Below are 55,820 nucleotides of genomic sequence, written 5' to 3'. Positions count from 1 at the left end.
GGTCGTGCCAGAGCAGCCACACCGGGGCGATGGTGAACAGCGCGTAGTTGAGCGCCACCAGCGGCAGGTAGAACGGGCCGAGCAGCCGGGCCTGGAACACGTGCACGTCCTCGTGCCGCTGGATGCCGGGGCTGGACCCGGCGCACACGGTGCCGATCGTGGTCGCGTACCGGGGGGAGACGCCCTCGACCACGTTGACCCGGCCGCTGCCGGCCGAGACGATCCGGTCGAGCTGGTGGCCGAAGACCAGGTGCAGCGCCAGGTAGAGCGCCCCGGCGAACGTGTTGAGCAGGCTCCAGGTGTGGTCGACCACGAAGAGGAAGATCCCCTTCGGATCGGCGGCGTACGTGCCGGCGGAGGCCGACGCCCAGCCGAACGGTGCGCCGACGAGCAGGCCGACGACCGCGCCGGCCAGCAGGCCGACGGTGCCGGCGGCGAGTTGCCCGAGTACGGCGCCGAAGACGACCTGGACGGCCGCGCTGAGGATGCCGAAGATCATGGGGTCACCTCTCTCAGACCCAGGAGCGGACGAAGCGGGGCTCGCGGCCCTGGGCGAGCTGGGTCGGCGACGCCTGCGTCGCCTGCCGGTTGCCAGGGGGGAGCTGGTTGACGCCGAGCGCGGCCGAGAAGATCACCAGACCGTTGAAGAAGGCGATGATCCACTTCTCCGGGCCGGCGTCGTCGGCGAACGCGGCGGTCAGGTAGGACAGCAGGAGCGCGAAGCCCAGCGCGATCCACTTGCGCGCCTTGTCGCCGCTCGGCCCGATCAGCCCGCCGATGACGTTCGTGGCGAGCAGGGTGGCGGCGCTGGCGCCGGTGAGGCTGCCCAGGGCGGCCCAGGTGAAGAGATCGTTCACGGCGATCCCCCTCTTTCCGATGGTGCGGTGGTGCGGCCGGGGTGGAGTGGTGCGGCGGCGTTCCGGGTCACGTGATCCAGGGTCCGCCCGGTGTGGTGGTGGGCCGCCGGCGCGGGCGCCGTCGGTGGTGGTGCGGGCTCAGGCCGGTGGGCCGGCGGGTCGAGTCGGTGCGTCGGGCGCGGCCGGGGTGCCGGTGGTGGCCGGGGCGGGGCCGACGGGCGCGTCCGGGCCGGTGGAGGCACCCGGGCCGGGAGCGGCGCCGGGGGTGTGGGCCGGGCCGGTGGCGCCCGGGTCGGTGGTGGCCGTCGCGTCCGGCCCGCCGTGGGAGCGCCGTCGCCGCATCAGCAGCACGAGCGCCACGCCGACGACCAGCAGCAGGACGATCACGGCGCCGGCGACCGCCAGCCACGGGAAGGAGCCGTTCCCGGTCACCACGGCGGCCGGGCTGGTGGCGGGCGGCGGGGGCGCCTGGGCGACGGCGCGCAACTCGGCCGGCTTGGGCTGGTTGGCGACCACCTTCCAGGTGACCGAGCGTCCGGTGACCGTGCCGTTCGTGTCGAGCACCCGGCCGGGGAACGTCACCGAGATCTCGAACTCCATCAAGGTCATGAACGCCTGTTGCTGACGCGGATCCTGCTGCCCGACCTTCCCGCCGTATTTCTTCGGGTCCAGGGGGAGCGAGAAGCGATACAGATCGTCGTCCCGAACAAGATTCACGCTTTCGCTCGTGAATTGCGCCAGTGGCGTTTTCCGGTACGCGATCTGAATGCCGTACGAGGTGGCGTCCTCGTACCGGGTCTCCGCTCCGGGCGGAAGTGAGGGAATGTTCGGCCGCAGTTCGGCGAACGCCACCGCCGGATCCGGGTTGCGCTGCTTGAGCACGGACTTCGGCGCGGTGAGCAGGAGCTGGCCGGAGACCGTGTCGTCGTTGTTCACGGTCAGCCCGAGGTTGAGCTGCATGCAACCGCTCAATATCGCCACGAGGGCGAGACACGCCGCGAGACCGAATGTGCGGCGGCGGAGTCTCGTATTCATGCGCTCAGTGTGAGCCGGTGCGGGCCGCCGGGCAGTCCGTGATCGGTCGCCGTTCTGTCGCCGATCTTACCGGCTCCCTCTCCCATTCGGACGACCCCGGAAACGCGAGCGATCGATATTCTGAAAGATTGTCGCGCCGTCGATTCGCCGGGGGTCACCGCGCCGGGGGCTGCTCCGGGACGATCCGGAACACCGGGATGCCGGCGGCGACCCGGGCGAAGTCGGCGAGCGGGGCGTGCCGGTCCACCGGCGCGTGCGCCCGGGCGCCGGGGGCGAGCGCGAGGTGCCGGCGCAGGATCTCCGGCCGCTGCGCCACCGGCACCTCGACCAGCCGGACCGGCTCGCGGCGGCGACGGCGCAGCACCACCCGCCCGTGCGCGGCGCGTGCGTTCGCCACCCAGTTGGCCCGCTCGCCGAGCATCGACACGACGTACCGCTCGCCGTCGTGATCGGCGACCACTATCGGCACCGACACGGTCCGGCCGGTGCGTCGGCCCGGCACCTCCATGGTCACCCAGTGCCGCGGCGCGAGCCCGGCGCCGTACTGCCACGCCGACAGCGCGTTGAGCATCCGGGCCAGCCGGTTCGGCCGGCGACCCCGGTACATCCACGTCATGAGTCCGCCCACCGGAACCCCTCCTTCTCCCGTATCCATTGACCGGCGGGCGCGCGGCGACGGCCAGGGCCGACCGGCCCGAACGCGTCCACCGGTGGGGGACCGCCCGGCCGCAGGATGGGTTACGCAGACCGGAGGGAAGGAATGACACCGACCGCGAGCCGGGCCGCGACGGCGCTCCGGCAGGCGGCCGGGCGGCTACGGCACGGCTGGCGGCCCGTACTCCAGGACACGCTGGCGGCGACGGTCGCCTGGATCATCGCCACCCGGCTCGCCGGGCACCCGCTGCCGTTCTTCGCGCCCGCCGCCGCCCGGAACGTGCTGACCCAGGCCCGGGGCCGGCACGCCGACGCCGCCGGGCACTGACCGGCGCTCAGGCGCTCTCCCGGGTGACGAGCGTCGACGGGAACGCGGTGCTCGGCGCGACCGGCGCCCGGGTCAGCACGGCAGTGGCCGCCGCCGCGGCGATCCGGTCGACCGGGTGGGTGGCGGTGGTCAGCGGCGGACTGCTCATCGCCGCGTACGGCAGGTCGTCGAACCCGGCCACCGCCACGTCGTGCGGCACCCGCACACCGCGCCCGCGCAACGCGGCGATCACGCCGAACGCGGTGGCGTCACTGGCCGCGTAGACCGCGTCGGCGTCCGGCCACCGGCGCAGCGCCGCAAGCGCCGCCCAGCCGCCCCGCGCCGCGGTGAAGTCGCCGGTGACCAGCCGCTCCGGAGACCCGGACTCCCGCATCAGCTCCCGGTACGTGGTGACCGAGCGCTCGGCGCAGACCAGCCAGCGCGGCCCGGTGACCATGACGATGCGGCGCCGGCCGGTGGCGTACAGGTGGCGCAGCACCTCGCCCGCGCCACCGGCGTTGTCGACGTCGAACGAGGGCACCGTCGCCGAGCCCTGGCCGATCGAGACGACCCGGCCGCGCAGTCTCGGCGGCACCGCGTCCAGCGCCGCCTGGACGGTGTTGACCAGGATCACGCCGCACACGCCCCGGTCGGCGCCGAGCCGGACCAGCCCGGACGGGTCGGCCAGCGGCAGCCACTCCAACGCCACTCCGACGCCGTGCGGCGCGCACTCCCGCGACGCCGCGCCCACCACCCGGTGCACGTACGGGTCGTCCAGCACCGTCTCGTCGCGGCCCACCACCGCCACCACGAGGCGTACCCCGGCGCCGCGCACCAGCGCCCGGGCCGCGAGGTCCGGCACGTAGCCGAGGCGTTCGGCGGCGGCGTGCACCCGGGCGCGGGCCCGGGCCGAGGTGAACCCGTAGCCACCGAGCACCCGGGAGGCGGTGGCCCGGGACACCCCGGAGTCGCGGGCCACGTCGTCGAGCGTGGCGGGACGTGTGGACGGCGTACCCATGTCCGCATCATGCCTGCTCTGGCATGGATGGGCGAAGCCTTAACGGCGCTTGTGGTGGAAGCGCTCTCAGGTGTGCGATTGTCGGCGGGAACAGACGGGGGAAGGGACCAGCGCACCGTGAGCAGCACCATCGACGCACCGGCCGGAAAGCGACCACCGGCGCCCCGGGCGGTGCTGAGCGCCCGCAACGGCGTGGCGGTCGTCTTCGCCCTCAACGGGCTCGCGGTGGCGAGCTGGTTCTCCCGGGTCCCGGCGGCCCAGGACGCGCTCGACCTCAATCCGGGCCGGCTCGGCCTGCTGCTGCTCTGCGCGTCGGCGGGCTCGCTGCTGGCCATGCCGACCGCCGGCCTGGTCACCCAGCGGCTCGGGCCGGCGCGCACGGTGGCCGTCTCGGTAGTGCTCGTCGCGCTCGGCCTGACCGGGGCCGGTCTCGCCGCCAGCCTGGCCGGATCGGTCGTCGGCGTCGGGTTCGGGCTCGCCGCGTTCGGTTTCGGCTCCGGCCTGTGCGACGTGGCCATGAACGTCGAGGGCGCCGCCGTGGAGAAGCGCCTCGGCTACACCATCCTGCCCCGGTTCCACGCCGCCTGGAGCCTCGGCTCGGTGGCCGGGGCCGGGCTCGGCGCCGGCGCCGCGCACTTCGGCGTGCCCGTCGGGGTGCACCTGCCGGTCCTGTCCGTGCTGATCCTGGGCGGCACGCTGCTCGGTGCCCGGGCCTTCCTCGCGGCCACGGCCGAGGCGGCCGGGGCCGGGGCGCCGGCGGCCCGGCGGCAGGCGCTGCTGGCCGCCTGGCGCGAGCCCCGCACCCTGCTGATCGGGCTGCTCGTGCTGGTCATGGCGTTCACCGAGGGCAGCGCCAACGACTGGCTCGCGGTGGCGTTCGTCGACGGGTACGGGGTCGACGAGGCGGTCGGCGCCGCGGTGTTCGGCGTGTTCGTGGTGGGCATGACGCTCGGCCGCACCGTCGGCACCGTCGCCATCGACAGGTGGGGACGGGTGCCGGTGCTGTTCACCACCATCGCGATGGCGTCCGCCGGCGCGGCGCTCGCCGTGCTGGCCGGGAACGGCCCCCTCGCCGTGGCCGGCGTGGCGCTGTGGGGTCTCGGTGCGTCGCTCGGCTTCCCGGTCGGGATGAGCGCCGTCGCCGACGACGAGGACAAGGCCCCGGCCCGGGTGAGCGTGGTCGCGGTGATCGGCTACACGGCCTTCCTGGCCGGCCCGCCGCTGCTCGGCTTCCTCGGCGACCACTTCGGCGTGCTGTCCGCGCTCGGCGTGGTGCCGCTGCTCCTGCTGCCCACGCTCGCGCTGGTGCCGGTGCTGCGGGAGCGTCCCGCCGCGCCGGACGCGGCGGCCGGCACGCCGGGAGTCGGCACGCCGGGCGTGAAGGCGGGCTGAGCCGGCCCAGCCGACTCCCACCGCGCTCCCAGCCGCCTGCCAGGCGGGCGTGCTGCACTGGAGCGAACGCCGAGGAGAGGAGGCGGGCATGCGCTGGTTCAGCCGCCGAGCCGCCGACCCGACGACGCCCACGAAACTCGACCGCGAGGCGAACAAGGAGGACCTCGCGCAGTTGGAGGCGTTCGTCACCAGCCGCAGCGGGGTCGAGTTCTATCTGGAACCGGAGACCACGGCCACCGACACGACAGTGGTCGCCATCGCGCACGACGGCGAGTGGATCCGCCGCCGTACCGGCTCGCCCCGGGTCGCCGGCAGGATCGCCCAGAAGCACGCGGTGCCGCTCTACGAGGCGGCGCGTACCGGCTATCCGGAGCGGATGCGGGTGTGGAACCGGGCGCACCCGGAGCGCCGGGCCCGCTGACGCGCGGGCTCAACCGCCCAGCGCGGTGACGACCGAGTAGCCGAGGAACGCCGCGCCCAGGCCCGCGGCCACACTGAGCGCCACATTCGCGTACGCGAGACGGCGTTTCCCCGTGCGGGCCAGGCGCAGCGTCTCGTAGCTGAGCGTGGACCACGTGGTCAGCGCCCCGCAGAAGCCGGTGCCGACGAGCGCCGTCACGCCCGGGTCGACGGGTGCCGCGAGCAGGCCGCCGAGCAGCAGCGACCCGGCGACGTTGACGGTCAGCGTGCCCCACGGGAACGGCGAGCCGTGCCGGGCCTGCACCGCCCGGTCGGTGAGGTAGCGCAGCGGGGCGCCGATCGCCGCGCCGAGCGCGATCAGCAGGACGGTCACCCTGCCCTCCCGTGCCGGGCGGCCAGGAGCCGGGCGGTCACCGCGTCCCCTGCCGCGACCGCCGCCAGCGCGCCGAGCACAGTCGCGGCCAGGTAGGCGCCCGCCGTACCGGCCGCGCCGCCGGTCAGCAGCCGCTGCGCGTCGACCGCGTACGCGGAGAACGTGGTGAACCCGCCGAGCACGCCGACGCCGAGGAACGGCCGGGTCAGCGGATGGGTCGGGCGGGCGGCGAGCACCGCCATCAGCACGCCGATGAGCAGGCAGCCGGTGACGTTGACGGCGAACGTGGCCCAGGGGAAGCCGCCGGGCGGGTGCGGCACGGCGGCTTGGGCGCCGGCCCGGGCCAGCGCGCCGAGCACGCCACCGGCGGCGATCACGCCGAGCGCCACCGCCGGGTGCGCGGACAGTTCCGCGCGGTCCGCCGGTACGCGCAGGTCGACGTCCGGATCGACCCGGGGATCCGACACAACACCTCCCACCAGCACCCGAGAGCATAACCCCGCCTCTCGCCCCCGGCCCTCGCCCGGCCCCCGCCCGGCCCTCCGCGATCTTGCACTTTGTGCCCCGGCACATTGCGCGAAAAGGACACCCGAGGGGCGGCAAGTGCAAGATCGCGGGGGAGAGGGACGGGGCAGGGGTGGCGGGCGTACGGTGGGCGCAGCGCCCGGCGCGCGGCGTCCGGGGCCCGTCGTGCCAGGAGGTCACCGTGGAGGAGCGCACGCCCCGTCCGGAGGAGCTGGATCCCGTCGAGCGGATCGGCGTCGACGAGCTGCGCGCGCTGCAACTGGACCGGCTGCGGCACTCGCTGCGCCACGCGTACGACAACGTGCCGCACTACCGGCGCGCGTTCGACGCGCTCGGCGCGCACCCGGACGACCTGCGTGAGCTGGCCGACCTGGCCCGCTTCCCGTTCACCGCGAAGGCGGAGCTGCGGGAGAACTACCCGTACGGCATGTTCGCGGTGCCCCGCGAGCGGATCGCCCGGCTGCACGCCTCCTCCGGCACCACCGGCCGTCCCACAGTGGTCGGCTACACCCGCGCCGACCTGGACACCTGGGCGAAGCTGATGGCCCGCTCGATCCGTGCCGCCGGGGGCCGCCGCGGCGACCGCGTGCACGTCGCGTACGGCTACGGGCTGTTCACCGGCGGGCTCGGCGCGCACTACGGCGCCGAGGAGCTGGGCTGCACCGTCGTCCCGGTCTCCGGCGGCATGACCGAGCGCCAGGTCATGCTGATCCGCGACCTCGAACCGGAGGTCGTCATGGTGACCCCGAGCTACATGCTCGCCATCGTCGACGAGATGGAACGCCAGGGCGTCGACCCGCGCGCCACCTCGCTGCGGGTGGGGATCTTCGGCGCCGAGCCGTGGACCGAGGACATGCGCCGGGAGCTGGAGACCCGCCTGGACATGCACGCGCTGGACATCTACGGCCTGTCCGAGGTGATGGGTCCGGGCGTGGCGGTCGAGTGCGTGGAGACCAAGGACGGTCTGCACCTGTGGGAGGACCACTTCTACCCGGAGATCATCGACCCGGTCACCGGCCGGGTGCTGCCCGACGGGGAACGGGGTGAGCTGGTGCTGACCTCGCTGACGAAGGAGGCGATGCCGGTGGTCCGCTACCGCACCCGCGACCTGACCCGCCTGCTGCCCGGCACCGCCCGCCCGATGCGGCGCATCGAGAAGATCACCGGGCGGACCGACGACATGATGATCGTCCGAGGGGTGAACGTCTTCCCGACCCAGATCGAGGAGCTGATCCTGCGTATCCCGGCGCTGTCGCCGCACTTCCAGTGCGTGCTCGACCGGCGGGGGCGGCTCGACACGCTCACCGTCCACGTGGAGCGGCGCGCGGGCGCCGCCGCCGACGAGGCCGAGCGGGCCGGCGCGATGCTGGTCGAGCAGGTCAAGAACACCATCGGGGTGTCGGTGGCGGTACGGGTGATCGAACCGGACGGGGTGGAACGGTCGATGGGCAAGATGCGCCGCATCGTCGACCAGCGACGGGAGTCCTGAGATGGCCGGCCGTACCGCGGCGCACGACATGTTCGACGCCGACGTGGCGTCCAAGGGGCTCGGCATCGAACTCGTGTCGGCCGGCGACGGCGCGGCGGTGGCCCGGATGCGGGTCACCGCGACGATGCTCAACGGGCACGCGATCGGGCACGGCGGCTTCGTGTTCCTGCTCGCCGACACCGCGTTCGCGCTGGCCTGCAACAGCCACGGCCCGGCGACCGTGGCGGCCGGCGGCGAGATCAGCTTCCTGCGCCCGGTGCGCGAGGGCGACCTGCTGGAGGCGTACGCCACCGAACGCGTCCGGCACGGCCGCAGCGGCATCTACGACGTGACGGTACGGCGCGGCGACGAGGTGGTGGCCGAGTTCCGGGGACGCAGCCGCACCATCGCCCGCGACTGACCCGGACCGGCCGGCCGCCCGGTGACGTCCGGGCCGGAGTGGCCCCGTGCCCGCTCCGAACCGGACGTCACGCTCATGCGGCCAGCCCGAGCGGGCGCCCGCCGGGCTCGTTCCCTCGCCGGTTCCCGCCCGGCCGTTCGGGTGGTCCGGTCCGCTGCTCCGGCCACGCCGTGACCGCCGGGCCGGGCCACCGACCGGGCGTGACCTCGGATCGCGGGACGTCGCGCCACCCCTGCCGCTCCGCGGCACCCGGGACGGTCCCCGTGACGGGCCCGGCGCTCACCGGCTGCGTGGGCACCGCCCGGAGCGCGTCGGCCTGATCCAGCCGGTTCGGCGGGACGGGCGCCGGTCGGGCCCCTCCACCCGACCGGCGCGGCCGTCCCGCCCCGAGCGGGCAGACGCCCCGCTCGTCGGCGTCCCGGGACGGGACGCCGGTTACCGCTCCCGGCCCGCGGCCGGCAGCGGAGTCCTCAGTGGCGCGCAGGCGGCGGGCGAAGTCCGCCCGTACCGCACGGGACAGCCGCAGCGCGGCCACCCGCGCCACCAGCGCGTCGACCGCCCAGCCGCCCGCCGGGACCGGGCGGACCAGTCCGGCCGCGGCCAGCGCCCGCAGCACCGGCTCGGCCCGGCCGGCGGGCCAGCCGAGCATCGCCTCCACCGCGTCGGCCCCGACCGGGCCGCCGCGGGCGGTCCCGGCCAGCAGCACCGCCCGGTGTGTGCCGTCGAGCCGGTCCAGCCGGGCGTCCACCAGGCGGCGCGCGGCGGCGGGCATGCCGCCGGGCTCGCCCGCCGGATCCGTGCCCGCGTACGCGGACGCGACCGCCGGGTTGCCGCCGACCAGCGGAATCAGGCGTGCGGCGAGCGCGGCCGGCCGCCCGGCCCGGTCGAGCAGGTGCCGCAGCAGCCGACCGGTGTCCAGCGGCCCGAGCGGCTCCAGCGGGATCCGCCGCGCCGGGGCGGGCAGCGGGTCGGCCGAGCCGGCGCCGCTGGTGGTGACGACCGCCAGTGGCAGTCCGCGTTCACCCGCCGCCACGTGGAGCTGGTGCAGGAACCGGCGCAGCGCCGGTGCGGCCCGGTCCAGGTCGTCCAGCGCGACCAGCACCGGCGCGTCGGCGGCCAGGCCGAGCAGCGTCTCGCGGCAGGCCACCACGGCGCGGGCCGCCACCGCGTCGTCGTCCGGCGCGGCCAGGAACGCGGCGAGCACACCGCCCGGCCCGTCCGCGACAGTGCCGTCCGGCCGGGGACGGACCAGGTCGGCCAGGGGCGCCAGTTCCCCGCACGGGTACGGCGGGCAGGACGTCACCCGCCGGAGCACCGGCACGCCGTCCACGCTCGACACGGCACCGGTCACCTCGTGCAGCAGCCGGCTGCGGCCGCTGCCCGGCGGTCCGACCAGGGAGATCCACCGGGGACGCCGGTCACGTAGCGCCCGGGTGACCTCGTCGACCGCGCTCGCCAGCTCGCGGCGGCGGCCCACGAGCGGGTCGCGGTGCCGGGGCGGCCTGCTACCGGCAGTCCCGGTCACCCGCCACACGTCCAGCGGAAGCGCCTTGCCGGCGAGTGTCAGCGTGGCCAGTGGACGCTGCTCGACCAGGCCGGCCACCGCGTTCCGGGTGACCGGGCAGAGCACGACCCCGCCCGGCGGCGCGTGCTCCTGCAGGCGGGCCGCCGTGGTGATCACCGCGCCGCTCGCCGCACCGTGGCCGCCGTCGCGGACCTCGGCCAGGTCCAGCAGCACCTCGCCGGTCGCCACGCCGACCCGCACGCGCAGCCGGACGCCGGCCGGGCTCCGCCGCGCCAGCGCGGCCTGGATGTCCAGCCCGGCCCGCACCGCCCGGTACGCGTCGAGACCGTCCGAACCGGACGCGCCGAACAACGCCATCACCGCGTCGCCGACGTACTTCTCCACCACGCCCCGCCAGCGGCGCAGCACCGCGGCCACGGTGCCGAAGTAGGCGCGCTGCAACGCCCGTACGTCCTCCGGGTCGAGCCGCTCGACCAGCCGCGTCGAGCCCACGATGTCGACGAAGAGGACGGTCACGACACGTCGTTCCTCGGGCACCGGCCGGCACGCCGCGATGACGGCTTTCCGACTCCACACGGGCGTGGTGATCGACATCGCACCCACCCTTTCCCCGGACTCCGGTACCTGACGACCACCGCAGACTTCCACCACCGGGTTCTCGGGGGATCTGTAGGACGACGTATGTCGGGCACGCGCAACCATTAGTCGTGTAGTCGACGCGAGAGGTACCAGTCCGGGCCCACGGCCGTAGAACCTCGCGGGAGCGGTGACTAGGCTGCGTCCCATGGCCGGCGACCTGGACACCGCACCGCTCGTCGGCCGTACCGGCACCATGGCGACGCTGCGGTCGGCGCTGCACGACGACCTGCGGCCCGGGCAGACCGGCGCGGTGTTCCTCACCGGAGAGAGCGGGGTGGGCAAGACCCGCCTGCTGACCGAGGTCGGCGAGCAGCTCCGGCAGGCCGGGGCGGTGGTGCTCACCGGCGCCTGCCTCGACATCGGAGACGCCTCGCCGCTGCACCCGGTACGCCAGGCGCTGCGCCGGCTCGACGCCGAGCAGGCCGAGGCGCGCACCACCGCGGCGATCCGCGGGGTGTTGCAGGTCTTCGACGAGGAGACCCCCGGCCCGGACGGCGCCGGGGCGCTGCTGGAACGCGTCGCCCAGGGCCTGCACCTGGTGGCCGGCGGACGGCCGCTGGTGCTCGTCCTCGACGATCTGCAGTGGGTCGACCGCAGCACCCGGCAGCTCATCCTCTACTTGCTGGCCGGGCTGGGCGACCTGCAGCTGTCGGTGCTGGCCGCGATCCGGGCCGAGTCGCTGCGCGGCGCGCATCCGCTGCGCCGGGTGCTCACCGAGCTGCGCCGGCTGCGGTCGGTGCGGGTGATCGACCTGCTGCCGCTGGACCGGCCCGCCACCGAGGAGCTGGCCGCCGCGGTCGTCGGCGCGCCGCTGCCGCCGGAGGCCGCCGACCAGCTCTGGCAGCGCAGCGGCGGCAATCCGTTCGTGGCGGAGGAGCTGGCCCGCGACCGGCGCGACGGCCGCGACGGTCTCTCCGACACGCTACGCGAGGTCTTCCTCGACCGGGTCGACGCGCTGCCCCAGCCCGCGCACGCGGTGGTGCACGCGGTGGCGGTGGGCGTCGAGCCGGTCGAGCACTGGCTGCTGGCCCAGGTGGTACGGCTGCCCGAGGAGGAGCTGCTCGACGCGGTCCGGGAGGCGGTCGCGCACCGCCTGCTGGTCGGCGCCGACGACGGCTACCGGCTGCGGCACCGGCTGGTCGCCGAGGTCCTGGCCCACGAGCTGCTGCCCGCCGAGCGGGCCGCGCTGCACCGCCGCTATGCCGAGGCCCTCACCGCCGTGCCGGCCGAGCTGCACCAGGCCCGGCTGGCGCACCACTGGCGGCACGCCGGCGAGCCGGCCCGGGCGCTGCCCGCCGCGATGGCCGCGGCCCGCGAGGCGGAACGGCTGCACGGGTATGCCGAGGCGCACCGCCACTGGTCGGCCGCGCTGACCCTGGCCACCGAGCCGCCCGCGGTCACGCCCGACGGGGCCCTGCCGGAGCCGGTCGAGGTGGACCGGGCCGAGCTGCTCAGCCACGCCGCCGAGGCCGCGCACCACAGCGGGGAGCACGCCCGCGCCCTGATGCTGCTGGAGGAGCTGGCCGACGACCCGTCCGGGCCACCGGTCTGCGCGCTGCGCATCCGCCGGGCCCGTTACCTGGCCGCGGCCGGCCGGTCGGCCCCGGCCGAGCAGGAGTACCGGCTGGTGCTGGCCTCGCCCGACTGCACGCCGCAGGAGCGGTGCACCGCCGCCGCCCGGCTGGCCGAGCTGCTGCTGCACCTGGGCCGCTACGCCGAGGCCGGCGACCGGGCCCGGGAGGCGCTGGCGCTCGCCGCCGACGTGCCCGGCACCACCTCCGAGGTGGTGATGGCCAGCGCCGCACTCGGGTTCAGCGAGGCGTTCCTGGAGGATCCGGCGGCCGGGCTGGCGGTGATGCGCCAGGCGCTGGAGACCGCCGAGTCCGCCGGCCGTCCGGAGGACGTGGCCTGCGCGTACCTGCACCTGGCCGAGCTGCTCACCGGGCCGCTGAACATCCTCGAGGAGGGGGTGGTGGTGGCCCGCCGGGGCGCCGACCGGGTCGCCGAGCTGGGGCTCGGCCGCACCTGGGAGACCCGGCTGCTGGCGGTGGCGACGAACGGGCTGTTCCGGGTGGGGCAGTGGGCGGAGGCGGAGAAGGTGGTCGCCGCCGCGCTGCGGCACCGTCCCTCCGGGGCGGACGCGGTCGAGCTGCTGCTGGCCCGGTGCCGGCTCTCCGTCGGGTACGGCGACGTCGAGGCGTCCGACCGCGACCTGGAGGCGGTCGCCACGGTGCTGGCCGGTGGCGGCGCCCGGCACGTGCTGCCGATGCTCATCCTGCGTGCCGGCCTGGCCATGTGGCAGGGCCGGCACGACCTGGCCCGGCAGGCGGTGCAGCGGGGCCTGACCGAGAGCCGGTCCGACGACGTGATCGTGCTGGCCACGCTGGCCTGGCACGGGCTGCGCGCGGAGGCCGAGGCGGCGGCCGGCCGCACGATCGAGGTGGACCCGAACGCGGTACGCCGGCTACGCGCCGCGGTCGACCGGGTGACAGGCAAGAGCGCCGAGGCGGGTGCGCCGGTGCGGTACGTGGCCGAGGGGTTCCTGGCGCTCTGCCACGCCGAGCTGAGCCGGCTCGACGACGGGCGCGGCGATCCCGCGCTGTGGGAGCGCTCCGCCGCCGAGTGGGACCGGCGCAACCACCCCTATCCGGCCGCGTACTCCCGGTTGCGGCAGGCCGAGGCGCTGCTGGCCCGACGCAGCCGCCTGGCCACCGCCGGCAACCTGCTGCGTGAGGCGTACACGACGGCCCAGTCGCTCGGCGCGGTGCCGCTGACCGCGGAGATTCGTACCATCGCCTCGCGGGCCCGGGTGGCGGTGGACGCCGCGCCGGAGGCGGCGCCGGTGCCCCGGCAGCGGGCGGCGGCGCCCGCCGGGCCGGCGGTGGACGAGCTCGCGACGCTCACCCCGCGGGAGCGGGAGGTGCTCGCCGCGGTGGCCGAGGGGCTGACCAACCGGGAGATCGGCCAGCGGCTGTTCATCAGCGAGCGGACCATCGGCGTCCACGTCTCGCACATCTTCGACAAGCTCCAGGTACGCACGCGGGTGCAGGCCAGCGCCATCTTCCTGCGCAACGGCGCGGAATAGGCGTACGCCGGCAATACGTCGTTCGACGGATCCCCCTGTGGACGGTGGCTGGCAGGCTGTCCGGCGGAACAGGGGTGGTGGCGTCGTGGGGGCGTCGGCCGTTGTGGAGGAGAGATGACCGAACCGGTCTGGGGTCCTGTGCACCAGGACATCGTCGGCCTGCTCGCCGACCATCCCGCCGACGTGCCCGCGGTCGTGGACCATCTGACCAAGTTGCAGGATCTGCTGGTCCGGCTGCCGCCGTTGCAGGAGAGCTGCCCGCTCGCCGACTTCAACAAGCTCTACCTGGTGATCACCAGTACGGTGCTCGACGGCCTGTACGACGACCGGTTCCGCGACCCGGCCTTCCTGGCGCGGCTGGACGTGGAGTTCGCGGCCCGCTACTTCGAGGCGCTGCGGTTCTGGACCGACTCCAGCCCGAGCACCCCGAAGGCGTGGTCCTGCCTGTTCCGGCGGATGCGGGGCCCGGACGCCCGGCCGTTGCCGTCGGCCGCCGCGGGCGTCAACGCGCACATCAACTACGACCTGCCGTTCGCGCTGGTGACCACGTTCGACAGCCTGGAGTCCGAGCCGATCGACGCCAGCGACCAGCACCGCGACTACCTGGAGATCAACAAGATCTTCGCCGAGCGGATCCCGGAGCTGCGCCGCGGCTATCTGGACAACTGGCAGCTCATGATCGACATGGTGAACGGCGACATCGACGACTGGTACCAGGGTGAACTGGTGGAGTACACCCGGAACGTGGCCTGGCGCAACGCGCAGAAGATCTGGCGCTGCCGGCACGACCCGGAGGCCCGCGAGTGTGAGCGGACGCGGCTGGACGACAACGCCGCGCTGCTCGGCCGGCTGCTGCTGTCGCCCCTCGGGGCGTTCCTGCAGTAGCCGGGACGGGGGGTTCCCGCGTCCCGCCGTCCGGGCGCGGGGCGCGGGAACGCCGTCCGCGGGTGTCGGGGCCGCCGCACCGGGTACGTCGCCGCCGTGCCACCAGACGAACAGGCCGGCCCCGCTGCGGTCCCGCCGGGCCCGGCCCGCCGCTTCCCGTTCCGCTTCGACCCGGCGTTCCGGCTGCCGCTGGCGCTGCTCGGTGTCCGGCCCGCCACGGCCTGGCTCGACTGGGGCCCGGACGCGCTCGTCGTCCGGTTCGGCCCGTGGCTGCTGCGCACCACACCGGGCAACGTGACCGGGGCCGAGCTGACCGGGCCGTACCGCTGGTGGCGGGCGATCGGCCCGCACCTGTCGCTGGCCGACGGCGGGGTGACCTTCGGCGCCAGCCTGGCCGGCGGGCTCTGCCTGCGCTTCGCCGAGCCGGTGCCGGCGTTGGCCCCCGGCCCCTGGCCGCGGCACCCGGCGGTCACCGTGACGGTGGCCGACCCGGCGGCGGTGCGCGACGCCCTGGCCGGCGGACCGGATCTTTGACCGGTTCGGCCGGGCCGCGCCCGGGACACCCCCTACCGTCTTCATAGGGACGAAGGGGAGCAGATGGGGCAGGCGGGGGAGCCGGAACAGCCCCGGCGTACGCGGAACCGGCGCCGGGAGGCGCACGCGGCCGCGGCGGCCCGGGCCGGGCGACACGGCGACCACGCCGGCCGCACCGTGCCGGAACTGCCGGAACGGGTGGCGGCCCCGGCGCGGCCAGCGGCCCCGGCGGGACGGCTGCACAGGTGGTTGTTCGCGCACCGCGTCGAGCCGGTCGGCCCGGAGGTCGGCGAGCACCAGACCCGGTCCCACCCGTGGTGGCAGGTGATGTGCCTGACCGGCGTCGACTACTTCTCCACGCTGTCCTACCTGCCCGGCATCGCCGCCGTGGCGGCCGGCGCGCTCAGCCCGCTGGCCACGCTGCTGATCGTGGCGCTGACCCTGCTCGGGATGCTGCCGATGTACCGCCGGGTGGCCCGGGAGAGCCCGCACGGGCAGGGCTCGGTGGCCATGCTGGAGCGGCTGCTGCCGTTCTGGCGCGGCAAGGTCTTCGTGCTGGTGCTGCTCGGCTTCGTCGCCACCTCGTGGATCATCACGATCACCCTCTCCGCCGCCGACGCCAGCGTGCACCTGCTGGAGAACCCGGTCCTGCCCGCGTCGTTCCCGCACGGCGGCGCGGCGGCGGTGCTGGTCACGGTGGTGCTGCTGCTCGTGCTCGGCGGCGTGTTCCTGCTCGGGTTCAGCGAGGCCGTGCAGGTCGCCATCCCGCTCGTGGTGGCGTTCCTGACGCTGAACGCGGTGGTGGTGGTCGCCGGGGTGGCCGAGGTGGTCGCCGACCCGGGCCTGCTCGGCGACTGGACCGGCCGGCTGGCGCACACCGGCGGGCCCGGCGACGTCCTGGTCACGAGCGTGCTCGCGTTCCCGCTGCTGGTGCTCGGCCTGTCCGGCTTCGAGACCGGGGTGAGCATGATGCCGCTGGTGCGCGGCGAGGGCGACGACCCGCGGCGGCGGCTGGACGCCCGGATCCGCAACACCCGAAGGCTGCTCACCGCCGCCGCGCTGATCATGTCGGTCTACCTGATCGCCACCACGTTCGTCACCACGGTGCTGATCCCGCCCGGGGCGTTCGCCCCCGGCGGGCCGGCGAACGGGCGGGCGCTGGCGTTCCTCGCCCACGAGCACCTCGGCGAGGCGTTCGGCACCGTGTACGACATCAGCAGCGTGCTCATCCTCTGGTTCGCCGGGGCGTCGGCGATGGCCGGGCTGATCAACATCGTGCCCCGCTACCTGCCGTCGTACGGCATGGCGCCGGAGTGGGGACGGGCGGTGCGCCCGGTGGTGCTGGTCTACACCGCGATCAGCGTCGCCATCACGATCGCCTTCTCCGCCGACGTGAACGCCCAGGCCGGCGCGTACGCCACCGGCATCCTCGCGATGATGGTCTCCGGCGCGATAGCGGTCACCATCGCGGCGTGGCGGGCTCGCGGCCGCGCGGCCGCTGCCGGGTTCGCGCTGCTCACCGCCGTGCTGCTGTACGCGCTTGTGGAGAACGTGGTGGAGAAGCCGGACGGGATCACCATCTCCGGTTTCTTCATCGCCGGGATCATCGCGGTGTCGCTCATCTCCCGGGTCACCCGTACCACCGAGCTGCGCGCCGAGCGGATCGAGTTCGACGAGGCGGCCCGCCGCTTCGTCGACGAGTCGGTCGCCCGGGACGGGCGGCTGCACCTGATCGCCCACAAGCGGCAGAGCGGGTCGGTCAAGGAGTACCGGGTCAAGGAACGGGCGCAGCGGTCGATGAACCCGGTGCCCGGCGCCGCCGACGTGCTGTTCCTGGAGATCGACGTGAGCGACCCGTCCCAGTTCAGCCAGGTGCTGCGGGTGCGCGGGGTGGAATCCGGCGGCTACCGGATCCTGCGCGCCAGCAGCCCGGCCGCGCCGAACGCGATAGCCGCGATCCTGCTGGCCCTGCGCGACGCCACCGGCGTACGCCCGCACTGTCACTTCGAGTGGTCGGAGGGCAATCCGATCGCGCATCTGCTGCGTTATCTCATCCTCGGCCGGGGCGACACCCCGCCGGTGGTGCGGGAGATCATCCGCAAGTCCGAGCCGGACCCGACCCGCCGCCCCGGCATCCACGTCGGCGGCTGAGGCGCGGGGGACCGGCCCGGCGGCGGGACTAGCCGAGCGCGCGGACCCGGGCGAGCAGGTCGCCGGCGCAGAAGTCCAGGAAGCCGTCCGGGTCCGGCCCGGCGTTCTGCAGCACGATGTGGTCGAAGCCGGCCTCGACGTACGTCCGTGCCTTCGCCACGTGCGGCTCGGCGTCCGGGCCGACGGAGAACTGCTGCCGGATGTGGTGGTCCTCGACCCAGGTGGTGGCGGCGTCGAAGTTCACCGGGTTGGGCAGCTCGCTCATCACCTTCCAGCCGGTGACCGCCCAGCGGCTGGTCTCCCGGGCCGCGCGCACCGCCGACTCCTCGTCGGCGGCCCAGGCCATCGGCACCTCGGCGTAGCGCGGACCCTGGCCGCCCGCGTTGCGGTACTGGTCGACGATCGACGACTTCGGCTCGGTGGCGAACAGGCCGGTGCCCAGTTCGGCCGCGAGACCGGCGGATTCCCGGCCGCTGGCCGCCACCGCGATCACCGGCGGCTGCTCGGGCAGGTCCCAGATCCGGGCGTCCTCCAGGTGCAGGTGCCGGCCGTCGTACGAGCGGTAGCCACCCTGCCAGAGCAGCCGGATGATCTCCAACGCCTCGCGCAGCCGCTCGTGCCGCCCCCGGACGCTGGGGAACCCCTGCCCGACGACGTGCTCGTTGAGCCGCTCCCCGGCGCCCACCCCGAGCGTGAACCGCCCGTCGGAGATCAGCGCCATGGTGGCGGCGGCCTGCGCGACGATCGCCGGGTGGTAGCGCACCGACGGGCAGGTGACGCCGGTCGCCAAGCCGAGGGTGGTGGTGCGGGCGGCGATCGCGCCGAGCGCGCTCCAGGTGAAACAGGAGTGCCCCTGCGCCTCCAGCCAGGGGTGGTAGTGGTCGCTCATCTCGACGAAGTCGAAGCCGGCCTCCTCGGCCCGGACCGCCTGCCGGATGAGTTCCCGCGGCCCGAACGCCTCCGAGGCGAGCTTGTAGCCGATCCGCATGCCCGGTCTCCGTTCCGTCGTCGGCGAACCGCTGCCGTTCCCACCGAACCGCTGCCGTTCCCACCCGACCGGCGGGCAAACCAGGCGAGACCCAGCCTCCTAGGACGGTCTAGGGGTGGTGACCGACCGCGCGGCGGGCACGGAACGGCCCGCGCTCGCCGGGCGGGCGCGGGCCGAGGGGAAGTACGGGGCGACGGCCTACTTCGACGGCTCCGGCAGCTTGCAGTCCACCTTCGGGTTGGCGCCGATGTAGTTCAGCGGGCCGGCCACGATGGTGACCAGGATCGTGCCCGCCTCCGCACAGTTGGTTTCGTCGTTGCCGTAGTAGCCGCGCTGACCGGCGGCGATGGCGCCGATGATGAGCCAGATGACGACCAGGACGCCGACTATCGAGGTGCCGCGCATCAGTTGCCTCCACTGGGGTCGTGGTGGATTTCGAGGTGGAGGCCATGTACCCCGTGCGGGTGATCCGCCAAACGGCGCACCGGTGCCGGCGCGGCCGATTCCGATTACCTCAGTGTGGCGGCATCGGCTCCTCGGGCGGTCGGCCCCGGCTGCGGAGGTAGTCGGCGAACGCCACCCCGGCCAGCACCAGCATCGCCCCGGCCGAGGCGTAGACCGGCGCCAGGTACAACCCGGCCGGGGCGATCGTCAGCAACGCCAGCACGCCGCCCGGCCGGGACGACGACACCCGGCTGAACACCTCGTACTCGAAGGCGGCCCGCCCGGCCAGGAACATCGCCGGCCCGCCGAGGATCACCGCCAGCCAGGCCGGCGGCGTGTGGCCGGTCGGCTCCAGCAGGACCAGGTCGAAGCCCGCCGCGGTGGTCACCACCCCGGCCACCATCAGCAGATGCGTGTACGGCGCGGTGTTGAGGAACCGGTTCGGCCGGTCGGCCCGGGCGATGGCGTGCGGCAGCAGCTCGCCGGACTTGTGCACGTAGATGCGCCAGAGCAGCAGCGTGGTGGTGAACGCGACGGTGAAGGCGACCAGGTTCTCCACCTCGGAGTGGTGCGTGCTGAACACCGTGCCGGCGACCAGCACGGCGTCGCCGAGCGCGATGATGAAGAACTGCTGGTACCGCTCGGACAGGTGCTCGGCCGTCACGTTGCGCTGGGCGTCCGGCACCGCACCCAGGACCGGCACCGGATACGCCAGCCGGAATCCCAGGTAGTCGATGGCCAGCGCGCCGAACCAGAGCAGGAGCCGGGCGGTGCCGTGCGCGGCCAGCGCGCCGATCAACCAGGGCACCGCCGACACGGCGAACCAGACGAAGATGCGCACGGCCCGTTTGTTGCTCTGCGCGTCCCACCGCACGGCGGGCATGAGGAAGAGCCCGCGTCCGAGATGGATCGCCACGTACGTCCCGGCGAACACCAGCCCGCGGGAGCTGAACGCCTCCGGGATGGCGGTGGTCATCAGCAGCGCGCCGAACATCACCGCCACGATCAGCAGCTTGATCTCGGTGCGCTGCGGATCGTAGATGTCGGTGACCAGCGTGGTGATCGCCCAGGTCCACCAGATCGCCATCAGCATGACCAGGGACTCGGCGGCCCGTTCCCAGGTCACCGACCCGATCAGGTGACGTGAGATCAACGCGAGCGCGGCCACGTAGACCAGGTCGAAGAAGAGTTCGAGCAGGGTCACCCGGCGCGGCGCCTCCGGGTCGCGGACCGGCGGTCGCCGGCCGGCGGGCTCCGGCGCTGCGGTGGGCACGACATGCTCCTGCGGAAGGCGGTACGCGCGGCGGGCCGTCCGGGCCCCTCACCGACGGTAGCGACGCCCGTACCCCCGTGGTCGGCTTTCCGGCATACCGGTCCGGTGCCCGCCGGCCGGGAGGTGGCGGGGCCGGAAACGCGCCGGGCCGGTGGCGACAACTCGTCACCACCGGCCCGGAACGCGGACGGCTGTCTACTCCGCGGCGGCCGGGAGCACCCGGTCGGCGTCGGCGGGGGCACCCGCCAGCACCTTCGCCTGCTGCGGCCAGGTGGCCAGGCCGGGCGCGGTGCGCAGCCCGGCGGCCTTCACGGTCTGCCGCAGCGTGACCTCGTCCAGTTCGGCGAGCTGCCGGTAGGTACGGATCCCGGCGTCCTGGAGCGCGGTGGCCAGCTTCGGCCCGATGCCCTGGATCCGCCGGAAGTCGTCCGGCGCGGTGTCGGCCGCGTCGGCCGGAGCATCGTTCTCGGCAGACGCGCGCGGCGCGGGCACGACGGCCGGCTCGGCAGCGACCGGCTCGGCAGCGACCGGCTCGATCGGCTCGACGGGCTCCGTGGTCTCGGCGGGCTCCGTGGCCGCGACGGGTGACGGCGCGGCATCAGCGGTGGGCTCCGTGGCCGGGCCGGCCGGCGACGCCGTGGCGTCCGGCTCGTCGGCCGGTGTCGACTGTGCCGGCACGGCGACGGGGGCGCGCTCCGGCTCCGCCGCGAAGGGCTCCGACTCGGCGACGAGCGCCGGAGACCCGGCCGGCTCGTCCACATCGGTGCCGGTCGTGGCGGTCGCGGACTGGTCCGCACCGGCCACCGTGGCGGCCGGCTCCTCGACCGGACGATCGGTGGCGACGGCGACCGGCCCGGCCTCGGTGACGGGCTCGGTGACGGGCTCGGTGACGGGCTCGGCGGCGGTCGCCACGGCCGGCTGGGCGGTCGCGGTCTCGGTGGGCGCGGGCTGCTCGGCCACCGTGGCGGTCGCCGGGGGCTCGTCGACCACCGCGACCGGGCGCGGCTCGTCGACGGTGGCGGTGACCTCGGGGGCGGTCTCCGCCGAGGGCGTCGCCGGGGCGCCGGACCGGCGGCCGACGACGAACCAGCCGGCGCCGAATCCGATGAGCAGGGCCAGTATCACGAACAGCCACTGCCCGAAGCTCGACGGCATGGCCAACCTCCTTCTCTATACGTGCACGACGGGGGCGAAAGACTCGGGGCAGCTTCGCACACGCGCGTGACGTACGACAGGCAGGCCGGGGCCGGGCCGCGGCGGTGGGACCGAAGGTGTCGGCCGGTGGCCGGCGGGTGACCGAGCGTGCGCCGCGGGCGGCCGGGCGGCGGCGGGGAGACGCCCCGGAACCCGGGTGCCGTGCGTGGTTCCGGGGCGCCCCGTCCGTCGCCCGTGGCCGGTCAGTGGATCCGGCCCGGCGCGGGCGCGTCGGCGGCGTCCCAGCTGTAGAAGCAGCCGGCCACGGCGTCGCGGGGGGAGTGCCAGGTCGGCAGGTACGGCGAGGTGTGCGCGGAGAGCCGCTTGTTCACCTGCTCGTACAGCGGGTTGTCGCGCAGTTCCCCGGTCAGGCCGGGGGCGACGTCGACGGTCTCCATCAGATGGACGCACAGGTCGTGCAGGTAGTACAGGGAACGGTGCCGGACGCCGGTGAGGTGGGGGAGTTCGGTGGCGTCGGCCTCGGCGAAGATCTGCGCCACCCGTCCCTGTGCGCCCGGCACGATCCGGCTGACCACCAACAGTCGACTCATCGTGACCCCTCTCGCCGCCGTGGTGCTGCGCTCACCGTGCCGGTCGCGCTGTCACCTCGACGTCACCGCGTACCCCGGGGCATTGATGGTGGGGCCGCCTTGGCGGGCCGGTCCGTGCGGCGCGGCGCGGGCGGTTCCGGACGGCTGGCCCGGCGGATCGGCGCGAGGGTGTCGTCGAGCAGCGCTGTCATCGCCGGAGACGGTTCCAGGCGCAGTTCGCGCAGGAGCAGGTCCCGGTAGACGTAGAAGGAGTGGACCGCCTCGAACGCGTTGCCCTCGGCCAGGTGGATGCGCACCACCAGGCGGTGCGGGGTCTCCCGCAGCGGCTCGGCGGCCATCGCCTCCAGCGCGGCCTCCAGCGCCTCGCCGTGCCGGCCGGCGGTGAGGTGGTTGCCGGCCAGCTCCTCCAGCATGTGCAGGCGTAACTGGCGCAGCCGTTCGCGTTCCAGCAGCACCCAGTCGTCGTACCAGCCGGGGAGCAGGTCGTGGCGTCCGGCGCCGGTCGCGCCGCGCGGGACGGCGCCCTCGCGGACCAGCGTCGCGGCCTCCACCAGGTCGTCCACGTCGAGGCGGACGGTGGGCCCGAGGCGGACGGTGTCGCCGTCGGTGCGCAGCGGGCAGCACGGGTCCTGCCGCAACCGCCACAGCGCGGTACGCAGCGACGACAGCGCCCGATCCTCCGGCGTCTCCGGCCACAGCAGCCCGGCGAGGTGGCTGCGGGTCGCGGCCGGACGCAGGCCGATCAGGGCGATGACGCGCTGCAACCCCCGGGGTACGACGACCGGCGCGTCGTCGTGCAGGAGCTGGAAACCGCCGAGCAGGTGCAGTGACACCCGGGGCGCGGGTACGCCGGCCGTCGGCATTCTCGACCCACCCGACACGGCGCACCCCCCAGCACCGGAACCCTCGTTCCGACCGTCTCCCGTTGCCCGGACGCCGCCCGCGACGCCGGTGTCGGAACGCCTCCGCCGCGGCCGGGAATCTCCACCGTGGCCGGGCTGACCGAGACGGAGAATATCAACGCCTGTTACTCTCAGTCAACGCTAGGTCGGTCACCCGACTGTCCATAGCGGGCTCGGTAATACGGCCGTGATCTGCGAAGAAGTGTCGTCACCCGGAGAGCGGAAGGCGATCTTCGCATAGCTCACGCACAGCTTGCGTCAACGCAGCGTCACCACGTTTGTGCCGCGATGGGTCCCGGTTGACGCCCGGTAGACGCCCCTGGCGCGACCGTGTGGCGATCCGTGCGGCGCGACTGGTTCGCCGCGCACCGGGACGTGCAGGAGGCGCGAATGGACCGTTCGCTCATCGTCGCCAAGGTGGTGCCGACGGCCGAGGACCGGGTGGCCGAGATCTTCGCCGAGTCCGACGCGACAGAGCTGCCCGGCCTGGTCGGCGTCCGGCACCGTTCGCTGTACCGGCTGCACGACCTCTACGTCCACCTGTTGGAGACGGAGACGCCGGCGCGGGGCGCGGTCGAGGACAACCGGGGGCATCCGGAGTTCGTCCGGATCAGCGAGCGGCTGCGGCCGTACATCTCGCCGTACCTGCCGACCTGGCGCTCACCCCGCGACGCGATGGCGCACTGCTTCTACCGGTACGACGCGCCGGCTCACCTGCGCGACGCCGCCGGGCGGCCGCAGTGACCACGACCGCCCCGCGCGACGAGCAGCTCTGGACGAGGTGTGACGGATGCGCGTCGCTGCTCTACCGCAAGCGGCTGCGCCGCAACCTGGACGTCTGCCCGGAGTGCGGCGCGCACGCGCGGCTGGACGCGCCCGACCGGGTGGCGCAACTGGCCGACCCGGACTCGTTCGTGCCGCTGCCCGACCCGGCGGTACGCGTCGACCCGATCGAGTTCGTCGACGAGCTGCCGTACCCGCACCGGCTCGGGGCGGCCCGCGCGGCGACCGGCCTGGACGAGGCGGTGCTGTGCGGCACCGCCCGGCTGGGCGGGCACCCGGTCGCGCTGGCGGTGATGGACTTCCGCTTCCTCGGCGGCAGCCTCGGCTGCGCGGTCGGTGAGCTGATCACCCGTACCGCCGAGCGGGCGCTCGCCGACGGCATCCCGCTGGTGCTGGTGACCGCGTCCGGCGGCGCGCGGATGCAGGAGGGCGCGCTGTCGCTGATGCAGATGGCCACCGTCAGCCAGGCCCTCGCGGGGATGCGGGAGGCCGGCCTGCTCACGGTCAGCGTGGTCACCGATCCCACGTACGGCGGGGTGGCCGCCTCCTTCGCCACGAACACCGACCTGGTGCTGGCCGAGAGCGGCGCCCGGCTGGGTTTCGCCGGCCCCCGGGTGATCCGCCAGGTCACCGGCGCGAAGCTGCCGGAGGGCTTCCAGACCGCGGAGTACCTGCTGCGGCACGGCCAGGTGGACATGGTGGTGCCCCGGCACGCGCTGCGGGGCCGGCTCGCCGCGCTGCTCGCCGCCGCCGACTCCGGCCGCCGTGCGCCGGAGGCACCGACCGCGCCGCGCCCGGCGCCGGCCGTCTCCGCCACGCCGGCCGGCCCGGACCGCGACCCCTGGGAGACGGTACGCACGGCGCGGCACCCCGGTCGCCCGACCGCGCTGGACTACCTGGAGACGGCGTTCGACGGGTTCGTGGAGCTGCACGGCGACCGGCTCGGCGCGGACTGCCCGGCAGTCGTCGGCGGCATCGCCCGCCTGGACGGCCGGCCGGTGATGGTGCTCGGCCACCAGAAGGGCCACACCACAGCCGAGCTGGTGACCCGCAACTTCGGCATGGCCAGCCCGGCCGGGCACCGCAAGGCGCTGCGGCTGATGCGGCTCGCGGCGCGGCTGCGGCTTCCGGTGGTGACGCTTGTGGACACGCCCGGCGCGGACCCGGGGGTGAGCGCCGAGCAGCAGGGTCAGGCGGCGGCGATCGCGGAGAACATCCTGGCGCTCACCGTGCTGCCCACGCCGGTGGTGGCGGTGGTCACCGGGGAGGGCGGCAGCGGCGGCGCGCTCGCGCTCGCGGTCGCCGACCGGGTGCTCATGCTGGAACACGCGGTCTACTCGGTGATCAGCCCGGAGGGCTGCGCGGCGATCCTCTGGCCGGACAGCTCGGCCGCCCCGCAGGCGGCCCGCGCGCTGCGGCTCACCGGCGCCGACCTGTGCCGCCTCGGCGTGGTCGACGAGCTGGTGCCGGAGCCACGCCCGGCCGCGCACGCCGACCCGGGGGGCGCGGCCGAGCTGCTGCGCCGGGCGGTCGCGGCGAACCTCGCCCCGCTGCTCACCGTCCCGCCGGCCACCCTGGTGCGCCGCCGGAGGCAGCGCTTCCGCCGCTTCGGCGCGGCCCGGTCGGCCGGACCGTCCCCTGCCGCCTCCCCGGCCGGTGGCCGGGCGGAGGTGGCGTGATGGCCGACGCCGAGGCCGAGCAGGTTCTCGACGGGCTGCGCCGGCAGGCCCGCAAGCTCGTCGCCGACCTGGCCGGGCCGGTACGCCGGGTGCGGCTGCGCAGCGGCGAGTCGGTGCTGGAGGTCGAGTGGCACGACCCGGCGGCACCGGCGCAGCGCGCCGCCGAACCGGTCGAGGCGACACCCGCGCGAGCCGCCGAACCGGCCGCGCGCGCCGCGCCCGTGATCGACCGGCCGGCCGTGCGCTCACCGGTGGTCGGCACGTTCTACCGGGCCCCCGAGCCGGGGGCGATGCCGTTCGTGGCGGTCGGCGACATGGTCCGCCCGGGCCAGGTGGTCGGCATCGTCGAGGCCATGAAGCTGATGAACGAGGTGACCGCCGGCCAGGCCGGACGGGTGGTCGAGGTGCTCGTCGACGACGGCAAGCCCGTCGAGTACGACCAGCCGCTGATCGCCCTGGAACCGGTCACCGGACAGGACTGGTGATGTTCGACAAGGTGCTGATCGCCAACCGGGGCGAGATCGCGCTGCGGGTGCTGCGCGCCTGCCGGGAACTCGGCGTACGCACCGTGGTGGTGCACTCCAGCGCCGACACCGACTCGCTGCCGGTGCGGCTCGCCGACGAGGCGGTACGCATCGGACCGGCGGCCAGCCGCCGCAGCTACCTCAACGCGGCGGCGATCGTGGAGGCCGCCCGGCAGACCGGTGCGCAGGCGGTGCACCCCGGCTACGGCTTCCTGTCCGAGGACGCCGACTTCGCCGAGATCTGCGCCGAGAACGGGCTGGTCTTCGTCGGCCCGCCGCCGCAGGTGATGGCCGCGCTCGCGGACAAGTCGACGGCGCGGGCGCTGATGAGCCGGGCCGGGCTGCCGCTGCCGCCGGGCAGCGTCCGGACGCTGCCCACCGTCGGCGAGGCGCAGGAGGTGGCCGCCGAGGTGGGCTACCCGGTCATCGTGAAGGCCGCGGCGGGCGGGGGCGGGCGCGGCATGACAGTGGTGCGTTCCGCCGCCGAGCTGCCCCGCGCGTACGCCAGGACCCGCGCCGCCGCCCAGGTCGCCTTCGGCGACGACCGGGTGTACGTCGAGCGGTTCCTCGCCGACGCCCGCCACGTCGAGGTGCAGGTGCTCTGCGACGGCCACGGCAACGGTGTGCACCTGGGCACCCGGGACTGCTCGGTGCAGCGGCGGCACCAGAAGCTGATCGAGGAGGCGCCCGCCCCCGCGCTGCGGCAGGCCACGGTGGACACCGTCGCCGAGGTGGCGCTGCGCGGCGCGCTGTCGGTCGGCTTCACCGGCGCCGGAACCGTGGAGTTCCTGGTCGACGAGGCCGAACGCTGCCACTTCCTGGAGATCAACTGCCGGATCCAGGTCGAACACCCGGTCACCGAGATGGTCACCGGCATCGACCTCGTGCAGGAACAGCTGCACGTCGCGTACGGCACCCCGCTGCGGCTGCGCCAGTCCGACGTCCGCCTGCACGGCGTGGCGATCGAATGCCGGGTCAACGTGGAGGACCCGGACCGCGACTTCGCGCCCGCCCCCGGCCGGCTGGACCGGTTCCGGCCGCCGGGCGGCCCGTTCACCCGGGTCGACACCCACGGCCACGCCGGCTACCTGGTCAGCCCGCACTACGACTCGCTGCTGGCGAAGGTGGCGGTGTGGGCGCCGGACCGGGACGCCGCGCTGGACCGGCTCGACCGGGCGCTGGCCGAGTTCGACGTGGCCGGTCCCGGCGTGCGTACCACCATCCCGTTCGCCCGGCGGGTGCTGCGCGACCCGGCGTTCCGCGCCGCCCGGCACACCACCGCGCTTGTGGAACGCCTGCTCACCCCGCCCACCGACGGCGCCCCACCGAACGGCGACGCCCCACCCGGCGGCGCCCCCGGGGCGTCCCCGGCGCGGGGCGTCGTACCCGACCCGCGCGGCGCGACCGGACCGGACGGCCGTACCCCCGTCAGCGCCGTGCCCGCCGCCGGCCCGACCACCTGGAGGAACCGATGACAGTCGCCCCCGACCGCCCGCTCGCCCGCGAGATCACCGACATCCTGGTCACGCACTGCGGCCTGGACCCGGACGCCGCCGCCGGCGCGCCCGCGGCGAGCCTGGAGGAGCTGGGCATGGACTCGCTGGCGCTGCTCGAACTGTCGGCGGTCGTGGCCGACAGGTGGCGGGTGAAGATCCCCGAACAGGCCGGGCAGCTCAGCATCGCCGGCGTCGCCGACCTGGTGGCCCGCAAGTCGGACCCACCCGGGCACACCGAGAACGCCGTGGAGATCGACGCGCCGCTGCCGCTGGTCTGGGAGATCACCAACGACGTGGCCCGGTGGCCGGACCTGTTCACCGAGTACGCGGTGGCGGAGATCCTGCACCGCGACGGCGACACCGTGCGGTTCCGGCTCACCATGCACCCGGATGAGAACGGCGTGGCGTGGAGCTGGGTCAGCGAGCGCACCGCCGACCCGGCCACCCGCGAGGTGCACGCGCGGCGCGTCGAGACCGGCCCGTTCGAGTACATGCGCATCCACTGGCGCTACGACGAGACGCCCGGCGGCACCCGGATGACCTGGACGCAGGACTTCGCGATGAAGCCGGACGCGCCCGTCGACAACGCCGGCATGACCGACCGGATCAACACCAACAGCGCGATCCAGCTCGCCGTGATCAAGGAGAAGATCGAGCGGGCGTACGCGGGAGGCGCGCGATGACCGACACCACCACCGCCCGGGTCTCCGTCCACGACGTACCCGCCGACCGCCGTCGCGGCGGCGAGCTGCGGGTGCTGCTCGGCCCGAAGACGGTCGGCAGCACCTCCGGTTTCATGGGCGTCGCCACGCTCGCGCCGGGGGAGCGGATCGCCGAGCACTACCACCCGTACAGCGAGGAGTTCCTCTACGTCGCCCGGGGCGCGATCACCGTCGACCTGGACGACGCGCCGGTGCCGCTCGCCGCCGGGGAGGCGCTCTATGTGCCGAAGGACGTCCGGCACCGGCTGCGCAACACCGGCGACGAGCCCGCCGAGGTGGTGTTCCACCTCGGACCGCTCGCCCCCCGCCCGGAACTGGGCCACGTCGACACCGAGAGCGCGGCGCCGCCGCCACGGGAGCCGTCGTGACCGGCCGGCGCACCGTGGTCACCGGCATCGGTGTGGTCGCACCCGGTGGCGCCACCCGGGACCGCTTCTGGAAGACGATCACCGAGGGCCGTACCGCGACGCGGCGGATCAGTTTCTTCGACCCGTCGCCGTTCCGGTCCCAGATCGCCGCCGAGTGCGACTTCGACCCGGACGCCGCCGGGATCACGCTCGCCGAGCGGCAGCGCGCCGACAGGTACACGCAGTTCGCGCTCGCCTGCTCCGCCGAGGCGCTCGCGGACAGCGGCCTGGCCCTCACCGACGCGCAGCGCGAACGCGCCGGGGTGGTGCTCGGCACCGCCGTCGGCGGCACCATGGCGCTGGAACAGGAGTACGTGCGGGTCAGCGACTCCGGCCGGCACTGGCTGGTCGACCACGCGCTCGGCGGGCCGTACCTCTACCAGGCGCTGGTGCCCAGCAGCCTGGCCGCCGACGTGGCCTGCCGGCACGGCCTGCACGGCCCCGCGCAGGTCATCTCCACCGGCTGCACCTCCGGCATCGACGCCATCGGGTACGCCCACCAGCTCGTCGCCGACGGCGAGGCCGACGTGGTGCTGGCCGGCGCCGCCGACTCGCCGATCTCCCCGGTCACCGTCGCCTCGTTCGACGCGATCGGCGCGACCAGCCCGGACAACGACGACCCGGCGCACGCCTCCCGGCCGTTCGACGCCGACCGGCACGGTTTCGTCCTCGCCGAGGGCGCGGCGGTGCTGGTGCTGGAGGAGGCCGAGCACGCCCGCCGCCGGGGCGCGCACGTCTACTGCGAGGTCGCCGGGTACGCCGGCCGCAGCAACGGCTTCCACATGACCGGGCTGCGCCCGGACGGCGCGGAGATGGCGGTGGCGATCAGCGATGCGCTGCGGCAGGCGCGGCTCGCCCCGTCGGCCGTGTCGTACGTCAGCGCGCACGGCTCCGGCACCCGGCAGAACGACAGGCACGAGACGGCGGCGTTCAAGCGGGCGCTGGGGGAGACGGCGTACCGGGTGCCGATCAGCTCGATCAAGTCGATGGTCGGCCACTCGCTCGGCGCCATCGGCTCGATCGAGATGGCCGCCTGCGCGCTCGCCATCGAGTACGGCGTGGTCCCGCCCACCGCGAACTGGACCACCCGCGACCCGGAGTGCGACCTGGACTACGTGCCGAACGAGGCCCGGGAGGTGCCGGTGGACGTGGCGTTGTCGGTGGGCAGCGGCTTCGGCGGCTTCCAGTCGGCCATGGTGTTCCGCCGGCTGGCGGTGACGCCATCATGACCGCGCGCGCGGTGGTGACAGGCATCGGCGTGGTCGCACCCAGCGGCATCGGGGCCGAGGCGCACTGGAACACGGTGGTCGCCGGCACCCGGCGCACCGGACCGATCACGCTGTTCGACCCGGAGCGGTATCCAACGCGCGTGGCCGGGGAGGTGACCGGCTTCGACCCGGCCGGATTCAGCGACACCCGGCAGCGGGTGCAGACCGACAGGTGGACCCACCTCGGTTTCGCCGCCACCAAGCTGGCGCTGGCCGACGCCGGGCTGCCCGAGGTGTCGCCCGACCCGTACAAGTGGGCGGTCACGCTCGCCAGTTCCTCCGGCGGCAACCTGTTCGGGCAGCGGGAACTGCAACGGCTGTGGGGCGGGCCGAGCCGCACCGTCGGGGCGTACCAGTCGATCGCGTGGTTCTACGCCGCGAGCGTCGGCCAGCTGTCGATCCGCCACCAGTTCAAGGGACCGTCCGGGGTGACAGTGTCCGAGTCGGCCGGCGGGCTGGACAGCCTGGCGCACGCGGTGCGCACGGTCCGCCGGGGCACCCCGGTGGTGATCGCCGGGGCGACCGAGTGCCCGCTGAGCCCGTACGCGCTGGCCTGCCAGTTGCGTTCCGGCCTGCTCAGCGACGTGGCCGACCCGCAGCGCGCGTACCGGCCGTTCGACGTCGCGGCCAGCGGGTACGTGCCGGCCGAGGGCGGCGCGGTGTTCGTGGTCGAGGACCTGGGGCACGCGCTGGCCCGGGGCGCCCGCGTCTACGGGGAGATCACCGGCTGGGCGGCCACCCACGACGCCGCGCCCACCGACCCGGCCACCGGCCCCGACCCGGCCCACTACGCCCGCGCGCTGCGGCTCGCGCTGGAGCGCGCCGGGGTGCGCGCGCACGACGTGGACGTGATCTGGCCGGACGCGCTCGGCGTGCCCGCGTACGACCGGGCCGAGGCAACGGCGCTGCGTACCGTGTTCGGCGACCGGACCCCGCCGGTGACCACGCAGAAACCGCTGACCGGCCGGGCCCACCAGGGCGGGTCCGCGCTGGACGCGGCCACCGCGCTGCTGGCGTTCCGCCGTGGCATGCTGCCCGCCTCGGCCGGCCCGGACGAGCCCGCGCCCGGCTGCGAGCTGACGTTCCTGCGTGAGCCCCGCCCGCCGCGCAGCCGGATCGCGCTGGTCGGGGCGCGCGGTTTCGACGGGTTCAACAGCGCGCTGGTGCTGCGCGGCGCCGCGCCCCCACCGGCGGGCGAGCGCTGACCGTCACGACGGCCGGGCCAGGTACGCCGTCTTGGCGTCCCCGGAGAACCCGCAGGCGCCGTCCACCTCCAGCACGAACAGGTGCAGCCTCTCGGTGGCCAGGATCCGCGCGAAGGCCCGTTCGTCTGAGCCGTCGGTCGGGTGCGGGTCGTCCGGGTTGAGCTGCCGGTAGAGGCGGACGACCTGCGGGAAGTCGTCGGGCCCGGCCGCGCGGAACATGCCGTGAGCCTCGCCGCCCGCTGCCCGGGCGGGATTTCGAGTGCGCACAGCATCGGGCGGCCGGCGGGCTACCTTGCCGGCGTGTGCCCGATCCTGCCTGTCCGATCGAGCCTGGGCAATCCACCCAGCCGCCGTTTTTGATCTAGCCATTTGCATCTGGCGATGCAAAATGGGCCGCCGTAGGGTTCCGTCCGTACCCGAACGACGTACCGCTGGGCGGATCCGCCCAGTTCCTCAGTGGAACGGTGGCCGGTCGTGACTGCACATCCCGTGGCGGAGGATCCCGCCCCGACGACGGTGGACTGGGTGGACGACATCCTGTTCACCGGACACGACAGCGACGTCTGCCTGCGGCTGCCCGAACCGGTCGACAAGGGCACCCTGCGCCGGCTCGTCGGCGAGGCGCAGACGGCGCTCGCCGAGGCCGGGCTGCGCGCCGGAGGCGCCGCCGCGCTGCGCCTGCCGCCCTCGCTGACGTACGTGGCGTACCTGCTCGCCACCTGGCGCACCGGCGCCCAGGCCGTGCTGCTCGACCACCGGCTCACCGGCCACGAGGTCGACCAGGCGCTGCGCCGGCTCAGCCCGCAGGTGGTGGTCGCCCCGGTCCGCTCCGGCGGCGGCGCGCTGAAGATCTTCGTCGACGTCACCGCCGGGGTCAGCGCGTACTCCGACCGCCCGGCGGGCAGCCCGCACGCGGTCATCCAGCTCAGCTCCGGCTCCACCGGACCGTCCAAGGTGATCGGCCGCACCGCCGCCGACCTGGTCGCCGAGGTGCACCGCTACACCCGCATCGACGGCGTCGCGCTGCCCGGCGAGCGGATCATCCTGCTGCCCAGCATGGTGCACGTGCTCGGCCTGGTCGGCGGCCTGCTCTACGGTCTGCACGCCGGTGTCGAGCTGTGCCCGCCGGAACGGCTCAGCGGCGACGCGATCCTCGCCGCCGTCGCCGCGCAGGACACCCCGGCCACAGTGCTCGGCGTGCCGTTCCACATCGGGCTGCTCGCCTCCACCACGACCGCCGGGCCGCTGCCGCAGCTCAAGCGCATGACCACCGGCGGTGAGCTGGTGTCCGCCGCCGTGGCGAACGCGTTCACCGACCGGTACGGCGTACCGCTGGGCAACATGTACGGGATGACCGAGGTCGGCGTCATCGGCACCGACCTGTACGGGCGGCACCGCCCCGCCATCGCGCCCGCCCCCGGCATCGAGGTACGCGAGCGCGACGGCGAGCTCTGGGTGTCCTGCCCGGACAACCCGTACGTCGGGCCGGCCGACCCGACCCGCTGGGCCGACGGCTGGCTGCACACCCGCGACGCCGGCGTGGTCGATCCGGACACCGGCCTGGTCACCATCAAGGGCCGGCTGGACTCGCAGGTGTCGGTGGGCGGCCTGAAGGTCGACCTGACCGAGGTGGAGGCGACAGTCGCCGGGCTGCCCGGTGTCATCGCCGCGGTGGTGGTCTGGGACGACGGCATCACCGCGTACGCGCAGACCGACGGCTCGCTGACCGAGGAGACGCTGGACAAGCTGATCGCCGAACGGCTGGCCGGCTTCAAGCGTCCCCGCACCCTGCGCCTGCTCGACCAGATGCCCCGCACCACCACCGGAAAGCTGGTCCGGTCCGTCCCGGCGCTGCGGGACGCGGCGTCGTGACCGGCCCCCTGTACGAACCGCACGCCCGCCGTACGCCCGCCGGTCGTCCGGTCCACCCCGATTCCCGACCCGGACCGGCCGAGGAACGCGCCACCCGCGCGTCCGGCGCGGCCGGTTCCCACGCACACGGTGTCCCGACCGGGCACCGTCAGCCGGTACACGGAGAAGAGGTCTGAACCCATGCGAGACGAGGTCCGCACCTTCGTCATCGAACAGCTCGCCGACATGAACTACGACGTGGAGGAACTCGACGACGACACCACCCTCGGCCCCTCCGGCGTCGACCTGGAGTCGCTGGCCCTGGCCGACCTCGCGGTCCGCGTCGAGGACCGGTACGGCCTGAAGTTCGCCGACGACGAGTCGGAGAAGCTGGCGCTGATGACCGTCGGCGAGTTCATCACGATGGTCGCCGACCGGGTGGCCGCGAACAGCGACGAGTCCTGATGTCCGGTCAGCCCGACCTGGGGCGAGCTGACCTGGTGAGCATGCTCGCCGAACTGACCGCGAGCCCCGCCGACCAGGTGCCGGACCGGCTCGGCTCGATGGAGCTGGCCTGGCTGGTGCACATGGTCGAGCAGCGCTACGACCGGCGGCTGGACGTGACTGACGACCAGCTCGCCGGCATCCGCACCGTCGACGACGCGCTCGCGGTGTTCCGTGGCTCCCTGACCGCTCCCGCAGATGGCTGAGCGGGAGACCGTACGGATCACCGGCACGTACGCGCTCAGCGCCCTCGGCAGGGGCGCGGACGCGCTGCTGGCCGGGGTGCTCACCGGCACCCCGGCGTTCGCGCCGGTGCGCCGTTTCGACACCACCGGCCGCCGGGTGACGGTGGCGGCCACCCTGCCGGACGCCGGCACGCTCGCCGACGAGCTGGCGGACGGAATCGACGCCGCCGCCCGGGCCGCCGGGCTGGACCGGGCCGGGCGCGCGGAGTCGGCGCTGTTCCTGGCCACCCACGGTGGGCCGCACTCGCTGCCCGTACCGCAGGGGCGGGACGAACCGGCGGTGCCGGCGCTCGCCGGTCACCTGGCCGCGCGGTGCGGCCTGGGCGGGCGTACCCGGATCTACACCACCGCGTGCGTGTCGGCGAGCAGCGCGGTCGCCGACGCGGCGGCGCTGATCCGCCGGGGCGACCTGGAGCGGGTCGTGGTCGCGGCCGGCTACCTGGTCGAACCGGACCAGTTCGCGTTGTTCGACGCCGGGCGGGCGCTCGCCGCCGACGGGGCGGTGCGCCCGTTCAGCGCCGGCCGCAAGGGCCTGCTGCTCGGTGACGGGGTGGCCGCCGTGGTGCTGGAGTCGGCGGGCGCCGCCGCGCGGCGGGGCGCCGAGACGCTGGCGAGCGTGGCCGGGTGGGGCCGGGCGGGGGACGCGCACCACCCGTGCCAGCCGCACCCGGAGGGGCTCGGGCTGGCCCGGGCGGCCGAGGCGGCGCTGCGCCGCGGCGGGCTGCCCCCGGACGCGGTCGGCTACGTCAACGCCAACGCCACCGGCACCCCGTTCAGCGACGCCTCCGAGGCGGCGGCGCTGACCCGGGTGTTCGGCGCGGACACCGGGCGGTTGCCGGTCAGCTCCACCAAGTCGGTGCACGGGCACGCGCTGGAGGCGTCCGGCCTGCTGGAGCTGGTGGTGACGGTGCTGGCCCTGCGGCACGGCAAGCTGCCGGTAACCGCCGGCTGGCTCGGTCCGGACCCGCAGTGCCCGCTGGACGTCATCCGCGACGCCCCCCGCCCCGCGCGAAGCGAGCACGCCCTGACCCTCAACGCCGCCTTCGGCGGCGCCGACACGGCCCTCCTGGTGAGCACCTCATGACCGGCTCCACCCACCCCGACCTCCCGCGATCTTGCACTTCCGGCCCCGGCGAAACGGGCACAACGCCCGCCGAGGGGGCACCAACCGCAAGATCGCGCAACGGGGTCGTGGTGCTCGCGGAGGCGCGGTGGCCCGAGCCCGGGGATGAGGGGGCGGGAGTGCCGGGGGTGCCGGGGTTCGTGCACTCGCCGTTCCACCCGCTGGTGGCGGCGGTGGCGGAACGGTGCCTCGCTCGGCGGTACGGCACCGGGCCGCTGCCGCCCGGCAACCGCACCGCTGTGGTGCTGGTCAGCGCCGGTGGGGACACCGCCGGGGCGGCGCACGTGCGCGCCACTGTGGCCGAGGGCGGGCGGATCGGGCCGCTGTTCTTCTTCCAGTCGGTGCCGAACAGCGTGGCCGGGCACGTCGCGGCGCGCTGGGGACTGGACGGGCCGGTGGTGTGCCTGAGCCCGACCGGCGACGCGCGGGCCGAGGGGGAGGCCGAGGCGGACCTGCTGCTGTACGACGGCGACGCCGCACAGGCGTTGCTGATCCTGATCGAACTGGCACCGGACGGTACGCCGGGCGAGGCGGCCGCGGTGCTGCTGGGGGAGGGGACACGTCAATGAGGACGAAGGGACTGCGCGGCGCGCTGGCGGCCGACGCGGAACTGGGCGCGGGCAACATGCTCGCCCGGGTGCTGGCCCACGGCGCCGACCCGGACGGGCCCGGGCTCACGTTCGACACCGAGGTCGACGGCCACCCGGCCGAGACACCGCTGACCCTGGGCCGGCTCGACCGGATGGTCGCCGCGCGGGCGGCCTGGCTGCACGAGCGCGGGGTGAAGCCACGCGACCCGGTCGCGGTCTGGGCCGGCACCGCCGCCGACATGGTGCTGTCGTTCCTCGCGCTGACCCGCCTCGGCGCCATCCCGGCGCTGATGAACGGCAGGCTGCGCCCCGAGATCGCCGCCGAGTACATCCGCCGGCTGCGCGCCGCCGGGGTGCTCGCCGACGCCGCGCACGCCGAGGCGCTGGCCGGACACGACCTGGGCGCCCCGATGCTCGGCGAGCCCGCGCAGGCCGGCACCGGTGACCCGGACGCCACACCGGCGCACTACCGGCACCACCCGGACGACCCGATCGTGATCACCCACACCTCCGGCACCACAGGTGTGCCGAAGGCGGTGCTGCACTCGCACGCCAGCCTCTTCGCCGCCACCCGCCACCTGCTGTCCATGCCGCAGGCGCAGGGCACCACGCGCATCCTCAACGCGCTGCCCGCCCCGCACACCGCCACCGTGCTCATGGTCAACCAGGCGCTGGGCAACCGGGCGGAGATGTTCCTGCTCTCCGAGCAGGGCGGCGAGCGGGTGCTCGACGCGATCCAGCGGTGGCGTCCGGACGGCGTGTTCGGCTTCTCCGTCACCTGGGCCGAACTGGCCCGCTTCGACCTGTCCGGCTACGACCTGGACTCGGTGCGGCTGTGGTTCAACACCGGTGACTGCTCGCACGAGCCGCACGTACGGCGGCTGGTCGCGGTCGGCTCCCGGGACGTGGTGACGCGCGGCGGCGTGACCCGGGTACCCGGGTCGGTGTTCATCGACGGCCTGGGTTCCAGCGAGATGGGCCACTCGATGTTCCACATCACGCACACCAGCGACACCGACAGGTACGGCCGCTGCGTCGGCCGCCCGTACCGGTTCGCCGGGGTCGCCGTGCTCGACGCCGACGGCAACGAGCTGCCGCCCGGGCAGGTGGGCTGGCTCGGCATCGACTCGCCGTCGCTGTTCCGCGGCTACTGGAACGACTCGGTCACCACGTACCGGTTCCGGCTGCGCGGCTGGTACCTCACCGGCGACCTGGTGTACGCCGACGAGGACGGCCGCTACTACCACCTGGACCGGGCGGTCGACTCGGTCGAGGCCGGCGACGGGAAACGGTTCTTCACCGCGCTGTCCGAGGAGCGCATCCTCGCCGCCTGCCCCGACGTCACCGACTGCACAGTCGTGATCGTCAAGGCGGACGACGGCACCGTCACCACCGACGTGCTGCTGGAGCTGGCCGCCGGGGCCGACCCGGAGGCGGACCGCACCGAGCGGATCCGTACCGCGCTCGGCCCGGACGTGGCAGCCACACTGCGCCGGATCGTCCCGGTGCGCGCCGACGACATCCCGGTCACCGTCACCGGCAAGGTGCGCAAGGTGGCGCTGCGCGAGCGCTACCTGACCGAGGCGCCGTCGTGACCGCCGTCATCACCGGCATGGGCCTGTTCACCCCGGCCGGACGCGGCGTCGCGGACACGTTCGACGCGCTGCTGACCGGCCGCTCCGGGCTGCGCCGCCCGCCCGAGGGGCACCCGGCGGCGGGCTGCCTGGAGGTGGCCGGGGTGCTGCCGGACATCGACCCGCGCAGCGTCGCCTCCGGCCCGGAGACGAAGGTGCTCGACCGGGTGGTGCTGCTCGCCCTGATCACCGCCGCCGAGGCGCTCGCCGACGCCGGCATCGAGGTGGGCCGCGACGTCGACCCGGAGCGGATCGCGGTGATCGTCGGCGGTGTCGGCGGCATGGCCACGCTGGAGGGCCAGGTGCTGGCGCGGGCCGCCCGGGGCCGGGCGGCGGTCAGCCCGTACCTGCTCACCGGCATCCTGCCGAACATGCCCTCGGCGCGGATCGCCATCGCGCACGGCATCCGCGGCTACAGCTCGTCGGTCGGCACGGCCTGCGCCTCCGGCGCCCAGGCCGTCGCCGACGGGGTACGCCTCATCCGCGCCGGCGAGGCCGACGTGGTGGTGTGCGGGGCGAGCGAGGCACCGCTGTTCCCGACGTTCGCCGACACGTTCGGCAACGCCCGGGCGCTGGCCCGCGGCTGGGACGAGCCCACCGAGGCGAGCCGCCCGTTCGACAAGCGGCGCAACGGTTTCGTGCTCGCCGAGGGCGCGGCGCTGCTGGTGCTGGAGCGCGCCGGTCACGCCGACGGACGGGGTGTGCGCGGCTACGCCGAGGTCGCCGGGTTCGGGGCGAACACCGACGCGTACCACCCGACCGCGCCACGGCCGGACGGGGCGGGCGCGGCGGCGTGCATGCGCCGGGCGCTGGCGGCCGGCGGGGTCGAGCCCGCCGACGTCGGGTACGTCAACGCGCACGGCACCGGCACCAAGCTCGGTGACGTCGCCGAGACGACCGCGCTGGCCGAGGTCTTCGGTGCCGGCGCCGTGCCGGTCAGCTCCACCAAGGCGCTCACCGGGCACCTGCTCGGCGCGTCAGGGGCGCTGGAGGCCGCCGCCACCGCGCTGGCGCTCGACGGTGGCCTGCTGCCACCCACCTACCACCTGGACGACCCGGACCCGGAGTGCGAGGCGGACCACGTCCGCGCCGTGCCCCGGCCGACCCGGGTCGGCCACGCGCTGACGAACTCGTTCGGGTTCGGCGGCCAGAACGTCAGCCTGCTCCTGCGCCGGCTCTCCGGGCCGGCCCGCCGGGCCGCCACCCCGGCCGCGGGCTGACCGGACTCCAGTCCCGGGCGTCCGTCCGGGTCGCGATCACGGGGGGAACAGGGGAAGCCCATGACCATCAACGGGATAGATCATCTTGAGCTCTACGTGGGGGACGCCCGGCAGGCGGCCTTCTACTTCGACAACGCCGTCGGTTTCCGGCTGTGCGGGCAGGGCGGTCCGGAGACCGGGCTGGACGGGCAGCGGTCGCTGCTGCTGGCCCAGGCCGGCATCCGGCTGCTGCTGACCACCGGACTGTCCGCCGAACACCCGGCGGCCACGTACGTGCACCGGCACGGCGACGGCATCGCGGTGGTCGCGCTCGCCGTCGACGACGCCGCCGGGGCGTACGCGGAACTGGTGGACCGGGGCGCGACGGCGCTGAGCCCGCCGCGCACCTTCACCGGCGCGGACGCCGAGGTGGTGGTCGCCGAGGTCGGCGGCTTCGGCGACGTGGTGCACCGCCTCGTGCAGCGGCGCGGCGACCCGGGTGTGTTCCTGCCCGGCGCGATCGAGCCGGTGACCGCGCCGGACGGGACGGACACCCTGCTCGCCGAGGTCGACCACCTGGCCATCTGCGTGCCGCCGGGGCAGCTCGACGAGACCGTCGCGCACTACGAGAAGGTGTTCGGCTTCGCCGACATCTTCACCGAGCACATCGAGGTCGCCGGCCAGGCGATGAACTCCAAGGTGGTGCAGAGCCCCTCCGGGCAGGTCACGTTCGTGCTGCTGGAGCCGGACACCGGCGCCCGGCCGGGGCAGATCGAGGACTTCCTGCGCTGGCACGCCGGCGCCGGGGTGCAGCACCTGGGCCTGCGCACCGACGACATCGTCACCGCCGTCGGCGCGCTCGCCCGGCGCGGGGTGCGCTTCGCCAGCACGCCCGGCGCCTACTACGACGGCCTGGAGCAGCGGGTCGGCCGGCTGGACGCGCCGGTGGACCGGCTGCGCGAGCTGAGCATCCTGGTCGACTCCGACCACGACGGGCAACTGCTGCAGATCTTCACCGAGTCGATGCACGTGCGCCGCACCCTCTTCCTCGAACTCATCGAGCGGCGCGGGGCGCGCACTTTCGGCAGCGGCAACATCAAGGCGCTCTACGAAGCGAAGGAACGCGAGCTGGCCGCGGCGGGGGCGACCCCCGCTGTCGCCGCCGGAGGGGCAGGTACGGCATGAGTGAACGCACCGAGCGAAGCGAGGGCCGTGAGGCCATGCCCGGTCGGCTCGGCATGACCACCATCGATCCCGGACTGACCGCCGAGGAGGAGGCGCTGCTGCCCTCCGACGAGGACGTCCGGCACTACGCCGAGCACGGCTGGTACCTGTCGAAGAAGCTGCTCACCGACGACGAGGTGGACGAGCTGGTCGCCGCCACCGACAGCTACTACGCGGGGGAACGCGACAGGTTGCTGCCGGCACGGCCGCCGAAGCTGGCCTACTGGGAGCCGTCCCGGGGTGACGTGCAGCGGCACAACGACTACGTCCACCACGAGCACGACGGCATCGCCCGCATCCTGCGCAAGCCGCTGATCGGCGCGGTGGCCGCCCGGCTGGCCCGGGCCGCCGAGATCCGGATCTTCCAGTCCACGCTGATCTGGAAGCCGCCGATCGCCGGCGAGCCGTCGAACATCGTGCCGTGGCACTTCGACAAGCACTACTGGGCGTCCTCGTCGTCGGAGAACATGCTCACCGCGTTCATCCCGTTCCACGACTGCGGCGAGGAGATGGGCACCATCACCATGGTCGACGGCTCCCACCGCTGGCGGGAGATCGGCGCCGACGACACGGTGGTGCGGCACTTCGCCGACCGGGACCGCGACCAGCTCGAAGCGATGCTGGCCGAGAACGCCGCGTACAACGGCGCCCAGATCCGCAAGATCCCCATGGTGATCCCGAAGGGACACATGAGCTTCCACCACTGCCGCATCTACCACGGCAGCGGTGCGAACGTCAGCGGGCGGCCCCGCCGGGCCGTCTCGCTGCACCTGCAGGACGGCGACAACGCCTGGCGGGAGTATCCGCTCTCCGACGGCACGCTCGCCGCGTACAACCACGACGTGCTGGTCCGCCGCAACCACGAGGGCCGGCCGGACTACGCGGACCCCGATTACTGCCCGGTCATCTGGCGCGACCGCGCCCAGCAGGGAGGCTGACAATGTCACGGTACGACTGGGGTAAGACGCACCCGGGCATCGAGCGGCTGGAGCGGGCGGTGACCGAGCGCCGCGACGTGGTGGTCAAGCACCCCCTCTACGCCAACCTGGACACCCACGACGCGCTCGTCACGTTCATGGAGCACCACGTCTTCGCGGTGTGGGACTTCATGTCGCTGCTGAAGTCGTTGCAGCGGCAGCTCACCTGCGTGACGGTGCCGTGGATCCCGACCGGCCCGACCGGCAGCCGCCGCCTGATCAACGACATCGTCATGGTCGAGGAGAGCGACGAGCTGGGCGAGGGCTACATCAGCCACTTCGAGCTGTACGTGCAGGGCATGACCGAGGCCGGCGCCGACACCGCGGCCGTGAACAAGCTCGTCGACCTGCTGCGCGACGGCACGCCGGTCACCGAGGCGCTCGGCGCGGCGGGCGTCCCCGCGGCCTCGGCGGCGTTCGCCGGCACCACCTGGCGGATCATCGAGACCACCCCGGTGCACTGCCAGGCGGCGGCGTTCGCGTTCGGCCGCGAGGACCTGATCCCGGAGATGTTCACCCAGGTCGTCGCCGTCAACGAGCGCAGCAACAGGCTCAACAAGTTCGTCGACTACCTGGAGCGCCACATCGAGGTCGACGGCGAGCAGCACACCCCGATGGCCATGCAGATGCTCGCCGACCTGTGCGGCGACGACGACACCAAGTGGCAGGAGTGCGCCGACACGGTGAACGCCGCGCTGGCCGCCCGCGCCCGCCTCTGGGACGACATCCTCGCCGCCGTCAAGGAGGGCCGTCCGGCGTGACCGGCTCCGACCCGCTCCGGCTCTACCGGACGGTCCGGCTCATCCGCCGCTTCGAGGAGCGCGCGATCGAGCTGGTCCGCGCCGGGGAGATCGTCGGCGGCATCCACCCGTACCTCGGTCAGGAGGGGATCGCCGCCGGCGTCTGCGCGGCACTCTCCGCGCAGGACCTGGTCACCGGCACCCACCGCGGGCACGGGCACGTGCTCGCGAAGGGCGCCGACCCGGCCCGGATGCTGGCCGAGCTGTGCGGCCGGGTCACCGGGCTCAACCGGGGCCGGGGCGGGTCGATGCACGCCGCCGACTTCGGCGTCGGCGTCCTGGGCGCCAACGCCATCGTCGGAGCCGCCGGCGCGATCCTCACCGGAGCGGTGTGGGAGCGCCGGCGGCGCGGCGGCGACATCGTCGGCGCCACCTTCTTCGGTGACGGCGCCGTCAACGAGGGCATGCTCCTGGAGGCGTTCAACCTGGCCGCGCTCTGGCGGGTGCCGGTGCTGTTCGTCTGCGAGAACAACGGCTACGCCACCACGATGCCGGTCGAGGGGGCGGTCGCCGGCACCATCGCCGGGCGGGCCGCCGCGTTCGGCATGCCGGCGGCCGCCGTCGACGGGCAGGACCCGGAGGCGGTACGCGAGGTCACCTCCGCCGCCGTCGCGCGGATGCGCGCCGGCGGCGGCCCCGAGCTGGTCGAGGCCCGCACCTACCGCTTCGACGCCCACCACACCTTCGAACATCAGGTACGCCTCGACTACCGGCCGCCGGAGGAGGTGGCCGAGGGCCGGTCCCGCGATCCGGTGGACATCGCCGGAGCGCGGCTGGACCCGGCGGTACGGGCCGAGGTGGACGCCGCGGTCGAGGCGGAGCTGGACGCCGCAGTCGACTACGCGCTCGCCGGGCCGCACCCCGACCCGGCGACCGCACTGGACCATCTGTACGCCAGCGGGCTCACCGCCCGGACCGGAGGTGGCTGATGCCCCGGCTCTCCTACCGCAGGGCGCTCACCCGGGCGCTCGCCGACGAGATGACCCGCGACGACTCGGTGGTGGTGCTCGGTGAGGACATCCGGGTGGCCGCCGCGAACGTCACCACCGGCCTGCTGAAGAAGTTCGGCCCGGAACGCGTCCGCGACACACCGCTGTCCGAGCAGGCGTTCACCAGCTTCGCCACCGGCGCGGCGCTGGCCGGGGCCCGCCCGGTGGTGGAGTTCCAGATCCCGTCGCTGCTGTTCCTGGTCTTCGAGCAGATCGTCAACCACGCGCACAAGTTCCCGCTGATGACCGGCGGCCAGTGCGCGGTGCCGGTCACCTACGTGGTGCCCGGCTCCGGTTCCCGCACCGGCTGGGCCGGGCAGCACTCCGACCACCCGTACGCGCTGTTCGCCCACGTCGGCGTGACAACAGTCGTACCGGCCACCCCGGCCGACGCGTACGGCCTGCTGGTGTCCGCGATCCGCTGCGACGACCCGGTGGTGGTCTTCGCCCCGGCGGGCGCCCTCGACCTGCGCGCCGACGTCACCGACCCGGCGCCGGTGCCGCTGGGCCGGGGGATCGTCCGCCGCGCCGGCACCGACGTGACAGTGGTGGCGGTCGGGCACCTGGTGCACGACGCGCTCGCCGTCGCCGAGGACCTGGCCGGAGAGGCGTCGGTGGAGGTCTTCGACCCCCGCACGATCTACCCGTTCGACTGGGACGGGCTGGTCGAGTCGGTGAGCCGCACCGGGCGGCTGGTGGTCGTCGACGACGGCAACCGCTCCTGCGGCATCGCCGGGGAGATCATCGCCACGGTGGTCGAGCGGGTCCGGCTGGCGGCGCCACCCCGGCGGGTCACCCGCCCCGACGGCGCGGTGCTGCCGTTCGCGCCGGCCCTGGACCGGGCCGTGCAACCCGGCCGCGACCAGCTCACCGCCGCCATCCAACTGACCCTCAAGGACGGATGAACGATGGACCCGAACTACACGTGGCCGCCGCTCGGCCAGGCGTGGACCGACCTGCCCGAGTCCACCCGTACCGCGATGGTGGCCACCGGCGCCGCGGCGTGGGAGAAGGTCTTCCACGGCCGGGCCACGTACAACAAGCAGTGGCGGCTGGCCCGCCCGCCCGTGTTCACCGCCGACGCGTTCCGCGAGCTGAACGAGGTCTGCGACCGCATCGCGCAGCTCATCCTGGAAGCCTGCCGGCGCCGCGCCCGTACCGCTGGTGAGCTGCGCCTGCTGCTCGACGTGCCGGACGGGGAGACCCGGCTGCTCGACCCGGACGAGGAGCTGCACGAGGGGCTGCTCGCCGCGTACCGGCCGGACGTGCTGTTCTCCGGCGGCGTGCCGTGCATCGTGGAGTACAACATCGACAGCAGCCTCGGCGGCGGCTTCGACGCCGACACAGTGATCCAGCGGTACGCCGAGCTCTACCGTACCCATGACCTGCTCGACGGCGCGCGGCCCGCGCCGTCCCTGCTGGATCAGCGGTTCGTGGCCATCCGGGACACGCTCGGCCTGCCCGACGGCGCCCGGGTGGCGCTGCTGATGGACTTCGACGCCGACTACCCGGGGCTGGACGACCCGGAGACGTTCATCCGGATCCTGTCCCCGCTGATCGACCAGGCCCGGCCGTTCGGCATCGACCTGGTCATCGCCCCGGTCGCCACCGCCACGCTGGACGCGCGGAACCGGCTGGTCGTCGGCGGTGCCCCGGTGGACGCCCTGTTCCGGCTGTTCGTGCCCAACCGGGTCACCCCCAGCGCCGGCCTGGACGCGGTGTCCGGGGCGCTCGCCGCCGGCACGCTGCCGATGTTCGTCAGCAGCGCCGCCTGGCTGCTCAGCAACAAGCTGAACTACGCCTGGCTCTGGGAAGACCTGGACCTGTTGCCGGAGGACGACCGGACGCTGATCCGCCGGTACGTGCCGCACACCGTGGCGCTCACCGCCGACCAGCTCGACCGGGCGCTCGCCGAGCAGGCCGACCTGGTCGCCAAGCCGGCCGGCGGATCGGCCGGGCACGGGGTGCTGATCGGCCGGGAGATGAACCCGGGGGCATGGGCGGACGGGGTGCGCGCCGCGATCGCCGAGGGCGGCAACATCCTGCAGCGCTACCACGAGGCGGACCGGGTGGCGATGGACTTCGTGCAGATCGAGACCGGTGAGACGGTCACCGCCGACGTCCCGTACAGCCTCGCGCCGTACCTGTTCGACCGCACCGGATCCGGCGCGCTGGCCCGGGTCGGCTACCCGGGTTGCGACGAGGTCCTCAACCTGGCCCGAGGCGTCCTCCTGACCGGCATCCTCCTAACCGACTGACCGCCCGCCACCCCCGTCCCTCGCTCCCCGCCCCGCCCGCCCCAGCGCGTTGATCAAGGAGTTTGTGTCCTCATCGGGGCGTGTCACCGCCGCAAACTCCTTGGTCAACGAGGCGGATCCGGGCCGCAGGTTGGCCCTCGGCGCTCCTGATCCCGCTGATCATGAAGTTGGCGGGGACAAAAGGGGCGGACAGTGCCGTCAACTTCATGATCGACGGGGGGCGGGGCGGGAGGGGGAGGGCGGGTCAGGGGTGGGGGAGGTGGGTGGAGAGGACCTTCAGGGTTTCGGCGGTGGCTACGGCGTCGCTGCGTGCGCTGCCGTGCCGGCCGTCGCTGCTGTACAGCGACGGGTCGGCCACCAGCGGATGGTCGGTGAGGTGGACGTGCAGCGTTCCCAGCCGCTCGCCCACCGCCCTCGTGTGCCGGGCCAGCCGGCGCATCCGCTCGCCCAGGCCCGCGCGTAGCGCGTCCGGCACCGCCGGGCTGTGCGACACGTCGAACATGCCCACCGTGATCACGTCCGCCCCCGTCTCCCGTAGGGCGGTGATCATGGCGGTGAGCTCGGCGTCGACCGCGTCCGGGTCGTAGGCGGACCGGAATGCGTCGTTGCCGCCGCACACCACGAGGGCCAGGTCCGGTTCGAAGGCCAGCGCGTCGGCGAGCTGGGTCGCCCGGACCTCGTGCGCGCGCAGTCCGCGCCGGCCCAGGTTCAGGTAGGCCAGCTCCGGCCGGATCGCGCGCAGCTCGGTGGCGATCCGGTCGGCCCACTGGAGATCCGGATAGCCGTCGGCCGGCTCGCACAGCCCTTCCGCGACACTGTCACCCAGCACCACGAACCGCCGCCACCGGTGCCCGCGCAGCAGCTCGGCGGCCTCCCCGGGACGCAGGCAGTACGGGTCCGTCGCCTCGGTCAACGTCGATGGCATGCCCGGCAGGCTAGCCGAGCGTCCCGCGCGGGGAAAGAGGCTCAGGGCAGCAGGGCCAGCAGCTCCCCGGGCCGGGACAGGCTGAGGTCGGCCGGCTCGTCGGGGTCGTACTGGTGGCCCCACGCGGCTGCCACCGCCACCGCGCCGCTGTGCCGGGCGGCGCGTACGTCCAGTGGTGAGTCACCCACGTACGCGGCGCGGCCGGGCGGCACGCCGAGGTGCCGGCAGGCCGCCTCCACGCCGTCGGGCGCGGGTTTCGGGCGGTCGACCTGGTCGCCGCCGAGGACGACCTGGAAGTGACCGAGCAGGCCCGCCCGGTCGAGCAGGATCTCGGCGGCCCGGTGGCTCGCGCCGGTGAACACGCCCACCGGCACCCGCGCGGCGATCGCGGCGAGCGCGTCGGCGACGCCGGGGTAGACGCGTACCCGCCCGGCCAGCGCGGCCAGTTCGGTGTGGTAGCGGTCCAGGTCCTCGCCGGAGGCCGGCCGCCGCAGCAGGTGGGTCAGCAGGTCCGCCGGCGAGCCGAGCGAGTAGCCGGCGATGACCTCCGCGTCGGTGTACGACGGACCGCCGCCGGCCCGCACCGCCGCGCGGTACGCCGCGGGCACGACCGCGTGCGACTCGACGAGCGTGCCGTCCATGTCGAAGACGATCGCCTCCACCGGGCCGGTCACGCGGTCTCCGCCCGGTGGGCGGTGGCGAGCCGCTTCGGGGCGCGCGCGTACCACGCCTCGGTGACCAGCTCGGTCAGCTCGTCCACGTCGATCCGGTCGAGCCGGACCAGCACGGCCGGGTAGCCGTCGAAGTGCGGCGTGGTGAAGTAGACCGCCGGGTCGTCGGCGATCAGCGCCTCCTTGGCGCCCAGGTCGGGCACCCGCGCGCCGAGGATCGGGCCGTCCGGCGCGGCGTCGCCGAGCGACTCGAGTTCGCCGCGCCGCAGCGGCCGTTCCCAGACGAACGACTTGTCGCGGACGCGCCAGGCGGGCGCCTGGTCGTACGTGGGTCGCTCGGTGGTCTCCGGCAGCGCCAGCGCGATGCGCCGCACGTCGTCCCAGGTCGCCATGGCCCCGACCCTACCGCCGGCCCCCGACACCGTGGCCCGGACCGGCGGGCTCAGACCGGGGTGGGCGTTGCGGGTTCCACGGCCGGGCGCCGGGACGCGCGGGTCAGCAGCAGCGGTCCCACCGTGAGCACCAGGCAGACCACCGACATCACCAGCAGCGCCGGGGTCAGGTCGAGCAGCGCCACCGACCAGCCGCCGAGCAGCGCACCCACCGGCAGGCCGAGGAACGCCACCGATCCGGAGATGCCCAGCACCCGGGTCTGCAACTCGCCCGGCACCCGCTGGTAGAGCGCCGCGCCGAGCAGCGGGTTCACCGCCGCGATGCCGATGCCGGACAGGAACGTCACCACGAGCACCACGACCAGGTCGTCGCTGAGCGCCAGCGCGAGCAGCCGGGGCGCGCCGCTGAGCGTCAGCCCCAGCGCGAACGTCGTCCCGGCGGGCAGCCGCGTGCCGAGCATGGTGAACAGCAGGTTGCCCAGCAGCGCGCCGGCCGAGAAGACGCCCAGCAGCAGGCCGAACCCGGCCGGGTCGCCGAGCACCTGGCTGACCCAGAGCGGGATCCAGACCGCGACGCTGGCGTTGGCGAACATGTTCGACACCGACACCACAAGCAGCATCGTCATCAACGTCCGGTCGGTGCGCAGGTACGCGAAGCCGCCGCGCAGCGCCCGCAGGTACGGCTCCCGGGGCGCGGGCTCGGCCGGTGCGGGCGGCCGGACCAGCACGCCGATCAGCAGCGCGCAGACCGCGAACGTGGCCGCGTCGATCCAGATGGCCCGGGTCAGCCCGACCCAGTCGATGAGCAGCCCGCCGAGCACCGCGCCGAACAGCGTCATGCCCCGGGCCAGGCCGTCGTAGGCGCTGGTGAGCCGGATCAGTGGCACCCCGGCCCGCTCGGCGGCCGGTTTGAACAGCACGTGCTTGACCCGGTCGCCGATGCCGCGCAGCCCGCCGGCGACCGCCACCAGCACCAGCAACGCGCCGAACCCGAGCCAGGGCGCCAGCGCCACCACTGCCATCGCGGCGGCGCTCGCGGCGTCCACGAACACCGAGGTACGGCGTACCCCGAACCGGTCCGCCCACGGTGTCGCCAGCGCGCTGGACAGCATGTACGGCAGCGTCTCCGCCGCCGCCACCAGGCCCATCTTGGTGGGGCTGCCGGTCGTCTCCAGCACCAGCCACGGGATGGCGACCACCGAGATCCGGGTGCCGAGGTTGGACAGCAGGTCGGCGCCGACCAGGGTGTACAACTCCCGGCGCGGGTTCACGCCGGACTGCCGATCGGGTCGGCGCCGGCCGGGTGTGCGGCCGCGTACCGGGCGCGCAACGCCCGCTTGTCCACCTTCGCCGACCGGTTGAGCGGCAGCGCGTCGACGAACTCCACGGCGCCGGGCGCCCAGGTCTCGCTGAGTTCCCGGACCACGAGCGCGATCAGCTCCTCGCCGGTCACCGACGCGCCCGGCGCGGGCACCACGTACGCGTGCGGCAGCTCCCCGGCCACCGGGTCCGGTACGCCGATGACGGCGGCGGAGCGTACCTCGGGGTGGCCGGCGAGCACGTCCTCGATCGGGCGGGAGTAGATCGGCCAGCTGCGCTGCCGGGTGAGGATCCGGTCCTGTAACCGGTCGACCAGGTAGAGGTAGCCGTCGGCGTCGAGGTGCCCGATGTCGCGGGCGCGGACCCAGCCGTCGACGAGCGTGTCGGCGGTCAGCTCGGGTTGTCCGTGGTAGCCGGCGAAGCTCAGCTTGGTGCGCGCCCACACCTCGCCGTCCTCGCCGGCCGGCAGCACCCGCCCGTCGGCGTCGCGGATCTGCACCGTCACGTCGCCGTACGGGCGCCCGCAGGACCGCAGCCGTTCCGGGTGCTCCGGGTCCTCGGTGAGCCCCGGTAGCGCGCAGATGACCACTGCCTCGCTGAGCCCGTACACGATGCGCAGGCACGGGCCGAAGCGGGCGATGGCCTGGCGCAGCCGGGCCGGCGCGGCGGGCCCGGCCCCCACGTTGAACATGAACATCGCCGAGAAGTCGGCGCCCGGCAGGTCGGGGTGGTCGAGCACCTCGTACAGCATCGGCGGGGTGACGAACGTGGAGGTCAGCCGCTCGGCGTCCACGGTGGCGATGAACGCGGCCGGGTCCCACTGCTCGCGCAGGAACAGCACGCCGCCGGTGAACAGGTTGAACAGCGTGGTGATCTGGCCGCTGGCGAGCCACATCGGGGAGTGCGACAGGTGCCGCAGCAGCGGGAACCCGGCGCCCCGGAAGTCGGCGGCCAGGGCGAGTACCTGCCGGTAGAAGCTCTCCCGGTGGTGCACCAGCTTCGGCGTGCCGGTGGTGCCGCTGGTCTGCAGGAACGACTCGGGCGCGGGCCCGCCGGCGGGCAGCTCCGCCGCCGGCTCGCCGGTTCCGGCGGTCAGGTCCGGTCCGGCACCGCCGGGGCCGAGGCAGAGCAGCGGTACGCCGGACAGCCCCGCCGCGACCTGCGCCGCCTGCGGGTCGCGCGCGTCGTACACGAACGCCTCCGGCGCGGACAGCGCGACGAACTCGTCGACCTCCCGCCGCGAGGTCACCGGCGCGACCCACATGCTCCGGCAGCCGAGCAGGTGCAGGGCCAGTTGGAGCAGCGGGCCCTCGACCGTGTTGCCGAGCATCACCAGCACCGCCGCGCCGGGGCGTACCCCGTGGTGGCGCAGCGCGGCGGCCAGGCCGCGCACCTCGGCGGCGACCTGGGGGTAGCTCAGGCGGCGTCCGCCGCCGACGAGCGCCTCCCGGTCGCCGAACCCGGCGAACAGCTCCAGCGCCTCGTGCACGTAGTTCGGCCGGTCGGTCATCGGGCAGCCCCCATCATGGTCCGCGAGCGGCGTCCGGCCAGGTCAGGGCCGGGACATGACGGCAGGTGCCGGAGTCGGCGACCGCACCGCCGCCAGCCCCGAGCCTAGGCAGCGGCGGTCCACGGCGGACAGAGCCGATCGTCGTCGCGTCCCGTCCCGCGGGCATTTGATCATGTCGATCAGGTTGATTGACGCTCGTCACGGCCGGAAGCTAGTTTCCGGTCCATCGCCCGGGCCGGGTCGCCGACCGCGTCACGCCCGGGGCTGCCGACCATGGAGGATCGATGCCGACCCCGAAGAGATGGCACGTCATAGCTTCCGCCGTCACGCTCCTGATCGCCGCCACCCCGGCGGTCACCGCGAGCGCCGGCCCGACCGGGAACGAGGGCGCCGGGCACGGGCGCGCCGAGTGGGCCGGAACCTGGGCCGCGGCGGTGACCCGCGGGAACAACGTGGGCCTGACCGAGACCGGGCTGAACAACCAGAGCATCCGGATGACAGTGCAGACCTCGGTCGGCGGGCCGCGCCTGCGGGTGCGGCTGACCAACCTGTACGGCCAGCAGGCCGTCCAGGTCGGCCGCGCCACGATCGCCCGGCCGAACACCGCCACCCCCGACGACCTGTCCGACATCGTCCCGGCGAGCGTCCGCCAGCTGACGTTCTCCGGTGGCGGCTCGGCGACCGTCAACAAGGGCGCGGAACTGCTCAGCGATCCGGTGGACTTCCGGGTGGCCGAGCAGGAGGACCTGGTCGTCACGCTGTACTTCCCGGTGCTCACCGGGCCGGTCACGTTCCACGGCCAGTCCAAGGTCACCAACTTCATCGGCGCCACCGACCTCACGTCGGCTGCCGACGGCGCCGGCTTCACCATCCGGCCCAACTGCTGCTGGATGTTCCTGTCCGGCATCGACGTGGAACGCAAGGTCACGCCCGGCTCCGTGGTGGTGCTGGGTGACTCCATCGGCGACGGCAACGGCAGCACCGTCAACGCCGACCGCCGCTGGCCGGACTTCCTGGCCAAGCGGCTGATCGACGCCCGGCCCGATCCGCGTACGCCGGGCGTGCTCAACCTCAGCCTGGCCGGCAACCGGCTCAACCACGAGGGCACCGAGCCCGGCGCGGGCGGATTCCCCGGCTACTACGAGCTGGGACCGAACGCGCTGGCCCGGCTCAACGAGGACGTGTTCCCGCAGACCGGGGTGCGTACCGTCATCACCCACCTGGGCATCAACGACATCTGGATGAACGGCGACAGCCCCGAGGCGATCATCGCCTCGCTGCGCCAGATCAACCGGCAGGTCCAGGCGCGCGGCCTGACCAGCATCGCCGGCACGCTCATGCCGTACGAGGGCAACGGCGGGCCGGGCGTGTGGACGCCGGAGAAGGACGCCACCCGTCAGGCCGTCAACACCTGGCTGCGCGGGCCCGGCCGGGTCGAGTTCGACGGCGTCGTCGACTTCGACGCGGTGATGCGGGATCCGGCCCAGCCGACCCGGCTGCTGCCGGCGTACGACTCTGGTGACCACATCCACCCGAACGACACGGGTGCCGCGGCGATGGCGAACGCCGTGCCACTGAAGTTGCTCGGACTGTGACACCGGGCGGGGGCGGCGGTCGACACGACGCCGCCCCCGCCGCCGTTTCCTGGGGAGGAAAGACAGTGGACGTCAGCGAGATCCTGACCGGGCTCTACAGTGAACAGGGCCGGCAGAACCCCTATCCCTTCTATACGGCCCTGCACGAGCACGGGCCGATAAGCGCCGTTCCGGCCCGGGCCGAGCACAGCACTGTCAGCGCGGTCGCGGGCGGGTACGATGTGGTCGACCAGATCCTGCGCGATCCCGGCTGGTACAAGGGTTTCCCGCCCGGCTGGGAGGAGCAGGAGATCCTGCGTACGTTCCTCACCTCGATGATGTTCGTCAACCCGCCGGACCACACCCGGATGCGCGCGGTGTTCGCCAAGACGTTCACGCCGCGCCGCCTCGGCGCGCTGGAGCCGGTGATCGAGCGGATTGTCGCCGAACGCCTGGACCACATGGCCGAGGCGGGCGCGGGCGGGCACGAGGTGGACTTCGTGGCCGACTTCGCGTACCCGGTCCCGGCCCTGGTGATGGCCGAGTTCATCGGCCTGCCCGCCGCCGACCTGGCCTGGTACCGGCAGCGGGTCGACTGGATCGACGAGTACATGGACGTCGCCGGCAAGACGCCGGAGCGGCTGGCGCGGGCCAACCAGGCCGCCGAGGAGCTGCGCGTCTACTACCGGGACCTGATCGCCCACCGGCGCCGTACGCCCGGGCACGACCTGATCAGCGGGCTGGTCGAGGTGCTCGACGCGGGTGGCGTCGACCTCACCGAGGACGAGTTGATCAGCAACCTGATCGTGCTGTTCAACGCCAGTTTCGTCACCACCGTCTACATGTTCAGCAACGGCCTGCCGTTGCTGCTGGACCACCCGGACGTGACCGCCGCCCTGCCCGGCGACGACGCGCTGGCCAGCGGCTGCGTCGAGGAGGTGCTGCGGATGGAGAGCCCGGTGCACTTCCTGGCCCGCTCCGCGCCGGCCGGCGTCGACCTCGGCGGCGTGCCGATCAGCCGCGACGACAACGTGCTGCTGCTCATCGCCGCCGCCAACCGCGACCCGGCCCGGTTCCCCGACCCGGACCGCTTCGACCCGCACCGCGCCGGGCCGCCGTCGCTGGCCTTCGGCGTCGGGCTGCACTTCTGCCTCGGCTCGGCGGTGTCCCGGCTGGAGGGCCGGCTGGCGCTGCCGCGCCTGTTCGCGCGCTTCCCCCGGCTCGCCGTCACCCAGCCCTACACGTACAGCGGGAGCCTGTTCCTGCGCGGTATCGACAAACTCTTCGTCACCACCGGGGAGGCTTGATGACACTCGATCCACAGGTGGTCGCGTGGCGGGCCGCGCGGGCCGCCGCCGGCACCGTGCCGCTCTACACCCAGACCCTCGCGCAGGCCCGCGCCGCCGACCTCGCCGCGATCCGTGCCGGCTCCGGCGCGGTCGAGCCGGTCGCCGAGGTACGCGACACGACGGTGCCCGGCCCGGCCGGGCCGCTGCCGGTGCGGATCCACCGGCCGGACGGCGACGGTCCGCTGCCCACGCTCCTCTACTTCTTCGGTGGCGGATGGACGCTCGGCAGCGTCGACACCGCCGACGGGATCTGCCGCCGGCTGGTCAACCTCACCGGCGCCCAGACCGTGACTGTCGGCTACCGGCTCGCCCCGGAGCACCCGTTCCCGGCGGCGGTGGAGGACTGCCACGCCGCGCTGCGGCACCTCTCGGCGCACGCGGCCGAGTTCCGCGTCGACCCGGACCGGCTGGCGGTGGGCGGCGACAGCGCGGGCGGGAACCTGGCCGCCGTGGTCACGCTGCTGGCCCGGGCCGACGGCGGCCCCCGGCTGGCCGCCCAGTTGCTCGTCTACCCGAACACCGACCAGCGGCCCGGGCGCCGGCCGGCCGGCGACGAGGACCCGCTGCTGTTCAACAAGCACTCGGTCGGCTGGTACCGCGGCCACTACCTCGCCGACCCCGGCGACGCCGCCCACCCGCTGGCGTCGCCGCTGCTCGCCGAGGACCTGTCCGGCCTGCCCCCGGCGCTCGTGATCACCGCCGGGCACGATCCGCTGCGCGACGAGGGCCTGCGGTACGCGGCTCGGCTGCGCGAGGACGGCGTGCCCACCGAGACGGTCGACTACCCGGGCATGGTGCACGGGTTCTTCGCCATGCCCGGCGTGTTCGACGCGGGCCGGGAGGCCCAGGAACGCGCCGCCGTCTTCCTGCGCCGCTCGTTCGGGCTCGACGCGGCGTCCGGCCCGGACGGCGCGGTGCCCGAGCCGGCCGGACCGGTGGCGGCCGGGAGCGCTGTGGGCTCGGACGGCCATGGCTGACCCGGCCCGCGACACGCGGCCGCCCGGCGACCCGGCGGACGGGTTCGTGCCGCCGGCCAGCCTGGCCGAGTTCGCCGCGCTGGCCCGGGCCGTGCTGCCGGCCGACGTGTGGGACTTCGTCGACGGCGGCAGCGGCACCGAGACCGCCCTGGCCGCGAACCGGGCCGCGCTGGACCGGGTGGCGGTGCTGCCCCGGATGCTCGCCGGGGTCGAGGACCCGTCCACCGAGGCGACGCTGCCCGGTGGCCGGGCCGCGTTGCCGGTGGCTGTCGCGCCGATGGCGTACCAGCGGCTGCTGCACCCCGGCGGCGAGCCGGCGCTTGCGGCGGCGGCGCGCACGGCGGGCGTGCCGTACGTGATCAGCACGCTGTCCAGCACGCCGATCGAGGAGATCACGGCGACCGGCGCGACTGCCTGGTTCCAGCTGTACTGGCTGCGCGACCGGGCACTGGTGGCCGACCTGCTGGACCGGGCGGAGGCGGCCGGCTGCGCGGCGGTGATGGTGACGGTGGACGTGCCGGTGCTGGGGCGGCGGCTGCGCGACGCGCGCAACGGCTTCGCGCTGCCGCCGCACGTCACCGCCGCGAACCTGCCCGGCGGGCGGGACGACCTGGCCCACCAGGGCACCCCGGGTGTCTCGGCGGTGGCGGTGCACACGGGCGCGGTGTTCGCCCCGGCGCTGAGCTGGGCGGACCTGGAGTGGCTGCGCGCGCGTACCCGGGTGCCGTTGCTCGTGAAGGGCATCCTGGACCCGCGCGACGCGGTCCGCACGGCGGACGCCGGCGTGGACGCCGTGGTGGTCTCCAACCACGGCGGACGGCAGCTCGACGCCGCCCCGGCCAGCGTGAGCGTGCTGCCCGAGGTGGTCGGCGCGGTGGACGGGCGCTGCTCGGTGCTGCTGGACAGCGGCGTCCGCGGCGGCGTCGACGTGCTGCGGGCGCTGGCGCTCGGCGCGGACGGCGTGCTGCTCGGCCGGCCGCTGCTCTGGGCGCTCGCGGCGGGCGGCCGGGCCGGCGCCGAGGCGGCGCTCGCGCTGCTCGCGGCGGAACTGCGCGACGCGCTCATCCTCAGCGGCTGCCCCGACCCGGCCTCGGCCCGGCGGCTGCGTACCCGGATCGGAGGCTGACGTGGAACCCGTCGACCTGGCCGTCACGGCGCTGCACGGCAGCGTCGGCGACCCGGCGCTGAACTCGATGAACTTCCTCAACGAGGTGGCGCAGCACTACCCGGACGCGGTGTCGCTGGCGGCCGGGCGGCCGTACGAGGAGTTCTTCGACTCCACGCTGCTGCACGCGCACCTGGACCGTTTCCGCCGCCACCTGACCGAGGACGTCGGGCTGGACCGGGCCGGTGTGGACCGGACGCTGTTGCAGTACGGCCGCACCAAGGGCATCGTGCACCACCTGATCGCCCGGCACCTCGCCGTGGACGAGGGCCTCACCGTCGACCCGGAGTCGATGGTGGTGACGGTCGGCTGCCAGGAGGCGATGTTCCTGGTGCTGCGCGCGCTGCGGGCCGGACCGGACGACGTGCTGTTCGCGGTGGCGCCCACGTACGTCGGGCTCACCGGCGCGGCCCGCCTGGTCGACCTGCCGGTGCGCCCGGTGGCCGGCGGGCCGGACGGCGTCGACCTGGCCGACCTGCGCGCCGGGGTGCGCCGGGCCCGCGCGGAGGGGCTGCGGCCCCGGGGCTGCTACGTGATGCCCGACTTCGCCAACCCGTCCGGCGTCAGCATGGACACCGCGCAGCGGCGGCGGCTGCTGGACCTGGCCGCCGAGGAGGACCTGCTGCTGATCGAGGACAACCCGTACGGCCTGTTCCCGGCCGGCGGCACCGCGCGGCGGCCCACGCTCAAGGCGCTGGACACCGCGCGCCGGGTGGTCTACCTCGGCTCGTTCGCCAAGACGGTGCTGCCCGGCGCGCGGGTCGGCTACGTGGTGGCCGACCAGCGCGTCAGCGAGACCGACGGCACCGTGGTGCCGCTCGCCGACCACCTCGCCAAGATCAAGAGCATGGTCACCGTGAACACGTCACCGATCAGCCAGGCGGTGATCGGCGGCGCGCTGCTGGCGCACGACTGCTCGCTGGTCGCCGCGAACGTGCGGGAGCGGGCCGCGTACGCCCGGAACCTGCGGCATCTGGTCGACGGCCTGGCCCGGCGCTTCCCGGAAGGCGGTCCGGTCACCTGGACCGTCCCGGCGGGCGGGTTCTTCGTGGTGGTGAACGTGCCGTTCGCCGTCGACGACGCGCTGCTGCACCGCTCGGCGAGCGAGTACGGCGTGCTCTGGACCCCGATGGCGCACTTCTATGACGCGGGCACACCGGTGAACGCGTTGCGGCTGTCGGTGAGCGCTGTCACACCGGAGTCGATCGATCTCGGGCTGGACCGGCTCGCCGCGCTGGTCACCGACACCATCGCAGCGCAGGTGGCACCGCAGTGTCAGCCTTCCGGCACCGTCCGTGTTTCCTGAGCCCGTTCGACTGTTGATAATGGACGAATGGTTGCCTGGGAGTACGCGTTGCTCGTTCGTCGGTATCAGGGGCAGGGTCGCAATTTCCACGTCTCGTTCGTGTGGTACGGCCCGGACGGGTCACGCACCGACGTGACCGCGTACGGCGACACCGCCATCGCCCACCTCAACCGGGTCGGCCGGGAGGGCTGGGAACTGGTCTCCGCCGCCGAGGACGTGAACAACGTGCAGGGCAGCACCGAGGTCCACCGCTACCACCTCAAGCGCCCGCTGCGCTGACCACCCGTGACCCGCCGGCGCCCCGGGCCGGCGGCCTGCACGGCTACGCCGACGATCGGGGCTGGTGCTGGCGTACCCAGCAGGTCACCGAGGCGGTGGCCGCGCCGCCCGACTCGGTCGCGCGGATCGGCGCGGCGCCCGCGTCGGCGTTCGTGCTGGCCCTCGGTGTCGGCCTGACGAGCTGGGCGGAGCGGCACCGCGAGGCGATCAGCGCGGCCCGGGCCGAGTACGAC

The 55,820-nt window shown here is 74.4% G+C and carries 56 protein-coding genes (1 of these 56 running past the window's edge); 36 read left to right on the top strand and 20 right to left on the bottom strand.

Annotated elements, in window-relative coordinates; genetic code table 11:
- The 4 genes from AB0B20_RS24550 to AB0B20_RS24535 form a co-directional block, all read right to left on the bottom strand.
- Positions 1 to 499, bottom strand: the 5' portion of a protein-coding gene (locus AB0B20_RS24550; RefSeq protein ID WP_357387804.1) for a glycine zipper family protein. The gene continues 110 nt to the left of window position 1, outside the view; 499 of the gene's 609 nt are visible here — the first part of the coding sequence; its start codon is at positions 497 to 499; its stop codon lies beyond the left edge, outside the window.
- 13 nt (positions 500 to 512) lie between these two features.
- Positions 513 to 857, bottom strand: a complete 345-nt coding sequence (locus AB0B20_RS24545) for a hypothetical protein (protein ID WP_357387802.1) — start codon at positions 855 to 857, stop codon at positions 513 to 515.
- Positions 858 to 995: 138 nt separating this feature from the next.
- The gene (locus tag AB0B20_RS24540) at positions 996 to 1,892 is read right to left on the bottom strand and encodes a DUF3153 domain-containing protein (protein ID WP_357473772.1); all 897 of its coding nucleotides are present in this window, start codon (positions 1,890 to 1,892) and stop codon (positions 996 to 998) included.
- A 154-nt stretch (positions 1,893 to 2,046) separates the two neighbouring features.
- Entirely contained in the window at positions 2,047 to 2,520 is a 474-nt protein-coding gene (locus AB0B20_RS24535) for a nitroreductase/quinone reductase family protein (protein WP_357387798.1), read from the bottom strand.
- A gap of 132 nt (positions 2,521 to 2,652) precedes the next feature.
- On the opposite strand from AB0B20_RS24535, the gene AB0B20_RS24530 reads away from it, so the two are divergent.
- Positions 2,653 to 2,874: a hypothetical protein gene (locus AB0B20_RS24530; RefSeq protein ID WP_357387796.1), complete on the top strand. Its 222-nt coding sequence runs from the start codon at positions 2,653 to 2,655 to the stop codon at positions 2,872 to 2,874.
- 7 nt (positions 2,875 to 2,881) lie between these two features.
- On the opposite strand, the gene AB0B20_RS24525 is transcribed toward AB0B20_RS24530, so the two are convergent.
- Positions 2,882 to 3,871, bottom strand: a complete 990-nt coding sequence (locus AB0B20_RS24525) for a LacI family DNA-binding transcriptional regulator (RefSeq protein WP_357387794.1) — start codon at positions 3,869 to 3,871, stop codon at positions 2,882 to 2,884.
- Between the two features lie 117 nt (positions 3,872 to 3,988).
- Between AB0B20_RS24525 and AB0B20_RS24520 the strand changes: the two genes are divergently transcribed.
- Together AB0B20_RS24520 and AB0B20_RS24515 are read left to right on the top strand one after the other, a co-directional pair.
- The gene (locus tag AB0B20_RS24520; RefSeq protein ID WP_357473769.1) at positions 3,989 to 5,263 is read left to right on the top strand and encodes an MFS transporter; all 1,275 of its coding nucleotides are present in this window, start codon (positions 3,989 to 3,991) and stop codon (positions 5,261 to 5,263) included.
- 88 nt (positions 5,264 to 5,351) lie between these two features.
- Positions 5,352 to 5,684, top strand: a complete 333-nt coding sequence (locus tag AB0B20_RS24515; protein ID WP_357473766.1) for a hypothetical protein — start codon at positions 5,352 to 5,354, stop codon at positions 5,682 to 5,684.
- Positions 5,685 to 5,693: 9 nt separating this feature from the next.
- On the opposite strand, the gene AB0B20_RS24510 is transcribed toward AB0B20_RS24515, so the two are convergent.
- Both AB0B20_RS24510 and AB0B20_RS24505 read right to left on the bottom strand, forming a co-directional pair.
- Complete coding sequence (locus AB0B20_RS24510; RefSeq protein ID WP_357387788.1) at positions 5,694 to 6,056, bottom strand: CrcB family protein; 363 nt, start codon at positions 6,054 to 6,056, stop codon at positions 5,694 to 5,696.
- Entirely contained in the window at positions 6,053 to 6,535 is a 483-nt protein-coding gene (locus AB0B20_RS24505; RefSeq protein ID WP_357473763.1) for a CrcB family protein, read from the bottom strand. Before AB0B20_RS24505 ends, AB0B20_RS24510 begins: the two co-directional genes overlap by 4 nt.
- A gap of 227 nt (positions 6,536 to 6,762) precedes the next feature.
- On the opposite strand from AB0B20_RS24505, the gene paaK reads away from it, so the two are divergent.
- Positions 6,763 to 8,070, top strand: a complete 1,308-nt coding sequence (gene paaK, locus AB0B20_RS24500) for a phenylacetate--CoA ligase PaaK (protein WP_357473760.1) — start codon at positions 6,763 to 6,765, stop codon at positions 8,068 to 8,070.
- Position 8,071: 1 nt separating this feature from the next.
- Positions 8,072 to 8,470, top strand: coding sequence for a hydroxyphenylacetyl-CoA thioesterase PaaI (paaI, locus tag AB0B20_RS24495; protein ID WP_357387782.1), 399 nt, complete (start codon positions 8,072 to 8,074; stop codon positions 8,468 to 8,470).
- Positions 8,471 to 8,543: 73 nt separating this feature from the next.
- On the opposite strand, the gene AB0B20_RS24490 is transcribed toward paaI, so the two are convergent.
- Positions 8,544 to 10,511, bottom strand: coding sequence for an adenylate/guanylate cyclase domain-containing protein (locus AB0B20_RS24490; protein WP_357473757.1), 1,968 nt, complete (start codon positions 10,509 to 10,511; stop codon positions 8,544 to 8,546).
- 268 nt (positions 10,512 to 10,779) lie between these two features.
- Between AB0B20_RS24490 and AB0B20_RS24485 the strand changes: the two genes are divergently transcribed.
- The 4 genes from AB0B20_RS24485 (at position 10,780) to AB0B20_RS24470 (ending at position 17,289) form a co-directional block, all read left to right on the top strand.
- Entirely contained in the window at positions 10,780 to 13,719 is a 2,940-nt protein-coding gene (locus AB0B20_RS24485; RefSeq protein WP_357473753.1) for an AAA family ATPase, read from the top strand.
- A gap of 114 nt (positions 13,720 to 13,833) precedes the next feature.
- Entirely contained in the window at positions 13,834 to 14,604 is a 771-nt protein-coding gene (locus tag AB0B20_RS24480) for a DUF5995 family protein (protein WP_357387776.1), read from the top strand.
- A 96-nt stretch (positions 14,605 to 14,700) separates the two neighbouring features.
- Positions 14,701 to 15,138 carry a hypothetical protein gene (locus AB0B20_RS24475; RefSeq protein ID WP_357387774.1) on the top strand — a complete coding sequence of 146 codons (438 nt, stop codon included), beginning with the start codon at positions 14,701 to 14,703 and terminating at the stop codon, positions 15,136 to 15,138.
- A 63-nt stretch (positions 15,139 to 15,201) separates the two neighbouring features.
- Entirely contained in the window at positions 15,202 to 17,289 is a 2,088-nt protein-coding gene (locus tag AB0B20_RS24470) for an amino acid transporter (protein ID WP_357387772.1), read from the top strand.
- Positions 17,290 to 17,317: 28 nt separating this feature from the next.
- Here the strand turns inward: AB0B20_RS24470 and AB0B20_RS24465 are convergent, their stop codons facing one another.
- From AB0B20_RS24465 to AB0B20_RS24440, 6 genes are all read right to left on the bottom strand, one after another.
- The gene (locus AB0B20_RS24465; RefSeq protein WP_357387770.1) at positions 17,318 to 18,277 is read right to left on the bottom strand and encodes a TIGR03557 family F420-dependent LLM class oxidoreductase; all 960 of its coding nucleotides are present in this window, start codon (positions 18,275 to 18,277) and stop codon (positions 17,318 to 17,320) included.
- A gap of 198 nt (positions 18,278 to 18,475) precedes the next feature.
- Positions 18,476 to 18,682: a hypothetical protein gene (locus AB0B20_RS24460; RefSeq protein WP_013286658.1), complete on the bottom strand. Its 207-nt coding sequence runs from the start codon at positions 18,680 to 18,682 to the stop codon at positions 18,476 to 18,478.
- Between the two features lie 109 nt (positions 18,683 to 18,791).
- Positions 18,792 to 19,994 carry a low temperature requirement protein A gene (locus AB0B20_RS24455; RefSeq protein WP_357387768.1) on the bottom strand — a complete coding sequence of 401 codons (1,203 nt, stop codon included), beginning with the start codon at positions 19,992 to 19,994 and terminating at the stop codon, positions 18,792 to 18,794.
- A gap of 195 nt (positions 19,995 to 20,189) precedes the next feature.
- Positions 20,190 to 21,149, bottom strand: a complete 960-nt coding sequence (locus AB0B20_RS24450) for a helix-hairpin-helix domain-containing protein (protein ID WP_357473749.1) — start codon at positions 21,147 to 21,149, stop codon at positions 20,190 to 20,192.
- Positions 21,150 to 21,391: 242 nt separating this feature from the next.
- Positions 21,392 to 21,739, bottom strand: a complete 348-nt coding sequence (locus tag AB0B20_RS24445) for a TcmI family type II polyketide cyclase (RefSeq protein ID WP_357473746.1) — start codon at positions 21,737 to 21,739, stop codon at positions 21,392 to 21,394.
- Positions 21,740 to 21,801: 62 nt separating this feature from the next.
- Positions 21,802 to 22,620 carry a BTAD domain-containing putative transcriptional regulator gene (locus AB0B20_RS24440; protein ID WP_357387762.1) on the bottom strand — a complete coding sequence of 273 codons (819 nt, stop codon included), beginning with the start codon at positions 22,618 to 22,620 and terminating at the stop codon, positions 21,802 to 21,804.
- A 411-nt stretch (positions 22,621 to 23,031) separates the two neighbouring features.
- On the opposite strand from AB0B20_RS24440, the gene AB0B20_RS24435 reads away from it, so the two are divergent.
- From AB0B20_RS24435 to AB0B20_RS24400, 8 genes are read left to right on the top strand one after another with little or no spacing between them, the layout of a single operon-like run.
- Positions 23,032 to 23,385, top strand: a complete 354-nt coding sequence (locus tag AB0B20_RS24435; RefSeq protein ID WP_357387760.1) for a TcmI family type II polyketide cyclase — start codon at positions 23,032 to 23,034, stop codon at positions 23,383 to 23,385.
- Positions 23,382 to 25,103, top strand: a complete 1,722-nt coding sequence (locus AB0B20_RS24430) for an acetyl-CoA carboxylase carboxyltransferase subunit alpha (RefSeq protein ID WP_357473743.1) — start codon at positions 23,382 to 23,384, stop codon at positions 25,101 to 25,103. Before AB0B20_RS24435 ends, AB0B20_RS24430 begins: the two co-directional genes overlap by 4 nt.
- A complete protein-coding gene (gene accB / locus AB0B20_RS24425) occupies positions 25,103 to 25,588 on the top strand; it encodes an acetyl-CoA carboxylase biotin carboxyl carrier protein (RefSeq protein ID WP_357387756.1) in 486 nt (161 codons plus the stop codon). Before AB0B20_RS24430 ends, accB begins: the two co-directional genes overlap by 1 nt.
- A complete protein-coding gene (locus tag AB0B20_RS24420; RefSeq protein ID WP_357473740.1) occupies positions 25,588 to 27,102 on the top strand; it encodes an acetyl-CoA carboxylase biotin carboxylase subunit in 1,515 nt (504 codons plus the stop codon). Before accB ends, AB0B20_RS24420 begins: the two co-directional genes overlap by 1 nt.
- Positions 27,099 to 27,806 carry an SRPBCC family protein gene (locus tag AB0B20_RS24415; RefSeq protein WP_357473737.1) on the top strand — a complete coding sequence of 236 codons (708 nt, stop codon included), beginning with the start codon at positions 27,099 to 27,101 and terminating at the stop codon, positions 27,804 to 27,806. The genes AB0B20_RS24420 and AB0B20_RS24415 overlap by 4 nt, the downstream gene beginning before the upstream one ends.
- Positions 27,803 to 28,213, top strand: a complete 411-nt coding sequence (locus tag AB0B20_RS24410; RefSeq protein WP_357473734.1) for a cupin domain-containing protein — start codon at positions 27,803 to 27,805, stop codon at positions 28,211 to 28,213. Before AB0B20_RS24415 ends, AB0B20_RS24410 begins: the two co-directional genes overlap by 4 nt.
- Positions 28,210 to 29,481 (top strand): beta-ketoacyl-[acyl-carrier-protein] synthase family protein, encoded by a 1,272-nt coding sequence (locus AB0B20_RS24405; RefSeq protein WP_357473731.1) that lies wholly within the window; start codon positions 28,210 to 28,212, stop codon positions 29,479 to 29,481. Before AB0B20_RS24410 ends, AB0B20_RS24405 begins: the two co-directional genes overlap by 4 nt.
- Positions 29,478 to 30,725, top strand: a complete 1,248-nt coding sequence (locus AB0B20_RS24400) for a beta-ketoacyl synthase N-terminal-like domain-containing protein (RefSeq protein ID WP_357473728.1) — start codon at positions 29,478 to 29,480, stop codon at positions 30,723 to 30,725. Before AB0B20_RS24405 ends, AB0B20_RS24400 begins: the two co-directional genes overlap by 4 nt.
- Before the next feature lie 3 nt (positions 30,726 to 30,728).
- Here AB0B20_RS24400 and AB0B20_RS24395 read toward each other — a convergent pair whose 3' ends face one another.
- On the bottom strand, positions 30,729 to 30,944 hold the full coding sequence (locus AB0B20_RS24395) for a hypothetical protein (protein WP_357473725.1): 216 nt from the start codon (positions 30,942 to 30,944) through the stop codon (positions 30,729 to 30,731).
- 255 nt (positions 30,945 to 31,199) lie between these two features.
- Here AB0B20_RS24395 and AB0B20_RS24390 point away from each other — a divergent pair, with 255 nt between their 5' ends.
- From AB0B20_RS24390 to AB0B20_RS24330, 13 genes are all read left to right on the top strand, one after another.
- Positions 31,200 to 32,597 carry a fatty acid--CoA ligase family protein gene (locus AB0B20_RS24390; RefSeq protein ID WP_357473722.1) on the top strand — a complete coding sequence of 466 codons (1,398 nt, stop codon included), beginning with the start codon at positions 31,200 to 31,202 and terminating at the stop codon, positions 32,595 to 32,597.
- Positions 32,598 to 32,777: 180 nt separating this feature from the next.
- The gene (locus tag AB0B20_RS24385; protein ID WP_357387740.1) at positions 32,778 to 33,041 is read left to right on the top strand and encodes an acyl carrier protein; all 264 of its coding nucleotides are present in this window, start codon (positions 32,778 to 32,780) and stop codon (positions 33,039 to 33,041) included.
- Positions 33,041 to 33,286 carry an acyl carrier protein gene (locus AB0B20_RS24380; protein ID WP_357387738.1) on the top strand — a complete coding sequence of 82 codons (246 nt, stop codon included), beginning with the start codon at positions 33,041 to 33,043 and terminating at the stop codon, positions 33,284 to 33,286. The genes AB0B20_RS24385 and AB0B20_RS24380 overlap by 1 nt, the downstream gene beginning before the upstream one ends.
- Complete coding sequence (locus AB0B20_RS24375; RefSeq protein WP_357473719.1) at positions 33,279 to 34,409, top strand: beta-ketoacyl synthase N-terminal-like domain-containing protein; 1,131 nt, start codon at positions 33,279 to 33,281, stop codon at positions 34,407 to 34,409. Before AB0B20_RS24380 ends, AB0B20_RS24375 begins: the two co-directional genes overlap by 8 nt.
- Positions 34,410 to 34,516: 107 nt before the next feature.
- The gene (locus AB0B20_RS24370; RefSeq protein WP_357473716.1) at positions 34,517 to 35,017 is read left to right on the top strand and encodes a beta-ketoacyl synthase chain length factor; all 501 of its coding nucleotides are present in this window, start codon (positions 34,517 to 34,519) and stop codon (positions 35,015 to 35,017) included.
- Entirely contained in the window at positions 35,014 to 36,633 is a 1,620-nt protein-coding gene (locus AB0B20_RS24365) for a class I adenylate-forming enzyme family protein (RefSeq protein ID WP_357473714.1), read from the top strand. Before AB0B20_RS24370 ends, AB0B20_RS24365 begins: the two co-directional genes overlap by 4 nt.
- Positions 36,630 to 37,892, top strand: a complete 1,263-nt coding sequence (locus AB0B20_RS24360) for a beta-ketoacyl-[acyl-carrier-protein] synthase family protein (protein ID WP_357473711.1) — start codon at positions 36,630 to 36,632, stop codon at positions 37,890 to 37,892. Before AB0B20_RS24365 ends, AB0B20_RS24360 begins: the two co-directional genes overlap by 4 nt.
- Positions 37,893 to 37,952: 60 nt before the next feature.
- Positions 37,953 to 39,056, top strand: a complete 1,104-nt coding sequence (gene hppD, locus AB0B20_RS24355; protein WP_357473708.1) for a 4-hydroxyphenylpyruvate dioxygenase — start codon at positions 37,953 to 37,955, stop codon at positions 39,054 to 39,056.
- Between the two features lie 53 nt (positions 39,057 to 39,109).
- Positions 39,110 to 40,033, top strand: a complete 924-nt coding sequence (locus AB0B20_RS24350) for a phytanoyl-CoA dioxygenase family protein (protein ID WP_357473844.1) — start codon at positions 39,110 to 39,112, stop codon at positions 40,031 to 40,033.
- A gap of 2 nt (positions 40,034 to 40,035) precedes the next feature.
- Complete coding sequence (locus tag AB0B20_RS24345; protein WP_357473705.1) at positions 40,036 to 40,833, top strand: DUF3050 domain-containing protein; 798 nt, start codon at positions 40,036 to 40,038, stop codon at positions 40,831 to 40,833.
- Positions 40,830 to 41,801: a thiamine pyrophosphate-dependent dehydrogenase E1 component subunit alpha gene (locus AB0B20_RS24340; RefSeq protein WP_357473702.1), complete on the top strand. Its 972-nt coding sequence runs from the start codon at positions 40,830 to 40,832 to the stop codon at positions 41,799 to 41,801. The genes AB0B20_RS24345 and AB0B20_RS24340 overlap by 4 nt, the downstream gene beginning before the upstream one ends.
- On the top strand, positions 41,801 to 42,766 hold the full coding sequence (locus tag AB0B20_RS24335) for a transketolase C-terminal domain-containing protein (protein WP_357473699.1): 966 nt from the start codon (positions 41,801 to 41,803) through the stop codon (positions 42,764 to 42,766). Before AB0B20_RS24340 ends, AB0B20_RS24335 begins: the two co-directional genes overlap by 1 nt.
- 3 nt (positions 42,767 to 42,769) lie before the next feature.
- Entirely contained in the window at positions 42,770 to 44,119 is a 1,350-nt protein-coding gene (locus AB0B20_RS24330; RefSeq protein WP_357473696.1) for a hypothetical protein, read from the top strand.
- Between the two features lie 244 nt (positions 44,120 to 44,363).
- Here AB0B20_RS24330 and AB0B20_RS24325 read toward each other — a convergent pair whose 3' ends face one another.
- The 5 genes from AB0B20_RS24325 to AB0B20_RS24305 are packed head-to-tail and all read right to left on the bottom strand — an operon-like array spanning position 44,364 to position 48,937.
- Positions 44,364 to 45,044 (bottom strand): SGNH/GDSL hydrolase family protein, encoded by a 681-nt coding sequence (locus AB0B20_RS24325; protein ID WP_357473693.1) that lies wholly within the window; start codon positions 45,042 to 45,044, stop codon positions 44,364 to 44,366.
- Between the two features lie 41 nt (positions 45,045 to 45,085).
- Entirely contained in the window at positions 45,086 to 45,718 is a 633-nt protein-coding gene (locus tag AB0B20_RS24320; RefSeq protein WP_357473690.1) for an HAD family hydrolase, read from the bottom strand.
- Positions 45,715 to 46,107, bottom strand: a complete 393-nt coding sequence (locus AB0B20_RS24315; protein ID WP_357473687.1) for an MmcQ/YjbR family DNA-binding protein — start codon at positions 46,105 to 46,107, stop codon at positions 45,715 to 45,717. Before AB0B20_RS24315 ends, AB0B20_RS24320 begins: the two co-directional genes overlap by 4 nt.
- Positions 46,108 to 46,157: 50 nt before the next feature.
- Positions 46,158 to 47,378, bottom strand: a complete 1,221-nt coding sequence (locus AB0B20_RS24310; protein ID WP_357473684.1) for an MFS transporter — start codon at positions 47,376 to 47,378, stop codon at positions 46,158 to 46,160.
- Positions 47,375 to 48,937, bottom strand: coding sequence for an AMP-binding protein (locus tag AB0B20_RS24305; RefSeq protein ID WP_357473681.1), 1,563 nt, complete (start codon positions 48,935 to 48,937; stop codon positions 47,375 to 47,377). The genes AB0B20_RS24310 and AB0B20_RS24305 overlap by 4 nt, the downstream gene beginning before the upstream one ends.
- Before the next feature lie 311 nt (positions 48,938 to 49,248).
- Between AB0B20_RS24305 and AB0B20_RS24300 the strand changes: the two genes are divergently transcribed.
- From AB0B20_RS24300 to AB0B20_RS24275, 6 genes are all read left to right on the top strand, one after another.
- Positions 49,249 to 50,532, top strand: a complete 1,284-nt coding sequence (locus tag AB0B20_RS24300) for an SGNH/GDSL hydrolase family protein (protein ID WP_357473841.1) — start codon at positions 49,249 to 49,251, stop codon at positions 50,530 to 50,532.
- 65 nt (positions 50,533 to 50,597) lie between these two features.
- The gene (locus AB0B20_RS24295) at positions 50,598 to 51,818 is read left to right on the top strand and encodes a cytochrome P450 (RefSeq protein WP_357473678.1); all 1,221 of its coding nucleotides are present in this window, start codon (positions 50,598 to 50,600) and stop codon (positions 51,816 to 51,818) included.
- Complete coding sequence (locus AB0B20_RS24290) at positions 51,818 to 52,837, top strand: alpha/beta hydrolase (protein ID WP_357473675.1); 1,020 nt, start codon at positions 51,818 to 51,820, stop codon at positions 52,835 to 52,837. The genes AB0B20_RS24295 and AB0B20_RS24290 overlap by 1 nt, the downstream gene beginning before the upstream one ends.
- On the top strand, positions 52,830 to 53,963 hold the full coding sequence (locus AB0B20_RS24285) for an alpha-hydroxy acid oxidase (RefSeq protein WP_357473672.1): 1,134 nt from the start codon (positions 52,830 to 52,832) through the stop codon (positions 53,961 to 53,963). Before AB0B20_RS24290 ends, AB0B20_RS24285 begins: the two co-directional genes overlap by 8 nt.
- Position 53,964: 1 nt before the next feature.
- Positions 53,965 to 55,308: a PLP-dependent aminotransferase family protein gene (locus tag AB0B20_RS24280; protein WP_357387697.1), complete on the top strand. Its 1,344-nt coding sequence runs from the start codon at positions 53,965 to 53,967 to the stop codon at positions 55,306 to 55,308.
- Positions 55,309 to 55,335: 27 nt separating this feature from the next.
- On the top strand, positions 55,336 to 55,587 hold the full coding sequence (locus AB0B20_RS24275; RefSeq protein WP_013286617.1) for a hypothetical protein: 252 nt from the start codon (positions 55,336 to 55,338) through the stop codon (positions 55,585 to 55,587).
- The last annotated feature ends 233 nt before the right edge of the window (positions 55,588 to 55,820 follow it).

The organism is Micromonospora sp. NPDC049151, from assembly GCF_040648395.1.
Classification (GTDB): Bacteria; Actinomycetota; Actinomycetes; order Mycobacteriales; family Micromonosporaceae; genus Micromonospora.
The sequence above is the reverse complement of the archived record's forward strand: the minus strand, read 5'-3'. Positions and strand labels throughout refer to the sequence as shown.

Coding starts and splice junctions, on each gene's coding strand:
- AB0B20_RS24420 (WP_357473740.1), top strand. CDS start 25,588: ATGTTCGACAAGGTGCTGATCGCCAACCGGGGCGAGATCGCGCTGCGG.
- AB0B20_RS24345 (WP_357473705.1), top strand. CDS start 40,036: ATGTCACGGTACGACTGGGGTAAGACGCACCCGGGCATCGAGCGGCTG.
- hppD (WP_357473708.1), top strand. CDS start 37,953: ATGACCATCAACGGGATAGATCATCTTGAGCTCTACGTGGGGGACGCC.
- AB0B20_RS24435 (WP_357387760.1), top strand. CDS start 23,032: ATGGACCGTTCGCTCATCGTCGCCAAGGTGGTGCCGACGGCCGAGGAC.
- AB0B20_RS24480 (WP_357387776.1), top strand. CDS start 13,834: ATGACCGAACCGGTCTGGGGTCCTGTGCACCAGGACATCGTCGGCCTG.
- AB0B20_RS24485 (WP_357473753.1), top strand. CDS start 10,780: ATGGCCGGCGACCTGGACACCGCACCGCTCGTCGGCCGTACCGGCACC.
- AB0B20_RS24540 (WP_357473772.1), bottom strand. CDS start 1,892: ATGAATACGAGACTCCGCCGCCGCACATTCGGTCTCGCGGCGTGTCTC.
- AB0B20_RS24335 (WP_357473699.1), top strand. CDS start 41,801: ATGCCCCGGCTCTCCTACCGCAGGGCGCTCACCCGGGCGCTCGCCGAC.
- AB0B20_RS24330 (WP_357473696.1), top strand. CDS start 42,770: ATGGACCCGAACTACACGTGGCCGCCGCTCGGCCAGGCGTGGACCGAC.
- paaI (WP_357387782.1), top strand. CDS start 8,072: ATGGCCGGCCGTACCGCGGCGCACGACATGTTCGACGCCGACGTGGCG.
- AB0B20_RS24350 (WP_357473844.1), top strand. CDS start 39,110: ATGACCACCATCGATCCCGGACTGACCGCCGAGGAGGAGGCGCTGCTG.
- AB0B20_RS24325 (WP_357473693.1), bottom strand. CDS start 45,044: ATGCCATCGACGTTGACCGAGGCGACGGACCCGTACTGCCTGCGTCCC.
- AB0B20_RS24470 (WP_357387772.1), top strand. CDS start 15,202: ATGGGGCAGGCGGGGGAGCCGGAACAGCCCCGGCGTACGCGGAACCGG.
- AB0B20_RS24385 (WP_357387740.1), top strand. CDS start 32,778: ATGCGAGACGAGGTCCGCACCTTCGTCATCGAACAGCTCGCCGACATG.
- AB0B20_RS24290 (WP_357473675.1), top strand. CDS start 51,818: ATGACACTCGATCCACAGGTGGTCGCGTGGCGGGCCGCGCGGGCCGCC.
- AB0B20_RS24305 (WP_357473681.1), bottom strand. CDS start 48,937: ATGACCGACCGGCCGAACTACGTGCACGAGGCGCTGGAGCTGTTCGCC.
- AB0B20_RS24275 (WP_013286617.1), top strand. CDS start 55,336: ATGGTTGCCTGGGAGTACGCGTTGCTCGTTCGTCGGTATCAGGGGCAG.
- AB0B20_RS24445 (WP_357473746.1), bottom strand. CDS start 21,739: ATGAGTCGACTGTTGGTGGTCAGCCGGATCGTGCCGGGCGCACAGGGA.
- AB0B20_RS24400 (WP_357473728.1), top strand. CDS start 29,478: ATGACCGCGCGCGCGGTGGTGACAGGCATCGGCGTGGTCGCACCCAGC.
- AB0B20_RS24380 (WP_357387738.1), top strand. CDS start 33,041: ATGTCCGGTCAGCCCGACCTGGGGCGAGCTGACCTGGTGAGCATGCTC.
- AB0B20_RS24285 (WP_357473672.1), top strand. CDS start 52,830: ATGGCTGACCCGGCCCGCGACACGCGGCCGCCCGGCGACCCGGCGGAC.
- AB0B20_RS24450 (WP_357473749.1), bottom strand. CDS start 21,149: ATGCCGTCGAGCTTCGGGCAGTGGCTGTTCGTGATACTGGCCCTGCTC.
- AB0B20_RS24525 (WP_357387794.1), bottom strand. CDS start 3,871: ATGGGTACGCCGTCCACACGTCCCGCCACGCTCGACGACGTGGCCCGC.
- AB0B20_RS24515 (WP_357473766.1), top strand. CDS start 5,352: ATGCGCTGGTTCAGCCGCCGAGCCGCCGACCCGACGACGCCCACGAAA.
- AB0B20_RS24365 (WP_357473714.1), top strand. CDS start 35,014: ATGAGGACGAAGGGACTGCGCGGCGCGCTGGCGGCCGACGCGGAACTG.
- AB0B20_RS24530 (WP_357387796.1), top strand. CDS start 2,653: ATGACACCGACCGCGAGCCGGGCCGCGACGGCGCTCCGGCAGGCGGCC.
- AB0B20_RS24315 (WP_357473687.1), bottom strand. CDS start 46,107: ATGGCGACCTGGGACGACGTGCGGCGCATCGCGCTGGCGCTGCCGGAG.
- AB0B20_RS24415 (WP_357473737.1), top strand. CDS start 27,099: ATGACAGTCGCCCCCGACCGCCCGCTCGCCCGCGAGATCACCGACATC.
- AB0B20_RS24460 (WP_013286658.1), bottom strand. CDS start 18,682: ATGCGCGGCACCTCGATAGTCGGCGTCCTGGTCGTCATCTGGCTCATC.
- AB0B20_RS24465 (WP_357387770.1), bottom strand. CDS start 18,277: ATGCGGATCGGCTACAAGCTCGCCTCGGAGGCGTTCGGGCCGCGGGAA.
- AB0B20_RS24395 (WP_357473725.1), bottom strand. CDS start 30,944: ATGTTCCGCGCGGCCGGGCCCGACGACTTCCCGCAGGTCGTCCGCCTC.
- accB (WP_357387756.1), top strand. CDS start 25,103: ATGGCCGACGCCGAGGCCGAGCAGGTTCTCGACGGGCTGCGCCGGCAG.
- AB0B20_RS24375 (WP_357473719.1), top strand. CDS start 33,279: ATGGCTGAGCGGGAGACCGTACGGATCACCGGCACGTACGCGCTCAGC.
- AB0B20_RS24410 (WP_357473734.1), top strand. CDS start 27,803: ATGACCGACACCACCACCGCCCGGGTCTCCGTCCACGACGTACCCGCC.